The sequence below is a fragment of the Pseudarthrobacter sp. P1 genome, from assembly GCF_050156935.1.
Taxonomy (GTDB): Bacteria; Actinomycetota; Actinomycetes; order Actinomycetales; family Micrococcaceae; genus Specibacter.
Map to the genome: position 1 here is coordinate 2,946,794 of NZ_CP189584.1, position 57,671 is coordinate 3,004,464.

Annotated in this window: 36 protein-coding genes, 1 tRNA gene and 7 rRNA genes (2 of these 44 running past the window's edge); 24 read left to right on the top strand and 20 right to left on the bottom strand. The window is 65.6% G+C overall.

Annotated elements, in window-relative coordinates; all coding sequences use genetic code 11:
- Both ACQCSX_RS13965 and ACQCSX_RS13970 read right to left on the bottom strand, forming a co-directional pair.
- On the bottom strand, nt 1-676 hold the 5' portion of the coding sequence (locus tag ACQCSX_RS13965; RefSeq protein ID WP_427015897.1) for a glycosyltransferase. Its footprint begins 239 nt before the window's first position; only the first 676 of its 915 coding nucleotides appear in the window; its start codon is at nt 674-676; its stop codon lies beyond the left edge, outside the window.
- Between the two features lie 96 nt (nt 677-772).
- Nucleotides 773-1,663 (bottom strand): hypothetical protein, encoded by an 891-nt coding sequence (locus ACQCSX_RS13970; RefSeq protein WP_427015898.1) that lies wholly within the window; start codon nt 1,661-1,663, stop codon nt 773-775.
- Nucleotides 1,664-1,836: 173 nt separating this feature from the next.
- Between ACQCSX_RS13970 and ACQCSX_RS13975 the strand changes: the two genes are divergently transcribed.
- Both ACQCSX_RS13975 and ACQCSX_RS13980 read left to right on the top strand, forming a co-directional pair.
- Nucleotides 1,837-2,379 (top strand): peptidylprolyl isomerase, encoded by a 543-nt coding sequence (locus ACQCSX_RS13975; RefSeq protein WP_427015899.1) that lies wholly within the window; start codon nt 1,837-1,839, stop codon nt 2,377-2,379.
- A 49-nt stretch (nt 2,380-2,428) separates the two neighbouring features.
- On the top strand, nt 2,429-3,307 hold the full coding sequence (locus ACQCSX_RS13980; RefSeq protein ID WP_427015900.1) for a rhomboid family intramembrane serine protease: 879 nt from the start codon (nt 2,429-2,431) through the stop codon (nt 3,305-3,307).
- On the opposite strand, the gene ACQCSX_RS13985 is transcribed toward ACQCSX_RS13980, so the two are convergent.
- A complete protein-coding gene (locus ACQCSX_RS13985; protein WP_427015901.1) occupies nt 3,304-3,861 on the bottom strand; it encodes a flavin reductase family protein in 558 nt (185 codons plus the stop codon). The genes ACQCSX_RS13980 and ACQCSX_RS13985 overlap by 4 nt on opposite strands.
- A 589-nt stretch (nt 3,862-4,450) precedes the next feature.
- On the opposite strand from ACQCSX_RS13985, the gene ACQCSX_RS13990 reads away from it, so the two are divergent.
- Nucleotides 4,451-7,090 carry a LuxR C-terminal-related transcriptional regulator gene (locus ACQCSX_RS13990; protein ID WP_427015902.1) on the top strand — a complete coding sequence of 880 codons (2,640 nt, stop codon included), beginning with the start codon at nt 4,451-4,453 and terminating at the stop codon, nt 7,088-7,090.
- Between the two features lie 454 nt (nt 7,091-7,544).
- Nucleotides 7,545-7,868, top strand: coding sequence for a hypothetical protein (locus tag ACQCSX_RS13995; RefSeq protein ID WP_427015903.1), 324 nt, complete (start codon nt 7,545-7,547; stop codon nt 7,866-7,868).
- Nucleotides 7,869-7,970: 102 nt separating this feature from the next.
- Here ACQCSX_RS13995 and ACQCSX_RS14000 read toward each other — a convergent pair whose 3' ends face one another.
- Nucleotides 7,971-8,225 (bottom strand): cell division protein CrgA, encoded by a 255-nt coding sequence (locus tag ACQCSX_RS14000; RefSeq protein WP_427015904.1) that lies wholly within the window; start codon nt 8,223-8,225, stop codon nt 7,971-7,973.
- A 230-nt stretch (nt 8,226-8,455) separates the two neighbouring features.
- On the opposite strand from ACQCSX_RS14000, the gene ACQCSX_RS14005 reads away from it, so the two are divergent.
- The 3 genes from ACQCSX_RS14005 to ACQCSX_RS14015 are packed head-to-tail and all read left to right on the top strand — an operon-like array spanning nt 8,456 to nt 10,055.
- Nucleotides 8,456-9,247 (top strand): class E sortase, encoded by a 792-nt coding sequence (locus ACQCSX_RS14005; RefSeq protein WP_427019055.1) that lies wholly within the window; start codon nt 8,456-8,458, stop codon nt 9,245-9,247.
- Between the two features lie 2 nt (nt 9,248-9,249).
- Nucleotides 9,250-9,414, top strand: a complete 165-nt coding sequence (locus tag ACQCSX_RS14010) for a hypothetical protein (protein WP_427015905.1) — start codon at nt 9,250-9,252, stop codon at nt 9,412-9,414.
- Between the two features lie 2 nt (nt 9,415-9,416).
- Complete coding sequence (locus ACQCSX_RS14015) at nt 9,417-10,055, top strand: anthranilate synthase component II (protein ID WP_427015906.1); 639 nt, start codon at nt 9,417-9,419, stop codon at nt 10,053-10,055.
- Between the two features lie 42 nt (nt 10,056-10,097).
- Here the strand turns inward: ACQCSX_RS14015 and pknB are convergent, their stop codons facing one another.
- From pknB to ACQCSX_RS14050, 7 genes are all read right to left on the bottom strand, one after another.
- On the bottom strand, nt 10,098-12,026 hold the full coding sequence (gene pknB, locus ACQCSX_RS14020) for a Stk1 family PASTA domain-containing Ser/Thr kinase (protein WP_427015907.1): 1,929 nt from the start codon (nt 12,024-12,026) through the stop codon (nt 10,098-10,100).
- 98 nt (nt 12,027-12,124) lie between these two features.
- A complete protein-coding gene (locus ACQCSX_RS14025; RefSeq protein WP_427015908.1) occupies nt 12,125-13,900 on the bottom strand; it encodes a protein kinase domain-containing protein in 1,776 nt (591 codons plus the stop codon).
- Complete coding sequence (locus ACQCSX_RS14030; RefSeq protein WP_427015909.1) at nt 13,897-15,357, bottom strand: peptidoglycan D,D-transpeptidase FtsI family protein; 1,461 nt, start codon at nt 15,355-15,357, stop codon at nt 13,897-13,899. The genes ACQCSX_RS14025 and ACQCSX_RS14030 overlap by 4 nt, the downstream gene beginning before the upstream one ends.
- A complete protein-coding gene (locus tag ACQCSX_RS14035; protein ID WP_427015910.1) occupies nt 15,354-16,745 on the bottom strand; it encodes an FtsW/RodA/SpoVE family cell cycle protein in 1,392 nt (463 codons plus the stop codon). Before ACQCSX_RS14035 ends, ACQCSX_RS14030 begins: the two co-directional genes overlap by 4 nt.
- Nucleotides 16,742-18,397 carry a PP2C family protein-serine/threonine phosphatase gene (locus ACQCSX_RS14040; protein WP_427015911.1) on the bottom strand — a complete coding sequence of 552 codons (1,656 nt, stop codon included), beginning with the start codon at nt 18,395-18,397 and terminating at the stop codon, nt 16,742-16,744. The genes ACQCSX_RS14035 and ACQCSX_RS14040 overlap by 4 nt, the downstream gene beginning before the upstream one ends.
- Nucleotides 18,398-18,399: 2 nt before the next feature.
- Complete coding sequence (locus ACQCSX_RS14045) at nt 18,400-18,888, bottom strand: FHA domain-containing protein FhaB/FipA (RefSeq protein WP_427015912.1); 489 nt, start codon at nt 18,886-18,888, stop codon at nt 18,400-18,402.
- Nucleotides 18,885-19,709, bottom strand: coding sequence for an FhaA domain-containing protein (locus tag ACQCSX_RS14050; RefSeq protein ID WP_427015913.1), 825 nt, complete (start codon nt 19,707-19,709; stop codon nt 18,885-18,887). Before ACQCSX_RS14050 ends, ACQCSX_RS14045 begins: the two co-directional genes overlap by 4 nt.
- A gap of 371 nt (nt 19,710-20,080) precedes the next feature.
- Between ACQCSX_RS14050 and ACQCSX_RS14055 the strand changes: the two genes are divergently transcribed.
- From ACQCSX_RS14055 to rrf (ACQCSX_RS14090), 8 genes are all read left to right on the top strand, one after another.
- Nucleotides 20,081-20,163 (top strand) — tRNA-Leu (locus tag ACQCSX_RS14055).
- 163 nt (nt 20,164-20,326) lie between these two features.
- Nucleotides 20,327-20,521 carry a hypothetical protein gene (locus ACQCSX_RS14060; protein WP_427015914.1) on the top strand — a complete coding sequence of 65 codons (195 nt, stop codon included), beginning with the start codon at nt 20,327-20,329 and terminating at the stop codon, nt 20,519-20,521.
- Entirely contained in the window at nt 20,494-21,204 is a 711-nt protein-coding gene (locus ACQCSX_RS14065; protein ID WP_427015915.1) for an ATP-binding cassette domain-containing protein, read from the top strand. Before ACQCSX_RS14060 ends, ACQCSX_RS14065 begins: the two co-directional genes overlap by 28 nt.
- Nucleotides 21,204-22,196 carry an aldo/keto reductase gene (locus ACQCSX_RS14070; RefSeq protein WP_427015916.1) on the top strand — a complete coding sequence of 331 codons (993 nt, stop codon included), beginning with the start codon at nt 21,204-21,206 and terminating at the stop codon, nt 22,194-22,196. Before ACQCSX_RS14065 ends, ACQCSX_RS14070 begins: the two co-directional genes overlap by 1 nt.
- Nucleotides 22,197-22,228: 32 nt before the next feature.
- Nucleotides 22,229-22,993 (top strand): HpcH/HpaI aldolase family protein, encoded by a 765-nt coding sequence (locus tag ACQCSX_RS14075; RefSeq protein ID WP_427015917.1) that lies wholly within the window; start codon nt 22,229-22,231, stop codon nt 22,991-22,993.
- A 630-nt stretch (nt 22,994-23,623) separates the two neighbouring features.
- Nucleotides 23,624-25,149 (top strand): 16S ribosomal RNA (locus ACQCSX_RS14080).
- 531 nt (nt 25,150-25,680) lie between these two features.
- A 23S ribosomal RNA gene (locus ACQCSX_RS14085) occupies nt 25,681-28,811 on the top strand.
- Between the two features lie 249 nt (nt 28,812-29,060).
- A 5S ribosomal RNA gene (rrf, locus tag ACQCSX_RS14090) occupies nt 29,061-29,177 on the top strand.
- Together the 16S, 23S and 5S rRNA genes form the textbook arrangement of a ribosomal RNA operon.
- A 377-nt stretch (nt 29,178-29,554) precedes the next feature.
- Here the strand turns inward: rrf (ACQCSX_RS14090) and ACQCSX_RS14095 are convergent.
- Nucleotides 29,555-30,412 (bottom strand): EamA family transporter, encoded by an 858-nt coding sequence (locus ACQCSX_RS14095; RefSeq protein WP_427015918.1) that lies wholly within the window; start codon nt 30,410-30,412, stop codon nt 29,555-29,557.
- 6 nt (nt 30,413-30,418) lie between these two features.
- Nucleotides 30,419-31,273 (bottom strand): alkaline phosphatase family protein, encoded by an 855-nt coding sequence (locus tag ACQCSX_RS14100; RefSeq protein ID WP_427015919.1) that lies wholly within the window; start codon nt 31,271-31,273, stop codon nt 30,419-30,421.
- Nucleotides 31,274-31,350: 77 nt separating this feature from the next.
- Here ACQCSX_RS14100 and ACQCSX_RS14105 point away from each other — a divergent pair, with 77 nt between their 5' ends.
- The 5 genes from ACQCSX_RS14105 to rrf (ACQCSX_RS14125) all read left to right on the top strand — a co-directional run bounded on the left by ACQCSX_RS14105 (nt 31,351) and on the right by rrf (ACQCSX_RS14125) (nt 38,769).
- A complete protein-coding gene (locus ACQCSX_RS14105) occupies nt 31,351-32,214 on the top strand; it encodes a LysR family transcriptional regulator (protein WP_427015920.1) in 864 nt (287 codons plus the stop codon).
- Nucleotides 32,215-32,690: 476 nt separating this feature from the next.
- Nucleotides 32,691-34,217, top strand: a 16S ribosomal RNA gene (locus ACQCSX_RS14110).
- A 531-nt stretch (nt 34,218-34,748) separates the two neighbouring features.
- Nucleotides 34,749-37,878: ribosomal RNA gene (locus ACQCSX_RS14115) — 23S ribosomal RNA — on the top strand.
- Nucleotides 37,879-38,130: 252 nt separating this feature from the next.
- Nucleotides 38,131-38,247 (top strand): 5S ribosomal RNA (rrf, locus tag ACQCSX_RS14120).
- A gap of 405 nt (nt 38,248-38,652) precedes the next feature.
- Nucleotides 38,653-38,769, top strand: a 5S ribosomal RNA gene (rrf, locus tag ACQCSX_RS14125).
- 203 nt (nt 38,770-38,972) lie between these two features.
- Here the strand turns inward: rrf (ACQCSX_RS14125) and ACQCSX_RS14130 are convergent.
- From ACQCSX_RS14130 to ACQCSX_RS14160, 7 genes are all read right to left on the bottom strand, one after another.
- On the bottom strand, nt 38,973-39,407 hold the full coding sequence (locus tag ACQCSX_RS14130) for an SRPBCC family protein (protein WP_427015921.1): 435 nt from the start codon (nt 39,405-39,407) through the stop codon (nt 38,973-38,975).
- 167 nt (nt 39,408-39,574) lie between these two features.
- Entirely contained in the window at nt 39,575-42,877 is a 3,303-nt protein-coding gene (locus ACQCSX_RS14135) for an ATP-binding protein (RefSeq protein ID WP_427015922.1), read from the bottom strand.
- The gene (locus tag ACQCSX_RS14140; RefSeq protein ID WP_427015923.1) at nt 42,878-43,699 is read right to left on the bottom strand and encodes a DUF4194 domain-containing protein; all 822 of its coding nucleotides are present in this window, start codon (nt 43,697-43,699) and stop codon (nt 42,878-42,880) included.
- Nucleotides 43,689-45,158 (bottom strand): DUF3375 domain-containing protein, encoded by a 1,470-nt coding sequence (locus tag ACQCSX_RS14145; RefSeq protein WP_427015924.1) that lies wholly within the window; start codon nt 45,156-45,158, stop codon nt 43,689-43,691. The genes ACQCSX_RS14140 and ACQCSX_RS14145 overlap by 11 nt, the downstream gene beginning before the upstream one ends.
- A 145-nt stretch (nt 45,159-45,303) precedes the next feature.
- Nucleotides 45,304-47,235, bottom strand: coding sequence for a hypothetical protein (locus tag ACQCSX_RS14150; protein WP_427015925.1), 1,932 nt, complete (start codon nt 47,233-47,235; stop codon nt 45,304-45,306).
- A 92-nt stretch (nt 47,236-47,327) separates the two neighbouring features.
- The gene (locus ACQCSX_RS14155) at nt 47,328-51,107 is read right to left on the bottom strand and encodes a TM0106 family RecB-like putative nuclease (protein WP_427015926.1); all 3,780 of its coding nucleotides are present in this window, start codon (nt 51,105-51,107) and stop codon (nt 47,328-47,330) included.
- Nucleotides 51,108-51,198: 91 nt separating this feature from the next.
- Nucleotides 51,199-53,256, bottom strand: coding sequence for a DUF2264 domain-containing protein (locus tag ACQCSX_RS14160; protein ID WP_427015927.1), 2,058 nt, complete (start codon nt 53,254-53,256; stop codon nt 51,199-51,201).
- A 138-nt stretch (nt 53,257-53,394) separates the two neighbouring features.
- Here ACQCSX_RS14160 and ACQCSX_RS14165 point away from each other — a divergent pair, with 138 nt between their 5' ends.
- From ACQCSX_RS14165 to ACQCSX_RS14180, 4 genes are all read left to right on the top strand, one after another.
- Nucleotides 53,395-54,546, top strand: a complete 1,152-nt coding sequence (locus ACQCSX_RS14165) for a substrate-binding domain-containing protein (protein WP_427019056.1) — start codon at nt 53,395-53,397, stop codon at nt 54,544-54,546.
- A 97-nt stretch (nt 54,547-54,643) separates the two neighbouring features.
- Nucleotides 54,644-55,972 carry an ABC transporter substrate-binding protein gene (locus ACQCSX_RS14170; protein WP_427015928.1) on the top strand — a complete coding sequence of 443 codons (1,329 nt, stop codon included), beginning with the start codon at nt 54,644-54,646 and terminating at the stop codon, nt 55,970-55,972.
- Nucleotides 55,973-55,982: 10 nt separating this feature from the next.
- Complete coding sequence (locus ACQCSX_RS14175; protein WP_427015929.1) at nt 55,983-56,906, top strand: carbohydrate ABC transporter permease; 924 nt, start codon at nt 55,983-55,985, stop codon at nt 56,904-56,906.
- Nucleotides 56,903-57,671 carry the 5' portion of a carbohydrate ABC transporter permease gene (locus ACQCSX_RS14180; RefSeq protein ID WP_427015930.1) on the top strand. Its footprint extends 140 nt past the window's final position, so only the first 769 of its 909 coding nucleotides appear in the window; its start codon is at nt 56,903-56,905; its stop codon lies off the right edge, out of view. The genes ACQCSX_RS14175 and ACQCSX_RS14180 overlap by 4 nt, the downstream gene beginning before the upstream one ends.

The following is a 57,671-nucleotide window of genomic DNA, read 5'->3' on the forward strand; positions in this document are numbered from 1 at the left end:
GCTCATGGTCGGCCAGATGCAGGGACAGATCGATGTCCTCGTGCATTTCATCGCGCTCGTCCAGGCAGGTTTCGTCCCGGATGGTCTCCCACGCGGTGCGGCGCAGGGCCATGTTGGAGCCGAAGAGGAAATGGTACTGGTGCTTGGCCAGGCGCAGCATGAGCTGGCGCATCTTGTCGTCAGCCTTGAGCCCAAAACGGCGCAGCGGCATGTCGTAGTAGACCACCGGGCCGGTGATGGCGTCGGTGTGGGTGCTCATGAAGGCCTTCTGGACCTCCTCCACCCAGTCCGGCTCCAGGACGGAATCGGCATCGATGCGGCCCAGGATCTCCCCGTTGGCATGCTCAAAGCCGAAGTTGCGCGTGGGGATGAGCCCCTGCGCCTCGTTCTGCGCCAGCAGCCGGATCGGGCTCTCGGGGTATTCGCGCTGGAGGCGGCGGACGATCTCGGCGGTGCTGTCGGTGGACTTGTTGTCCACCACAATGATTTCCTCGGCCGGAATGGACTGGTAGATCGCGGCGATCAGGCACTGCCTGATCACGCTTTCCTCGTTGTAGGCCGGAATCACAATGGAAACGCTCGGACGCGCAGCGCCGGACCCGGTGGTTGGTCCGGGCAGCAGCTCTGGGGAAGGCGAGGGAAGGGTGGGCTCCGGCAACGGGTTCTCGGGTGACATCAGCACCAATCTAACACCGAAAAAACCGCGGGACCCCGAAGGGTCCCGCGGTCTTGTGTCCCGCACGGCAAGCGGGGGTGCTGCTCCTGCCCTTGGCTAGGACTCGTCCTTGTGCTTGGCGGAGGCAGTGTCATCCATGGCCGTCTTGGCGTCCTTGACGGCGGTCTGGGCCGCGTCCTTGGCCTCGTCGACGGCGGATTCCGCGGCGTCCGCCACGGTGCCGGCCGTCTCGGCTGCGAGGTGCTTGGCCGTATCCGCGGTGTCGGCTGCCGTGTCCTTGACGGCCTCGGCAGCGGCCTTGACCGGCGCTGCGGCGCTGGCCACGGGGGCAGGTGTCTTCCACGGGTCCTCGACCGGCTTGGAGGCCTTCCAAGCCGCTGCCGCTGCGGCCGCTGCGGCAGCGATCACGCCGAACACCAGCCAGCCCTTGCGCCCGCCTTTGTGCTGGGACTTCAGCGCGGCTGCGGCGTCCTTGGCTGCCTTCTCGGCCACCTTCTCCGCCTTGGCGACAGCATTCGGATCCCCGGTGAGTCGGGCGACGACGACGTCAACCTGTTCCGGCGTCGTCGCGTTTTCCAAGGCCTTGCCCAGCGCGGCGGCAACCTCGCCCACCTTGCCGGAGAGCTTGGGCAGGTAGTCGGCAACCACCTTGTCGCGGGCGGAGGACAGCGCGGGGCCGGCCTTGTCCAGGGTCTCCTGGATCTTGGGCGTAGCCTCGTCCACGGCGTCGGAGATCCGCGGGGCCAGCTTTTCCAGCCCCTCCTGGATCTTCGGGGTCACGGCGGCAACGCCCTCGGCCGTCAGGTGTGCGGCCTTGCGCAGGCCGTCCTGGACGATCGGTGAAGCCGTCTCAATGCCCTTCTCCAGCCGCGGAACGGCCCAGTGCAGTGCGGCCTCGACATGGGGTGTTGCCCAGTCCCTGGCGTGCTCCACACCTGTGGTTACAGCGTCCTCCAGGCCGTGGTTCAAGCGGTCTGCGTTCTTCACAACTACCTCCCGGGAATAATGGCATTTCTGGGTTCAGCCTACGTCCATGCGCCGCGGCGGGCCATTCTTTGCCGCATAAAACACCTCCTGCACCGGGCCCGGGCGGTTCACTGTGCGCGGAACGGCGGCCATGGGCCGGGCCAAGGTCGCAGGTGGCGTGGCAGAATATCGGCATGACTGCTATCCCAACCGCAAAAGCAACCATCAGCACAAGCCTCGGCGACATCGTGGTGAACCTCTTCGGCAACCACGCGCCCAAGACTGTGAAGAACTTCGTTGGCCTGGCCACCGGTGAAATCACCTGGAAGCACCCCGCCACCGGCGAGGAGTCCAACGCGCCGCTGTACAACGGCACCATCTTCCACCGCATCATCAAGGACTTCATGATCCAGGCCGGCGATCCCCTCGGCCGCGGGACCGGCGGCCCCGGCTACCAGTTCGACGATGAAATCCACCCGGAACTGAACTTCAACGAGCCCTACAAGCTGGCCATGGCCAACGCAGGCATCCAGGGCGGCCGCGGCACCAACGGCTCCCAGTTCTTCATCACCACCATCCCCACGGGCTGGCTGCAGGGCAAGCACACCATCTTCGGTGAGGTTGTCGACGCAGAGTCCAAGGCCGTTGTCGACGCCATCGAGGGCGTTGCCACCGGTGCCGGTGACAAGCCCCGCGAGGACGTCGTCATCAACTCCGTCTCCGTTGAGCAGCTCTAGCATTTTGCAGCTCTAACCAACCGAACACCATCAAAGGTTCACACACACTGTGAGTTACTCGATTCCGGCGGCGGGCGTGCCCGCCGACGTTCCCGTTTGCCCCCGCCACCCGGACCGCGTGGCGTATGTGCGCTGCCAGCGGTGCGGGCGGCCGGCCTGCCCGGACTGCCAGCGCAGCGCCGCCGTCGGAATCCAGTGTGTGGACTGTGTCCAGGAGGCCACGCGCGCCGTGCCGGCCACCCGCACCATCTTCGGCGGCACCGTCCGCTCCGGCCGGCCGATGGTCACCCTGGCGCTGATCGCGCTCTGTGTGGTGGTCTTTGTGCTCGAGCTCGCCGTCCCCAACGATGTGGTGTTCCAGAACTTTGCCTATGCCCCCTTCACCACGGAGGCCGAACCCTGGCGGATGCTCACCAGCGCGTTCCTGCATTCGCAGGGCTTCCTGCTCCACATTGCCTTTAATATGTATGCGCTGTGGATCCTGGGCCATGCCCTGGAACCTGCGCTCGGCCGCAGCCGCTTCCTGGCCCTGTACTTGGTCAGCGCCTTTGCCGGATCCGTTGGCGTGCTGCTGATCAGCCCGGTGGGCACCGCCGTCGTGGGCGCTTCCGGTGCCATCTTTGGCCTCTTTGGGGCCCTCTTTGTCCTCCAGCGCAAGATGGGCGGCGACGTCCGCCAGCTCGTGGTGCTCCTGGTCATCAATGCCGTGCTCGGCTTCATGGGATCGGGCATCGCTTGGCAGGCCCATCTGGGCGGCCTGGTGGCCGGCGTGCTGGGCGGCCTGGCCCTGGTCTATGCACCCAAGGGCCCCCGCCGGAACCTCATCCAGTGGGGCGGCCTCGCGGCCCTGGTCCTTGTCCTGGTGGGCCTGGCGGTCTACCGGGTCGGCGTCATCAACAGCTCCCTGCAGCAGCTGTACGGGCTCTAGCCGCGCCCGGCCAGGCGGACATAGTCCCCGCCCCAGTGCAGCAGCGGATCCATCGCCTCCGACGGTGGGGCCGTGCTGCCCATCCCCACCACTGTGCCCACCACCAGCAGGTGGGTGGCCGCCGGGTGGATGTCTGCCGTCTCCAGTTCAAAATGGGCCAAGGCTCCGTCGACGACCGCGGCGCCGGTCAACTCCCCACGCCTGAACGGCACCCGTTCCAGCAATCCCTCCAGCGGCATGCCCGGGCTCGCCAGCCAATTGGCCACGCTCTTGTGCCCATAGGGCAGCACGCTCAGCGCCCAGCGGCCGGAACCCGCCACCGCCGCCGCCAGCCTGGACTCGGCATACAGGCTGGCCAGCATGGTGGGTGGATCCCAGGACACCGTCAGGAAGGATCCCACGGTGCCTGCGTAGTCACGTCCCTGCCACACCGCGCTCAGCACAGCCACCGCCGACGCAGCCTCGGCGCTGAGCCGGGAAAACTCGTCCACATCAGCCTGCGAAGGTTCGGGGCGGGCCAGTGCGTGACCGGGCGCCCGCGGTGTCATTTCCATGCCACCATGGTGGCACGCCCACTGTTATCCACAGCGCTGTCCACAGCTGGGCATAACTTACAGGGTTGTATTTCTAATATAGAAAACATCATTAGAACATGTGTTTTTCCACAGGGTTGTACACACTGGGCATAACTTACACACATGTAATTCCACACCTGTGGATTACTTTTCCGCGGATTTCTGGGATTTGGTGGCAATATCCACGACGCGTTGTCCACCCCTGTGGATAACTTTTGCAACAGGGGTGGACAACCTCCTGTTCGAATCGTGCCTGTGGATAACATCGCAAAGTTATCCCCGGACGTGGATAACTTTGGGGATGTGGCCCGGACCTCACCTGGCCTCGGCGCGGCGGGACTCCGTGCTGTGGGTACCGGATAAGTGTGTGGCAGTAGATGCTCCCAAAGCCGGTGGTTGGGTGCAGGTGCAACCGGTGGCCGGTCATATGTGGACATCTACCAACGGTTGGCCGCCGCTGTCCTAGACTGTCCCCAGCATTGTGCCGGGCCCCACTTGGGGATTGGCGTATTGATGGCATTCGCGAGGGGGCGAATGCCGGTCGAGGATTGCGTAAGGGGGAGGCGATTTGTCCCGACTCACATTGGTTGCGGACATAGTGCAGGAGCTGCGCGAGGGGGCAACCCAAGGCGTGTTCATTGTTGGCCAGCACGGGGTCGGCAAGACATGGGTGGTGGGCCAGGTGTTGGCTGCCTTGGGTGCGGACACCACAGTCATCCGCCTCTCCCCCAGTGCCGCGCTCTCTCATGTGCAATTTGGCGCTGTCAACGCACGCATCGGTGCCACGGACCAGCGGCTGGATGATTTCCACAGCGTCCTGTTGGGGTTGGAACGCCAGATCCAGCAGGACCTCGCCGAAGCCCCGGTAGTTCTGGTGGTGGACAACGCCGCCCATTTGGACGGCCAGAGCGCCGCCGTCATCGCCCAGGCGCTGCTGGACACAGGAGCCAAGCTCATTTTGTCGGACCTTCCGGGGTCCGCCGGGGATGCACTCCACCAACTGTGGCGCGACGGCGGACTGCGGCGATTCGAGGTGGACCCGCTTGCGGCCGGCGAAGTCCAGGCCCTGATGGAGGGTCTGCTGGAGGGGCGGGTGGCAGGAGCCGCTGCGTCCTATCTATGGCAGCGGTCCAACGGCAATGCCGGCGTCGTGAAGGGACTGGTGGCCGGGGCCCTGGAGGATGGCACGCTTCGCGAGATTGCGGGGACGTGGGCGCTGGACCACCCGGCGGACCATTTGGGGGCGGAATCGCGGGACTTCCTGCGGATGGACCTGGCCCAGATCAGTCCGGCGTCAAAGCGCATTGTGGACATTCTGGCATTGGCGGGCCCCCTGCCGCTGGATGCCCTCTTGCAGCTGTGCACCGCGGATGAGCTCGATGAAGTGCAGCAAAGCGAGATTGCCGTCATCACCTTGGGGCGGGAGGTGAAGGTCGAACTGGCCCGCCCGGCGTTCAGTGCTGCCATCAGGGAATTGGTCCCCGTGGGGCGCAGCCGCGGCCTGCGGGCAGAGGTTTCGACAGTTTTCGATCCGCATGCCCTGGGCCTGCACGATTCCATCATCACCGATGTGCTGTGGCAATTGGACTGCGGCCTGGCCATTGACGACCACGTCTTGGTCAATGCTGCCACGCTGGCCAACCGGGCGCTGCGGACGCCGGACGCCCTGCGCATCAGTAAACTCATCACCCACGGCCCGCACCTTGCCTCGGCTCTGGCCCAGCAATCCCTGGCCAGCTACCACGCGTCCCAGCTGTCGGCCGCGCGGGACCTGGCCACGCGCAGCCTGTCCCTGGCCGCGGATTCGGCGACGGCGGCCCAGGCACTGGAGGCCTGGTGCTGGGCGTTCGCACCCGAGGAGGACTTTGGCGAGCGGTTTGCCGGTGCGCTGTCCGCCTACCACGGCCAGTTTGGGGACACCAGCGCCGAGGACGACGCCGGTTCGCCGGGCTTCCGGGTGGAGGAGCTGCGTGCGCTGGCGGAATTGTCTCTGGGTGATCTGGAGCATACCCACCGCCGCCTCGATGCGCTGCTGGCCAACCCCACTCTCGTGGATGTTGGCACCACCGTCCAGCTGAAGGGGATGCTGTGCGAAGTGTTGGCCGGTTCCGGCCGTGCGGCCGAAGCTTCGTCGCTGGCGGTGGAGATATTGGCGGCGCTGGACCAGGAGCCATTTTCCCGGCCCGACATTTCAGTGCTTGCCTATGCCCGGGCCTCAGCTGCCATGATCTACTACGGGGACTGGGAATCGGCCACGGAGTTGCTGGAGACAGCCATTTCAGTCCACCACAATCTGATCCTGCCCAGCCGCGGACTGCGGCATCTGGGCCTGGCCATGATGTACATCCGGATGGGCCGGGTGGAGGAGGCACTGGCTCAGATGCGGCCGTGCCTTGACGCGCTGGTGGAGCATGATCCGTGGCTGGTGCTGCCGGTGGCGCTGGGCCTTGGCGCCTATGCCTCGGCCCTGCGCGGGGATGTGGACCAGGCACGGGCACGGCTGGCCCAACTGGACGGGCTGCGGCGCCGCGGTGCTGCCATGTATGCCTTGGAGGGGCGGGCCTATGCCATAGCGGCGTCGTCTACCATCGGAGACACATCCTCGGGCATCGATGAGTTGGCGGAGATCCGGGCCAACTGCCAGGCCCACGGCTACGCCACGATCGAATTCACTGTTGCCATGCTGATGATCCGCATGGGTGGAGGTGCCGTGCTGGGCCGGTTGCAGGAGCTCGCGGAGGTGGTGCAGTCACGGCACCGCGATTTCTATGTGGCCTACGGCCAGGCCATGGCCAGCCAAAAAGGCGAGATGCTCCAGGACGCTTCCACCATGGCCACCATGCAGGGCTTCGACCTGATCGCGGCCGAACTCGCCGCCACCGCCCAGGAACGCTTCAGCGAAAGCGGCCAGCAGCAAAAGAGCCGCAAGGCCGCCGCCATGCTGTTGACCCTGCGAGACCGCCTGCCCGGCATCGCGTCCCAGGCCTTTGGCAGTGCCGACCACCCTGAACTGACGCGCCGCGAGGCGGAGATTGCCAAGTTCGTTGCGGCAGGGCTCAGCAACAACGACATTGCCACGCGCCTCCATGTTTCCCTGCGGACCGTCGAGGGGCACCTGTACCGTACATTCATCAAACTGGACATCAAGTCCCGCGAAGAGCTGGCCCACATGGCCCGGGCCCTGGAGAGCGCCGGCACCACAGAGTAGGGCCGGCTGAGCCGTCCCGGTCCCGGTCCCGGTGTGGCGTGCCGGCGCCGCGTCGCCGTGCAGGGGAACATCCACGGGGCGAGTAATTGCACCTCAAAGGAAGTGCTGTCCCTGCTGCCTTGGAGTGAAGGGGTTCGCAAAATAGAGTGGCCAGCACTCGCGTGTGGCATTGAGCGCCCTGCCTACGATGGCAGTGCCTTCCGGCGCCGCCGGGAACCAGCGGATTTCCAGAATCCCCCATTCTGGTGCACAGCCGGAGCGGCAGGGTCCCCCAGTCCTGCCGCTCCCCAACCCGCTGGAGTGTCCCCGCGGTGCCGGGGACACTCCCCCGCGGACCTGCCCCTTGGCGCCGTGCGCCTTAACCCCGATTCCCTTTACACCGTGCGCCCTGGCGTGCCTAGATTGAAGGTACGCCAGAGATGGCGTGAGGGAATCAGTGAAAGGAAGGCACAGCATGGCTGGGAACAACGGATCAGGCAGGTCTCCTGGCGATGCGGAGGCTGCCGAGGGCCATGGCCGCTACGCGGAGGGCTCGTACGGCAAGGCGGGCTCCGTATCGGGCCACCATGCCGGCGAATCGGAGGGGCGCTACGTTGAGGGCGACTACGGCGAGGCCGGAACCGAGGAGGCCCAGCTGGGCTCCGAGGCCGGCCAATTTGCCGAGGCCGACTACGGCGACGCCGGCGAGGTTCCGGACCGCGCGGACGGGCACGTTCCGGGAAAGTACGTGGATTCAGCCGGTGCCCCCGGCAAGGGCAGCGCCGAGGGGGAGGACTGAGGAGTCCACCCCGGGTGGTTAATGTCCGACGGCGGCACTCCCGCACTGGGGAGCGCCGCCGTCGGGCGTGCCGGCACCGGGCCGGTGGCCGCTGTAAGCCGGCTACGAGCGCCAGCGCGTGGTCATCATGAAGCCGGCGATGGCGATCCCAAAGCCGACGAGGATGTTCCAGTTGGCGATGCCGGGGATGGGCCACAGACCGTTGGTGATGTAGTAGACGATGATCCACAGTAGGCCGATCAGCATCAGGGAGATCATGACGGGCTTGAACCACACGGCGTTCGGCTTGTGCGCGGCGGCCGGCTGGGACTGCTGCGGGGTGCGGTTGGGCCGGCGGCGCGGCTTTGACTCAGGCACTTCGATCTCCTTGGCGGGTGGCGGCGGTAGTACTGCACCGCGACGGGAAACAGGGGGCAGCGGCACCTTGGTATCCTCATAGAGGAAGATGCCAAACACACGGCACCGCACGGGTTCTGGTCGTAATTCTAGCGGCACCGGCCGCGATGCAAGGCTACGTGACCCTCGGGCCAACATCAGGAGACAAAGTGGTGGATCGTACGCTCGATGCCGCCCCCATGGACGCCGAAATGGCGGAGCTCTCCACTCCTTCCATGGACCGTCCGGGGCGCGCAAACCCCCCGAAGCGGGGCTTTGTCAGCCTGCTGGTCCAGATCATTGGCGAACTCCTGATCACCGCCGGTGTCATCGTGCTGCTGTTCGCGGCCTGGGAACTGTGGTGGAGCAACATCGCCGCCGACAACGCCCAGCAGCACGCGGTGGAACAATTTGCGCACAACTTCCAGGGCCCGCTGGCCCCGCAGGCGCTGGCCACCCCCGGGCCCGAGGACTACGGACCACCCCTGGTCACCCCGGCCCCCGCCGTCGACGGCGAAACGTTTGGTGTCATCTACATCCCGCGCTTTGGCGAGGACTACTACCGCCCACTCGTGCAGGGAACCAGCACCGCTGTCCTGGACACGCTGGGCCTGGGCCACTACGGCAGCACGGCCATGCCGGGGGCCGTGGGCAACTTTGCCGTGGCGGGGCACCGGCAGACCCACGGTGCCGTGCTCGATGCCATCCACACGCTGGTCCCGGGCGACAAGATCTATGTGCAGACCAGGGACGGCTACTACACCTACGTCTTCCGGAACAACCAGATCGTGCTGCCGACACGGACCGACGTCCTGCTGCCCGTCCCCACGGCCGCCGGCGCCGCGCCCACGCAGAGCTTTTTGACCATGACCAGCTGCAACCCGCGCTTTGGCTCCCAGGAGCGCATCATTGCCTACTCGGTGCTGGACTCCTGGCAGCCGGCCAGTGCCGGACCACCGGCCGCCATCGCCGATCTGGTGGCCTCCACCGCAGGAAAGGGCTAGGAATGTACGGCTGGATCTTCCGCACTCTGCCGGGGCCGTTGTGGCTGCGCATCATCACCTCGGTGCTCCTTCTGGCCGCCGCCGTGCTGGTGCTGATGGACTACGTCTTCCCTTGGCTGTCCCAATACAACCCACTCACCGACTCAACGATTGGTTCCAACCCCTAGCCATGACTACGCGAATTTTGGTTGTCGACAACTACGACAGTTTCGTCTACACGCTGGTGGGCTACCTCCAGCAGCTGGGCGCCGAGACCACTGTGGTCCGCAACGACGACGTCACGCTGGCCGAGGCCATCGAGCTGGCATCGGCGCGCGACGGCGTGCTGGTCTCCCCCGGTCCCGGCAACCCGGCCGAGGCCGGCATCTGCATCGAGCTGATCAAGTGGTGCGGCGAGAACGCCAAGCCCATGCTGGGCGTCTGCCTGGGCCACCAGGCACTGGCCGAGGCCTACGGAGGTGTGGTGACCCACGCCGAGCAGCTGATGCACGGCAAGACATCCGAGGTCACGCACCGCGGCCAGAACGTCTTTGCCGGCCTGCCGAGCCCTGTCACGGCCACGCGCTACCACTCGCTCGCTGCCGTGCGCGAGAGCATTCCGGCGGTGCTGGAGATCACCGCTGAAACGGCCGACGGCGTCATCATGGGTCTGGCCCACCGCACGGCTCCGCTGTGGGGTGTCCAGTTCCACCCGGAATCGGTGCTCACCCAGGGCGGTTACCTGATGCTGGGGAACTGGCTCGAAAGCCTGGGCATGGAAGGCGCCGCCGCCAAGGCAGCGACACTGAGCCCGCTGATCAACACCTAAGCAGCGGGCCCAGGCTCGACCACCGAAACCAGGCGTGGCGGCCTAACCGTTGTCGCTGCCGCCGTTCCTGTGCCCCGGGCTGGGGTCGGAGCTGGGCGACGGTGTCGGGCTCGGGCTCGGGCTCGGGCTCGGGGTCTCGGGTGCCGCCGGCGCCTTGGCGATCTGGACGGTGATGGTGCTGCCCTGGTCGACGCTTGCACCGGCGTCGACGGACTGCCGGGTCACCTGGCCCCAGGTGGAGGACACCGGGTTTTCGACCTCTTGGAACTCGACCTTCAGGGTGGGCGAGGCCTGTTGGATGGCCAGCGTGGCCTCGTCCTGCGTCTTTGAATACAGGGCCGGCATGGTCACCTTGCCGGAGGAGATCTTCAGGTTCACCTTGCTCCCCACGCCCACCACCGCAGCCGGAGCCGGGTCGGTGGTGACCACCAGGTTCTTCTCGATGGACGGGTCGTTCACGGCGAGGGTATCCCCCGGTACGAGGCCCAGGGCGGACAAGGCTCCGCGCGCCTCCGATTCGGTCTTGTTGGCCAGCGTCGAGGGAATGGCCACGGTGGCGGGGCCCTTGGAGATCTGCAGCCGGACGAAGGACTCGCTGGTGGCCATGCTGCCGGAGGACGGGTCAGTGCCGATGGCAATGCCCTTGGGCACCTTGGCGTCGTAGCTGGGCTCGATCTGGGGTTTGAAGCGGGCATTGATCAGCGCGGTGACGGCCTCCGTCTCCGACAGATTCGCCACCGACGGGATGGCCACCTTGGGCGGCACCGGCGGTTCGGCGGTGAGCAGGTTGTAGCCCAGCACTCCGCCGCCGCCAAGCACGATGGCCAGGAATACGAAGAACGTCGCCATCCAGGTGCGCCGGCGCACCTTGACTGCACGGTCCGGGCCGTCGGCAACCGGTTCGGTGCCATCGTCGGTGGTGAGCGCCCCGCCGGAGAGTGCCTTGGCCATGGCCCGGGTGGCCGGCTCGGGCAGCCCCAGGGTGGTGGTTGCGCCGGTGGCAGGCAGGGCGGCGCGTGCCGCGGCGGGAACGGTGACGGGGATGCCGGCCGCCGGCGTCCGCGGGGCAGCATTCGGCCCCGTGGCTGGCACCGGGGCCAGTTCGACGCCGGTGCGGGCGGCGCGCAGGGCGCGCCGGAAGGATGCGGCGTTCTGGAACCTGTCGGTCCGGTTCTTCTGGAGGGCGCGCATCAGCACGCTGTCCAGGGCAGGGGAGACCTCGCTGTTGAACACGCTGGCCGGGATCGGTGGTTCGCGCACGTGCTGGTAGGCCACCGACACCGGGCTGTCGCCGACAAAGGGCGGCCGGCCGGCCAGCATTTCATAGAACAGGCAGGCGGCGGAGTAGAGGTCGCTGCGCTCGTCCACGGTCTCGCCGCGGGCCTGTTCCGGGGAGAGGTACTGGGCGGTGCCGATCACGGCCTGGGTCTGCGTCAAGGTGGCCGTGGAATCGGCAATGGTGCGGGCAATGCCGAAGTCCATCACCTTGATGGTGCCCAGCCGGTCGGCGTCGTCCTGGGTGACCATCACGTTGGCGGGTTTGATGTCCCGGTGCACGATGCCCGCGCGGTGGCTGTATTCCAGCGCCGACAGCACGCCCAGCGTGTAGTCGATGGCGTGGTCGATGCTGATTTCCTTGGCCCGGATCAGATCCCGCAGGGTGCGGCCCCGGACGTACTCCATGACGATGAACGGCTGCCGCGTGCCGTCGCGCAGCGGCTCCTCGGAAGAATGGTCGCCGGTGTCGTAGACGGCCACAATCGAGGGGTGGTTCAGGCCCGCCACGGCCTGGGCTTCGCGCCGGAAGCGGACCTGCAGCTGCGGGTCGCGGGCCAGATCGCCGCGCAGCAGCTTGACGGCCACCGTGCGCCCGAGCCGGATGTCGCGGCCCATGTGGACGTCGGCCATGCCGCCACGGCCCAGCAGTTCGCCCAATTCATAACGCCCATTGAGGACGCGCGGGATGCTCATGGTGCTGGTGTCCTCTCTGAAGCGCAGGGGGAAATTCGTCTGGAAACCAGATGCCAGCCATGGCCCAAAACGGTCTCGTTCCGGGCCATGGCTGCCACCTACTTGTTGCCCGCGGGGGGCGTGGTGTTGGTCGGCTTGGCGTCAGCGGGTCCCGTGGAGACCACATAGGTGACTGTCGATCCCGTGGCCACGCTGAGGCCCACAGCCGGAGTCACCCGGATGATCTGCCCGGCAGCGACCTTGTTGGAGGATTCACTCTCCATGGCCGGCACCAGATTCAACGCCGTCAGCGCCGAGTTGTACTGCTGTGGCGACTGGCCAGCAAAGTCGGGCACCTGCACCATTTCCGCACCCTTGGAGACCGTCACGGTGATGGCGGTTCCCGGGGCAGTGGCGCCCGTGGGGCTGATGGCCAGCACTGTGCCCTTGGGCGCGTCGGCGTCGAACTGCTCCACCGGCGGCAGCACCTGCATGCCCAGATTGATCAGGTCAGTCTCGACGTCGGCAAACGGCCGGCCCACGTACTGGTTGGGGAACAGGGTCACAGCTGACGATGCCGTGGTGGCCGCCGTGGTGGCCTCGGTGGTGACAGCGGTGGTGGTGGGCCGCGCCGAGGTGGGGGTGGCCGACGCCGAGGTCTTGGCCGGCGTTGAGGCCGTCGTGGTGGCCGCGGGGTGGGGGCTGAAGACGCCCAGGTTCTGCAGCACCAGGGCACCGACGGCGAACAGCACGAGGACAATCAGGCCGATCGCCGGCCAGGTCCAGGGGCTGCGCCCGCGCTTGGCGGGCCCGGCGGGAACGTCGTCGTCCGCCTCTTCTTGCCAGGGCCCCTCGGCAGCCAGGGCCTCGGCACGCGAGAGCCTGTTGGTGGTTGGCTGGCGGGCCACAATGCTCTCGGCCACGGTGGGCAGCGCCGAGGTGGCAGGTGCCGCATGCGATGCCTGGGCGAGGGCGGTAGTGGCCGCCGTTGCGGTCAGGTCCACAGGGGCGGTGATCGGGCCGGTGGTGGCCTCGAAGAGCAGCATTCCCGGCGCCGCGGCGTGGGCAGCCTTAATGTCGCCGCGGCGGATGGCCTCCGCGGCATCTGCCAGCTTCAGGGCATTGGCCGGACGGTTTGCCGGGTCCTTGGAGAGCATGGACATCAGCAGGGCACGCACCGGTGTCGGCAGCGTGTCGGGCAGCGGCGGCGGGGCATCGTTGACCTGGGCCAGGGCGATCGCGATCTGCGATTCCCCGGAGAAGGGCCGATGCCCGGTGATGCACTCGTAACCTATAACGCCCAAGGCATATATGTCACTGGAGCCGGTGGCCAGCTGTCCGGTGGCCTGTTCGGGTGCAAGGTACTGCGCCGTTCCCATGACCTGGCCGGTCTGGGTCAGCGGAACCTGGTCGGCCAGACGGGCGATGCCAAAGTCGGTGACCTTGACCCGCCCCTCGGGGGTGATGAGCAGGTTGCCGGGCTTGACATCGCGGTGCACCAGTCCCTGGGCATGGGCCACGGCCAAGGCGCGCGCCGTCTGCGCAATGATGGAAAGCGTCCGGTCCGAGGAGAGCAGGTGGTCCCGTTCCAGAATGGTGGACAGCGGCTCGCCGGGGACCAACTCCATCACCAGGTACGCGGAGCCCTCTTCCTCGCCATAGTCGAAGACATTGGCAATGCCCATGTGGTTCAGGAGGGCGGTGTGGCGTGCCTCGGCGCGGAATCGCTCGCGGAAGCCGGGGTCACCGGTGTATTCCTCTTTGAGAATCTTAATGGCCACAATCCGGCCCAGGACAAGATCCTGTGCCTTCCAGACTTCGCCCATGCCACCAATGGCAATGCGTGAAGTGAGCTGGAATCTGCCGCCTAAGGTGATTCCCGAAATAGGCCTCACTTATTCAACACCGCCTCGAAGAGTTTACTTGCGTTGGGACTTGTCAGTTTTGCGCCGGTGGCAATGTCAACGCCTGGAATGACGATGGACACCACCACTTGGGGATTATCGGCCGGGGCGAACCCGGTGAACCAGGAGTTGTTCAGGCCGGTTCCCTGTTCCAGTTCCGCGGTTCCGGTCTTGCCGGCCACCTTCACCCCTGGCACTGCCGCGGCCGAGGCGATGCCTTTGTCCACCACATCCGTCATCCACGACGTCATCTGGGCGGCAACCTCCGGGGTGGTGGAGGTCCGCAGGACCTCGGGGGCAAAGTCCTTGACCACCTTCAGATCCGGGGTGCGGATCGTCTTGACGAGGTTGGGCTTCATCTGGACACCGCCGTTGGCAATGGCCGCGGTCATCATGGCAATCTGCAGCGGCGTGGCCTGGACATCCTGTTGCCCCACAGCGCTGCGGGCCAACTCGGGATCCCCCAGTCTACCGGTGCTGCCGGGGAACCGGCTGCCGGTCACCTGGTCCGGGAACTTCAGCCCGTTGTCGTTGAAGCCGAACTTCTCGGCCTGCTCGGTGATGGCATCCTGGCCCAGGTCCAGGGCAATGCTCGCAAACGGGGTGTTGCAGCTCTGCTCCAGGGCGAAGGCAAAGTCCGCCTGCGTGCGTGCGGAGCAGCCACCGTTGACGTAGTTGTTCAACGTATAGCTGGTGCCCGGGAAGCCCAGCTGGGCCGGGTTGGGCAGCACCGAGTCCTTGGTGTACTTGCCCGAGGCCAGGGCCGCGGCGGTGTCCACCAGCTTGAAGACCGATCCGGGCGAGTACAGCTTGGTGTAGGCCGGGCTGCCGTAGAGGTTGATGCCGGGGATGTTGTTCAACTCGGCGATGGACTTTTCAAAGTCACCGCTGTCGTGGGTGGCCAGCAGATTCGTGTCGTAGGACGGCTTGGACGCCATGGCAATGATGGCTCCGGTCTTCGGGTTCATCACCACGATCGCACCCTGCTGGCCGTCCGGGATCAGGTCGTAGGCCAGTTTCTGGATGGCTGGATCGATGGTGAGCTCGACGGAACGGCCCTGCGGCTGGGCACCGGTGAGCACCTGGACCATCCGGTCAAAGAAGGCGTCGTCGGCGGTGCCGGCCAGCTGCTCGTTCATCTGGCGCTCGATGCCATACAGGCCGCCGAACCGGGAGTAGAAGCCGGAGAGTCCCGCATACAGCTCCGGATCGATGTACTTGCGCTGGAACTTGCACTGGTCGGCGCTGGGCACCGATTCGGCGATCGGCTGGCCGGCCACCAGGATGGAGCCGCGGTCGTTGCAGAACTGCTCGTTCAGCGCCCGCTGGTTGTTGTCGTTGGCCTTGAGGTCATCGACGGCAAAGAACTGCACATAGGTGATGGATCCGAACACCAGCGCAAAGAGTGCGATGGCCACAATCCATGCGTTGCGGATTGCCTGGTTCATGGTGTGCCCACCGCCTTCTGGGGGGAGTCGTTTGCTGGGTGGCCGTCAAGGTGTGGCGCCACTGTTGTCCCGATGGGCCGGCGTGCAGCGTCGGAGATCAGCAGCAGCAGGGCCACGATTATCCAGTTCGCCAGCAGCGACGAGCCGCCGGCGGCCAGGAAGGGTGTGGTGAGGCCGGTCAGCGGGATCAACCGGGTGACTCCGCCGATGACCACAAAGCACTGCAGCGCGATGGCGAAGGACAGGCCCACGGCCAGCAGCTTGCCGAAGGAGTCACGGGTGCCCAGTGCGGCGCGGAATCCGCGGGTGATCAGCAGGACGTACATCAGCACGACGGCGAACAGGCCCACCATGCCCAGTTCCTCGCCGATGGCCGCAATGATCATGTCGCTGTTGGCGAGCGGGACGATGTCGGGGCTGCCCTGGCCCAGCCCGGTGCCCACCAGGCCGCCGTTGGCCATGCCGAACAGGCCCTGGACCACCTGGTAGCTGCCCCCGGCCTTGCCGATCACCTCGGGGTCGAAGGCATTGGACCAGACGGAGATGCGCGCCGCCACATGCGGGAAGATCTTCGCCGCCACGAAGCCACCGGCGCCGATCAGCAGCACACCGATGATGACCCAGCTGACCCGGCTCGTGGCCACGTAGATGGTGGTCATGAACAGGCCAAAGAAGAGCACGGAGGAGCCCAGATCGTGCTGGAAGACCAGCACGCCCACGCTGGCCAGCCAGGCCACGATCATGGGTCCCAGGTCCCGGGCCCGGGGCAGCTGCAGCGGGCCAACCTTCTTCCCGGCCAGCAGGATCAGATCCCGATTGGAGGAAAGATACCCGGCAAAGAAGACGGCCAGCGTGATCTTGGCGATCTCGCCCGGCTGGAATGTGTACGGGCCAAGTTTGATCCATACGCTGGCGCCGTTGACGTCCCCGGCGCTGAGCCCCGGAACCAGCGGCATGATGAGCAGCACCACGCTGGCCATCAGTGACAGGTAGGTGTAGCGCCGGAGCACCCTGTGGTCCTTGAGAAACCAGATGACCAGGACGGCCGCCACCACTGCCACGGTGGTCCAGAGCCATTGGCGCGGGCCGGCGGAATCGTCGTTGGCGATGTCCAGGCGGTGGATGACGGCAAGACCTATGCCGTTCAGGGCAACAACGAGTGGAAGTATTACCGGATCGGCATATTTGGCGCGAAAACGGAGCGAAACGTGCACGGCCAGGGAAAGCACCGCCAAAATGGCGGCCTGGGAAAAGAAATCGGCATCAAAGCTGCGGCCAAGGTTGATGTTCACCAGGGCGTTGGCGAAGACCGCGACCATCAGGGCAAGGAGCAGCAGCACCAGCTCGGTGTTCCGGCGCGGTTTGGCTACGGTGGCCAGCTGGCTCATTTGGTGCCCCCTGTGCAGGTCGGTTTCGCGGCCGCGCCGGCTGTCGGGGCAGCGGTGCCTGACGCGGCCGGCGTTGGGGCCGGTGTTGGCGTCGCTGAGCCCGTGGCCGAGGCTGTCGGGGCGGGGCTGCAGGGCGGCGTGCTGGATCCGGTGCCCAGTTGCAGATCGCTGATGATCTGTGCGGCATCGTCCAGGGTGGCCGCGGGCAGGGTCTGGGCCAGCCGCTGGCGCGAGTAGTCCGGCAAGGCGGTGACCGGGACGTCCGTCTCGCGGTAAACGTGCGATAGCTGGATGGGTCCGAGCGACTGCGAGACGCCGTTGTAGATGGCCACTTTGCCGTTGGCAACGCCCACGTAGTACAGCGTCTGGGTGTAGGCATAGCCGGCCCACAGGCCCAGTGCCAGCAGGACCAGGGCGATGGCACCAATCACGGTGGCGAGCAGCTTGAGGTTGCGCGGCGGGATGGACTGTTCGGTCTCTTCCTCCACATCCGAGGGCTGGATCGAGCCGGGGACCTTGTGGGTCAGCACCGCGGCGGCGCGGCGGGCGGCGGAATGTCCCTCGATGACGGGGATCTTGCCCTCGTCGAATGCCGTGACGGCGGCGCCCACCAGTTCATGCGGGCGTTCGGCAAGTTCCTGGCGGATCACGGCTTCGGTGATGTGGAGGCCGGGTTCTTTGGCGATGGCCGCAGTGATGGCGCCGGCCGCGCCACCGTCGGCCTCCGCTATCTCGTCATCGGCGGCGTCCGCGGTGCCGGCAGCGGACCCGGGGTCCACCTCCACGGCGGCATGGATGTCCGCCACCGGTTCCAGTGCTGCCGGTTCCAGCCCGGCCGGGACCTGTGCCGCCACGGCGGCCGTCACCGGTTCCAGCTCGGAGGGCACGGTGGCCAGGGATGCGGTGTGGATGTCATCGGCGCTCTCGCGGACGACGTCGAACACCACCACCGTGACGTTGTCGGGGGCACCGGAGGCGAGGGTCAGCTCCACCAGGGTCTCGGCGCAGGAAGCCAGCGACTTGGTGGTCCTGAGCACCTCTTCAACCATCTGGGTGCGGACAAAGTTCAGGCCGTCCGAGCACAGGAGCCAGCGCTCCCCCTCGACGGCCTCGAAGGACATCAGATCCAGCTCGGGGGAAGCGTCCACATCGCCCAGAACGCGCATCAGCACGTTCTTGTGCGGGTGGGTTTCGGCCTCTTCGGGCCGCAGCCGGCCCTCATCGATCATGCGCTGGACAAAGGTGTGGTCGGTGCTGATTTGCTCGAAGATGCCGCCGCGGAGCCGGTAGGCGCGGGAATCGCCAATGTGCGCGAACTCCAGGGTCGACCCGGAGAGGAGCATGGCGGTGACGGTGGTGCCCATGCCGGCCAGCTTGGGGTTGACGTGCACCAGCTGGGACAGCAGGGAATTGGCCGCCTGGATCTCGTCCGCCAGGTGCGCACCGGCATCGCCGTCGTACCCGTCGCGGTCCAAATGGATCAGGTCCAGCACCGTCGAGGCGCTGGCGACGTCGCCGCCGGCGTGGCCGCCCATGCCATCGGCAACCACGGCCAGGAACTTCCCCGCATAGGCGGAGTCATCGTTCTTGGCCCTGACCATGCCGACATCACTTCTGGCGGCATAGCGCAGGACCAGCGGGCGTTCAGTCATGCCTAGGGCCTCAACTCAATGACTGTCTTGCCGATCCGGATCGGCACACCCAGCTCAACCGGGAGGGCGCGCGTCAGGACGGAGTCGCCCAGGTACGTTCCATTGGTGGAGCCGAGGTCTTCAATGAACCACCGGGTGCCCTGCGGGAACAGGCGTGCATGGCGGCCGGAGGCATAGTCGTCCTCCAGGACCAGGGTGGCTTCCTGCGCCCGTCCCATGAGGATCGGGCTGGCGGCCAGTTCAACCTCGGTGCCGGCCAGCGGTCCCTCTGTCACCACGAGGCGGTGGGCCGTTGCCCGGGCGGGCGGCTCGGCCTCGACCAGCTCGGGGTGCTTGCGCGCCTGGCGGGCGGTGGGGGTTCCCACTTTGGCCTTGCGGCCGATCGCGAGGTCGCGGCGCATGGCGGTGACCACGCTGAAAATCATGATCCACAGCAGAATCAGGAATCCGAAGCGCAGGACCGTCACGGTCAGGGTGCTGAAATCATTCACGCGCGGCCTCCCTGGCGTGCCGGGAGCACGCGGAACGTGATCTTGGTGCGCCCGATGGACAGCGTGGAGCCGTCAGCGAGCCGCGCCGATCCATTGATGCGGCTGCCATCGAGGAAGCTGCCATTGGTGGAGCCCAGGTCAACGGCCGTGGAGATGCCATTGACCGTGCGGATCTCCAGGTGGCGTCGTGAGACGCCCGTGTCGTCGATGAGGATGTCGGCCTCGGAGGAACGGCCCAGCACGATCGAGTCCGCGTTCAGGGCGTAGCGCTGGCCGGCAATGTCGAGCACCGGCTGGCCCGGGCCCTGGGGCACGACGGCGGCGGGCGGCGTTGGTGCGGGCCTGCGGGCGGCGTTGCTGCCCGCAGGCCCGGCAGGCCGGGCAGCGGGGGCGCGGGGCGCAGGCGGTGGCGGTGGCGCGCTGGGGTAGGAGGGCTGGGCCGGAGCCCCAGCTTCCCGCTCCGTGGTGGCCACCACCTCAAAGATGCCGGCCTTCAGCTCCGGATGCAGGTCAAAGGAGACGCGCACCGGTCCCTGCAGGATGTAGCCCTGGCCGTGCGAGTGGTTGATGACCACATCGCAGAGCTCCTCGGCCAGGGTGGTGCCCCAGCTGCGGGCCCGGTCGAAGTCCACCGAGCTGAGCTTGATGGCGAAAACATTGGGGGCCAGGGTGCGCTCGGCATCCAGAATCATGGCCTTGTCGTCGAGCTCGCGGCGCAGGTGGCTGGCCATCTCGACGGGCTGCAAGGTCTTGGATCCGCGCGAGAAGGCGCCGCGTACGGCTTTTTCAATGCCTTTTTCAACATTGTCCAACAGACCCATGGGCTCACTCCTTCGCATCGAATCACCGGTGCGGGCCCCGTGGCGCGCACCTCTTGATGTGCACGGTCCATTTGGGCTCCACCTCGTGGCGGGCCCGGCCAACCGTGCTCCTGTCCTCTCGATACTACTGGGCGAGTCTGCGAATAGCCGCAACCAGATGGGCCGCCCGGACGGAATCCATGCCCAGGGAGGCCATGTCCAGGAACTTTTTCGAACTTACTTTTTCCGCGTGGTTCCGGGGATTTTGGGCCCATTTAGGCCGCCACAGGGGCCCCTCGGCGGCCTCGATTAGGCATTTGCCCGATTCGTCCCATATAGTTGTTATCGCTGTTCCACTGGTTCTGGAAATCAGGACCGAGTGGGTCAAAAGCGCGCGAGTGGCGGAACGGCAGACGCGCTGGCTTCAGGTGCCAGTGTCCGAAAGGGCGTGGGGGTTCAAATCCCCCCTCGCGCACGCTTCGAAAACACCCCGATCTTCGGATCGGGGTGTTTTTGTTTTAACCCGTCTTCAGGGCCGGGCCCGGTCCGGGCGTGGCGGTGCGCGGGAGCCCGACGACGGCCCGCGCTGGTCTCGGACCGGCACCGCGTGCCCGCCACAGCCTGAACGGAGCCTCCTCATGAGCGTGGACACCCAGAGCAAGGACCTTGTCCTCTCCATCAAGGGCCTCACGGTGGACTACCCCGTCCACAACGGCCACTTCCGCGCCGTCGACGACGTCAGTTTCGATGTCCCGCGCGGCCACACGGTGGCCATTGTGGGCGAACCGGCTGCGGCAAGTCCACGGTGGCCCGTTCCATCGTGCGCCTGCTGACCCCCACGAAGGGGCAGATCCTGCTCAACGGGCAGGACATCGCCGCCATGAAGGCCCGCGAACTGCGGCCGCTGCGCCCCAAGGTGCAGATGGTCTTCCAGGATCCCTACGGCTCCCTTGACCCGCACCTGACCGCCGAGGACATCGTGGGCGAACCCATCGGCATGCGCGGTGTCCGCTCCGCCACCGCGCGCCGGGCCGAGGCGGCACGGCTGCTGGACCAGGTGGGCCTTCCCGCCAGTGCCCGGGGGCGCCGTCCGGCGGAGTTCTCCGGTGGCCAGCGCCAGCGCATCGGCATTGCCAGGGCACTGGCATCCCAGCCCGAACTGCTGGTCTGCGACGAGGCCACCAGCGCCCTGGACGTCTCGGTCCAGGCGCAGGTGCTGGATCTGCTGGCCGACATCCAACGCGAGACCGGATTGACGTATCTGGTGATCAGCCACAACCTGGGCGTGGTGCGCGAGATCAGCAGCCACGTGGTGGTCATGTCCAAGGGTGCCGTTGTGGAACAGGGGCCGACGGCGGACTTGCTCAGCGCGCCCACGCAGCCCTACACCCGGGCGCTGCGGGCGGCGACCCTTGACCCGATGTCGATTGTTGGACGCAAACCCCGGGGCATGGTGTCCCGGTTGAACACAATGGAGCAACCGGGCGGTCCGGGGCTCGAGAAGGCGGCAAGCTAATGCAGGAAACGGCACTGACGACAACGGCCCTTGCGGGGCTTCGCGCCCCCATTTCCCCGCTGGTGCTGGGCACCATGACGTTCGGCGACACCGTGGACGCCGCCGGTGCCGCCGCCATGGTGGACACCGCCCTGGCGGCCGGCATCACCGTCATCGACACGGCCAACGGCTATGCCGGGGGTACCAGCGAGGAAATCCTGGCCCCGCTGCTGCGGAACGCGCCGGAGACTGTCCTGGTGGCCACGAAGGCGGGCATGCCCCACCCGGATGCCGCCGGCCACGCCCCGCTGTCCGCCGCCGGACTGCGGCTCTCCCTGGAGGGCAGCCTGCGCCGCCTGCAGCGCGAGAGCGTGGACCTGTTCTACCTGCACCAGCCGGACCGGGCCACACCGCTGGCCGAAACCATGGACACGCTGGCGCAGCTGCGGGCTGAGGGGCGGATTTCCGCCGTCGGCGTCTCCAATTTCGCCGCCTGGCAGATCGGTGCCCTGAACGCTGCCGCCGATGCCGCCGGGGCGCCGCGTCCCGTTGCCGCCCAGCAGTTGTACAACCTGGTGGCCCGGCGCCTGGACGAGGAGTATGCGGAGTTTGCCCGGACCACCTCCCTGCACACCATGGTCTACAACCCGCTCGGCGGCGGCCTGCTGACCGGAAAGCACAGCTTCGAGGCGGCGCCCGAGGGCGGCCGCTTCCAGGGCTCGCGCCTAGCGGAGATGTACAAGGAGCGGTATTGGGACCAGCGGCTCTTCGCGGCCATCCAGACGCTGGGCGGCATTGCCGATGCCGCGGGCCTGCCGCTGGTGGAACTGTCGCTGCGCTGGCTGCTGAGCAAGCCCTTGGTGGATTCCGTGCTGTTAGGCGGTTCAAAGGCGGCCCAGCTGCAGGACAACATCAACGCGGCCTCCCGCGGGCCGCTGCCGGCGGACCTGGTGGCCGCCTGTGATGCGGTGGGCCTTGAGCTCCGCGGACCGATGCCCGCCTACAACCGCTAGACCCACGACATGACACAGAAGAGGTACGCGCAATGAAAGCCGCAGAATTTGCCAGCAAGGTCCGGTCCGGTGCGACAGTGCTCGGGTATTGGGCCGTGCTGGACTCCCCCGTCTCGACGGAGCGGATTGCCCGCCTGGGCTATGACTATGTCGCACTGGACGCCCAGCATGGCCTGATGGGGTATTCCGGCTGGCTGCATGGCCTGATGGCCATCGATGCCTCGGGGCAGGCCGCAGGCCTGGTGCGCGTGCCCGCCAACAACGCCACATATATAGGACAGGCGCTCGACGCCGGTGCCGCCGGGGTGATCGTTCCCCTGGTGAACACTGCCGAGGAGGCGGCGGCAGCGGTGCGCTCCGTCCGCTATCCCCCACATGGAAACCGGTCCTACGGGCCCATGCGTTCCGCCCTGCGGATTGGGCCCAAGCCGGCCGACGCCGATGCCGCGGTTCTCTGCCTGGTCATGATCGAGACACCGGAGGGGCTGGCCAACGTTGAGGAGATCTGCTCTGTGCCCGGAGTCGACGGCGTCTACATCGGTCCGTCCGATCTGTGCATCGCGGTGGGTGGCAAGTACCCCAATGATCCCGACGTGGCCGAAGAATTCGACGCCGCGCTGGTGCGCATCCGCACCGTGGCCCAGGATGCCGGAATTGTCGCGGCCATCCACACGGCCAGCGGCGAGATTGCCCGGGCGCGGATTGCCGAGGGATTCACGTTCATTACCGTGGCCTCGGACCTCACGCATCTGGAGGCGGCGGCGGTCCAGCACCTGGACGAGGCCAGGGGGCGCTAGGAGCGTGGGTCAGTAGTCGATTTTGCCGATTTTTTGTGTTGAGAACCCACAAGAAATGCGGCTTATTTGGCGCAAAATGGCCTCAGGTTTGGAGCATTCATCAACGAGTCTCCATTACTGACCCACGCTCCTAGGGATTGAGGCCGGCAGGGCCCGCCCGCTCTGGCCGGCCGTTCCCGGCCGTGCACCCGCCCGGTGCGCCCCGGATTTGCGCGGGGCCGCAAAGGCGTGTAATGTATTTCGAGTTGCCCCGGACGCCGGGGAAACGAAAAACCCCCCTTGCGACCGTCCGGTGGAATATCCGGCGGTCCGCCGCGCCCGGAGTTTTCAACCGATGGATCATTGGTTGGTTTGCTTGCCGGGGGCGGATCGGGTAGGGTTGGAAAGTTGCTCCGGCACTGATCGCCGCGGAAACCACCGGTTTCCTGCAGGTGCGTGTTGGCCGGAAGCTCCTGTTGTTTGAGAACTCAATAGTGTGCCAAGTTTTATTGATACCAATGAATCATTGATTGGTTGAACGGGCCCGTCCATCCCACCCCCGTGGTGGTGGCGGCCCGAACAGCCGGTTTCAAATTTAGTGCACCGTGTGTCCGCCCTTTTCCGGCGGTCCGGGGTGTGTCTGTAAAAACATTTATGGAGAGTTTGATCCTGGCTCAGGATGAACGCTGGCGGCGTGTTTAACACATGCAAGTCGAACGATGGCCCCCGCTTGCGGGGGTGATTAGTGGCGAACGGGTGAGTAACACGTGAGTAACCTGCCCTTTAACTCTGGGATAAGCCTGGGAAACCGGGTCTAATACCGGATATTTACCCTCCTCCGCATGGCGGGGGGTGGAAAGCCTTGTGCGGTTTTGGATGGACTCGCGGCCTATCAGCTTGTTGGTGGGGTAATGGCCCACCAAGGCGACGACGGGTAGCCGGCCTGAGAGGGTGACCGGCCACACTGGGACTGAGACACGGCCCAGACTCCTACGGGAGGCAGCAGTGGGGAATATTGCACAATGGGCGAAAGCCTGATGCAGCGACGCCGCGTGAGGGATGACGGCCTTCGGGTTGTAAACCTCTTTCAGTAGGGAAGAAGCGAAAGTGACGGTACCTGCAGAAGAAGCGCCGGCTAACTACGTGCCAGCAGCCGCGGTAATACGTAGGGCGCAAGCGTTATCCGGAATTATTGGGCGTAAAGAGCTCGTAGGCGGTTTGTCGCGTCTGCCGTGAAAGTCCGGGGCTCAACCCCGGATCTGCGGTGGGTACGGGCAGACTAGAGTGATGTAGGGGAGACTGGAATTCCTGGTGTAGCGGTGAAATGCGCAGATATCAGGAGGAACACCGATGGCGAAGGCAGGTCTCTGGGCATTAACTGACGCTGAGGAGCGAAAGCATGGGGAGCGAACAGGATTAGATACCCTGGTAGTCCATGCCGTAAACGTTGGGCACTAGGTGTGGGGGACATTCCACGTTTTCCGCGCCGTAGCTAACGCATTAAGTGCCCCGCCTGGGGAGTACGGCCGCAAGGCTAAAACTCAAAGGAATTGACGGGGGCCCGCACAAGCGGCGGAGCATGCGGATTAATTCGATGCAACGCGAAGAACCTTACCAAGGCTTGACATGAACCGGAAACGCCTGGAAACAGGCGCCCCGCTTGCGGTCGGTTTACAGGTGGTGCATGGTTGTCGTCAGCTCGTGTCGTGAGATGTTGGGTTAAGTCCCGCAACGAGCGCAACCCTCGTTCCATGTTGCCAGCGGGTTATGCCGGGGACTCATGGGAGACTGCCGGGGTCAACTCGGAGGAAGGTGGGGACGACGTCAAATCATCATGCCCCTTATGTCTTGGGCTTCACGCATGCTACAATGGCCGGTACAAAGGGTTGCGATACTGTGAGGTGGAGCTAATCCCAAAAAGCCGGTCTCAGTTCGGATTGGGGTCTGCAACTCGACCCCATGAAGTCGGAGTCGCTAGTAATCGCAGATCAGCAACGCTGCGGTGAATACGTTCCCGGGCCTTGTACACACCGCCCGTCAAGTCACGAAAGTTGGTAACACCCGAAGCCGGTGGCCTAACCCCTTGTGGGAGGGAGCTGTCGAAGGTGGGACCGGCGATTGGGACTAAGTCGTAACAAGGTAGCCGTACCGGAAGGTGCGGCTGGATCACCTCCTTTCTAAGGAGCACCAAGCACGCGACGGTGCACCGCATGGTGTCCTGTCGCTGTGAGGAAGCAAAGCCCATTGCGAGAACGATTGTTTCTCGGTGGGTGCTCACGGGTGGAATTTCAATGGAACAGACCCCTGGCGGGTTTGGCCGGTTTTCCAAGTACGGATGTCCGCACGCTTGCGTGGGGTGTCCTGGAACGGAGCGTGACCGGCCTTCTTCGTGGGGGGATCGTTTGGCACACTGTTGGGTCCTGAGGCAACAGGAACCGTTGGTGCTTAGGCATCACCGGTTGGCTGGTTGGCTTGGTTTCCCGCACACGACCCCGTCCCCGGGGTCCGCCGGCACGCCCGAAAGGGTGGTGTTGGTTCCGGGGTGTGGTGTGTGACGGGGTTGTTGGTTGAGAACTACATAGTGGACGCGAGCATCTTATAAAGGAAGCAATTTCTTATGAGTTGATGAACCTGGATCTGGCACGCCCTTGGGTGTGTCTGTTTTCATGGTTCTCTCGAAATATTATATTGAATTCTGTGATCTAAGTGGTCAAGTTTTTAAGGGCACACGGTGGATGCCTTGGCATTAGGAGCCGATGAAGGACGTAGGAATCTGCGATAAGCCTCGGGGAGTTGATAACCGAACGGTGATCCGAGGATGTCCGAATGGGGAAACCCCGCCACGCGCCGCAAGGTGACGTGGTGACCCATGCCTGAACACATAGGGCATGTGGAGGGAACGTGGGGAAGTGAAACATCTCAGTACCCACAGGAAGAGAAAACAACAGTGATTCCGTCAGTAGTGGCGAGCGAACGCGGACGAGGCTAAACCGGTCCATGTGTGATAGCCGGCGGGCGTTGCATGGTCGGGGTTGTGGGACTTTCCATTCCAGTTCTGCCGGACTGGTGAGGTGAGAGTGTAGGCATAGGTGAACGGTCTTGAAAGGCCGACCGGAGAGGGTGCGAGTCCCGTAACCGAAATGCTTGTTACACCGCCTGGGAAGCATCCCAAGTAGCACGGGGCCCGAGAAATCCCGTGCGAATCTGTCAGGACCACCTGATAAGCCTAAATACTACCTAATGACCGATAGCGGACAAGTACCGTGAGGGAAAGGTGAAAAGTACCCCGGGAGGGGAGTGAAATAGTACCTGAAACCGTGTGCTTACAAACCGTCAGAGCAGGCTTGGTTCCTGTGATGGCGTGCCTTTTGAAGAATGAGCCTGCGAGTTAGTGTTACGTCGCGAGGTTAACCCGTGTGGGGAAGCCGTAGCGAAAGCGAGTCTGAATAGGGCGAGTGAGTGGCGTGATCTAGACCCGAAGCGAAGTGATCTACCCATGGCCAGGTTGAAGCGACGGTAAGACGTCGTGGAGGACCGAACCCACTTCAGTTGAAAATGGAGGGGATGAGCTGTGGGTAGGGGTGAAAGGCCAATCAAACTTCGTGATAGCTGGTTCTCCCCGAAATGCATTTAGGTGCAGCGTTGCGTGTTTCTTGCCGGAGGTAGAGCTACTGGATGGCCGATGGGCCCTACAAGGTTACTGACGTCAGCCAAACTCCGAATGCCGGCAAGTGAGAGCGCAGCAGTGAGACTGTGGGGGATAAGCTTCATAGTCGAGAGGGAAACAGCCCAGACCACCAACTAAGGCCCCTAAGCGTGTGCTAAGTGGGAAAGGATGTGGGATTGCGAAGACAACCAGGAGGTTGGCTTAGAAGCAGCCATCCTTAAAAGAGTGCGTAATAGCTCACTGGTCAAGTGATTCCGCGCCGACAATGTAGCGGGGCTCAAGTACACCGCCGAAGTTGTGGATTTCCGGTACCAGGCAAGCCTTCGTGGTTCAGCCGCCGGGAGTGGTAGGGGAGCGTCGTGTGGGCAGTGAAGTCGCGGTGTAAACCAGCGGTGGAGCCCACACGAGTGAGAATGCAGGCATGAGTAGCGAAAGACGGGTGAGAAACCCGTCCGCCGAATGATCAAGGGTTCCAGGGTCAAGCTAATCTGCCCTGGGTAAGTCGGGACCTAAGGCGAGGCCGACAGGCGTAGTCGATGGACAACGGGTTGATATTCCCGTACCGGCGAAAAACCGCCCATGCCAAGCGGGGGACACTCACCGCCCGAAGCCTGCCCGGACACCCTTGTGGTGGAAGGGTTTTGGTGGAGCGCGGGAGAAGATCCCGGGAGGCAAGCGTATTAACAGGTGTGACGCAGGAAGGTAGCCGAGCCGGGCGATGGTTGTCCCGGTCTAAGGATGTAGGGCGGGCCGTAGGCAAATCCGCGGCCCTTAAATGCCTGAGATCTGATGGGACCCCCGTCAAGGGGGGATTCGGTGATCCTATGCTGCCTAGAAAAGCATCGGCGCGAGGTTTTAGCCGCCCGTACCCCAAACCGACACAGGTGATCAGGTAGAGAATACTAAGGCGATCGAGAGAATTATGGTTAAGGAACTCGGCAAAATGCCCCCGTAACTTCGGGAGAAGGGGGGCCCCAACCTTGAACCACCCGCGCGGTGGGGAGGGGATCGGGGCCGCAGAGACCAGGGGGAAGCGACTGTTTACTAAAAACACAGGTCCGTGCGAAGTCGCAAGACGATGTATACGGACTGACTCCTGCCCGGTGCTGGAAGGTTAAGAGGACCGGTTAGCCGCAAGGCGAAGCTGAGAATTTAAGCCCCAGTAAACGGCGGTGGTAACTATAACCATCCTAAGGTAGCGAAATTCCTTGTCGGGTAAGTTCCGACCTGCACGAATGGAGTAACGACTTCCCCGCTGTCTCAACCATAAACTCGGCGAAATTGCAGTACGAGTAAAGATGCTCGTTACGCGCAGCAGGACGGAAAGACCCCGAGACCTTTACTATAGTTTGGTATTGGTGTTCGGAGTGGCTTGTGTAGGATAGGTGGGAGACTGTGAAGCGCCAACGCCAGTTGGTGTGGAGTCATCGTTGAAATACCACTCTGGTCACTTTGGACATCTAACTTCGGCCCGTAATCCGGGTCAGGGACAGTGCCTGATGGGTAGTTTAACTGGGGCGGTTGCCTCCTAAAGAGTAACGGAGGCGCCCAAAGGTTCCCTCAGCCTGGTTGGCAATCAGGTGTCGAGTGTAAGTGCACAAGGGAGCTTGACTGTGAGAGCGACAGCTCGAGCAGGGACGAAAGTCGGGACTAGTGATCCGGCGGCACATTGTGGAATGGCCGTCGCTCAACGGATAAAAGGTACCTCGGGGATAACAGGCTGATCTTGCCCAAGAGTCCATATCGACGGCATGGTTTGGCACCTCGATGTCGGCTCGTCGCATCCTGGGGCTGGAGTAGGTCCCAAGGGTTGGGCTGTTCGCCCATTAAAGCGGTACGCGAGCTGGGTTTAGAACGTCGTGAGACAGTTCGGTCCCTATCCGCTGCGCGCGCAGGAAATTTGAGAAGGGCTGTCCTTAGTACGAGAGGACCGGGACGGACGAACCTCTGGTGTGTCAGTTGTACTGCCAAGTGCACCGCTGATTAGCTACGTTCGGATGGGATAACCGCTGAAAGCATCTAAGCGGGAAGCTCGCTTCGAGATGAGATTTCCATGAACTTTGGTTCGAGAGGCCCCCAGCCAGACCACTGGGTTGATAGGCCGGATGTGGAAGCGAGGACTAACGACTCGTGAAGCTGACCGGTACTAATAGGCCGATAACACACCACCCCACACCTGGGTGAACCCGTTCTTCAAAAGGGGTTTACCACCTAAGGGTGTGGAGGTCACTGCATGCTTGCGTCCACTATGTGGTTCCCGGCCAACAACTTCCGTTGTTGCGCGGGGGACGAACACCCGCCACGGGTTTCCCCTCGGAAGCCCCGGCACGGGTGATAAATGAATGAAACGACACACGTTTCCCTGGTTTTCCCGCACCACCCCGCCTGAAAAGGCCAGGGTGTGGTGTGTGGAGGTAGAGTTACGGCGGTCACAGCGTGGGGGAAACGCCCGGTCCCATTCCGAACCCGGAAGCTAAGGCCCACAGCGCCGATGGTACTGCACTCGTGAGGGTGTGGGAGAGTAGGACGCCGCCGGACACCCATTAGGGCAGGCCCCGCACCGTTGGTGCGGGGCCTGCCCGCATTTAACACCCGTTTTGGGGGCCGGGGGCGGTGATTCCGGCACGCCCGGCCCCCTCCCGGGATTCCGGCAACACGGTCGCAGACGCCTTGCCGCCACTCCCGGCAGCAAGCGCACGGTTGGGCGGAGAGACGGACGGGAACTGTGCGCACAAACACGCCCCGCGCAGCCCGCCGCAGCCCGGCACACCACCGGTGTTGGCGCCCTGGAGGGTGCGGCCCTGGCACTTTTGCCGCCGCCCGGCCGGCCAACACTGTGTTGAATCCCACGGAAAGACCGCGCACCGCCATCGGCGGGGCGCGGCCTTCGTGGCTGACCAGCCACATTGCAGCGGCTACCCTGGCTGGAGCACGGCAATCCCCGCCACCGCCACCACCGACAGGGCCGCCCGGCGGACGCTGAACCGCTCCCGAAAGAACAACACACCCAGAACCCCGGCCAACAGCACACTGCACTCCCGCAACGCCGACACCAACGCCAACGGGGCCAGGCCCTGCGCCCACACCACCATGGCGTAGGCCACCAGCGACAACAGCCCACCCAGCAACCCCAGGCGCCACCAGCGGCCCACCTCCCCGGCCAGCACCCGGCCGTCCGGCGCACGCAACCAGCAGCTGGCCGGCACCACGACCCCCTGGAGGGCAAACAGCCACATGGCATAGCCCAACGGGGAACCGGACAGCCGCACCCCCACCCCGTCGATCAGCGAATACGCCGCGATGCACAACCCGGTCACCAGGGCAAAACCCGCCCCCCGCCGCTGCCCGCCGGAGAACAACGACACACCGGAACCAACGCAGGCCAAGGAGATCAGAGCGCCAGCCACTGCGGCCACCGCCAACAACTGCACCGGGGCCAGTCCCTCACCGAGGAACAGGGCGGCACCGGCAGTGATCATGACCACTGCAGATCCGCGGGCCAGCGGATAGATCTGGGAGAAGTCCCCATGCTTATACGAGGGGGTAAGGATCAGCAGATAGAGGCTTTGGACCACGGTGGATGCAGCGATGAATGGCCATGAGGCGGCATCCGGCAGCGGGAAAACAAAGATCCCCACCACTCCGGCCAGCAGATACGCCAACGCAATCAAGGCAGACGATGCCAGCCGGTCAGGGATGGCCTTGGCCAAGGCATTCCAGATGCTGGGCAGCACCGCGGCCAGCAGGACAAGCGCCGCGATGGGGGCCGTCACGGGATGTCAGCGCCTTCCAAAGGGCACGCCGTCGAGCTCGGCAACGTCCAGGCCAAAGATCTGGCCCGCGTGCGCGGCGATGTCAGCGTGGCAGAGTTGGCCGATGTGCGCTCCGATGCCGGGGCCGGCGGCGGCCATCCAGGCCGTGCGCTCCTCGGTGGAATCGCCTCCATGGCCACCGTTGTCCACGTGCCCATGATCGGTGACGACGATGACGGTCCAGGCCTCGTGCGCGCGTCCGGGGCGTGCGTCGATGGTCTCCAGAAGCCGGCCCAGCCTTGCGTCGCAGCGTTCAATGGAGCGGATGTAGCCCTGGCCGGTACCGCGGTAGTGCGCGAATTCATCCGGTTCGCCCAGGTAGATGAACGCGGCCGTGATGTCCTCAACGGCGAGCCGGGCGCTCGAGTACTCCACGCCGTCGTCGTCGGCCAACACCGCTGCCGACGGAACGTCCGGCTGGGCCTCCATGTCCAGGGCGGGAAGCCAGCCGCGGGAGGAAAAGATGGGGCCACAGCCATGGTCGCCCGCGATCGGGTACCAGCTGGCGGCGACCATGGTGCGCGTGCCCGGCACGGACTCGCGGAGCATCTGGAGAAAATCGGGGTAGTTGCGCAGGGTTTCGGGATGGATGTCATTGCCCAGTACACCGTGCTTGTCCGAATAGACGCCGGTGGCCACGGTGGACCATACCGGGCCCGAGACCGTGGGGTTCTTCTCGTGCACCTGGACGGGCAGCAGCACCCCGCTGGCGGCCAGTGTGTCCAGGGCGGGCGTGTGGGCCGCGGCCAGTGTGTCGAACCTGACGCCGTCGATGCCGACAACCAGGAGATGGGGAGCGATGACAGCTGCATTCTTCGTCATGACGCCGACCACACTGCAGGCGGCGGGTCCTCGCCCGGAGTCATTCCCATCACCGATTGTTCATATAGGTTCCATCTATGAATATCCATCAGCTCAGGGCGTTCCAAGCAGTAGCGGCGGAGGGCGGCTTCAGCGCCGGTGCCGCGGCACTGGGGGTGAGCCAGCCGACCGTTTCGGCCCATGTGGGCGCGTTGGAGCAAGAGTTCACCGTCCAGCTCTTCGACAGGAGCAAGCGGCAAGGCGTCCTGACGCCATTGGGTGCGGAGCTGCTGCCGCTGGTGCGCGAACTGTTTGCCACGTGGGACAAGGCGGTCCTGATGCTCGAGGGTGCCGGGGATGGCATCCAGGGATTGCTGCGGCTGGGTGCCGACGCACCAATCAACGCCATGGGCATCCTGGAGAGGTTCAAAAAACAATTCCCACAGGTGGACATCCGTCTCACCACCGGCAATTCCGGTTCCGTCCGCGCCGATGTCCTGGCGGGTCGGGTGGATGTCGGGGTGGTGGCCGACGCCGCGCCCGACCCTGCACTGGAGGCGCACTGGATTGCCGCCCAGGATCTCGTGGTCTTTGTCCGCACGGACCACCCGCTGGCCGGGGCCAAGTCCGTGCCGCTGCGCCGGCTCGCAGATGAGGTGCTGGTGATCCGCGAGGTGGGCTCGGTGACCCGCACTGCCTTGTCTGACGCGCTGGCACGTGAGGGGGTGGAGCCAGCGGGGTTTGTGGAGGTGGACAGCCGTGAGTCGTTGCAGGCGGCGGTGGTGGCGGGGCTGGGCACCGGCGTGATTGCCGAGGACGAGTTCATGGACCATCCCGGCCTGGTGATCCTTGACGTCCAGGGCGCTCCCATGAGGATTGACGAGTACGCCATCCACCGCAGGGACAGGGCGGCCTCCGCTGTGGTGGCAGGGGTGCTGGCATGCCTGCGGCCCCAGGCCTAGGTGCCTTGTGGGCCGGCCGTTCCCGGCCGTGCACCCGCCCGGTGCGCCCCGGATTTGCGCGGGGCCGCAAAGGCGTGTAATGTATTTCGAGTTGCCCCGGACGCCGGGGAAACGAAAAACCCCCCTTGCGACCGTCCGGTGGAATATCCGGCGGTCCGCCGCGCCCGGAGTTTTCAACCGATGGATCATTGGTTGGTTTGCTTGCCGGGGGCGGATCGGGTAGGGTTGGAAAGTTGCTCCGGCACTGATCGCCGCGGAAACCACCGGTTTCCTGCAGGTGCGTGTTGGCCGGAAGCTCCTGTTGTTTGAGAACTCAATAGTGTGCCAAGTTTTATTGATACCAATGAATCATTGATTGGTTGAACGGGCCCGTCCATCCCACCCCCGTGGTGGTGGCGGCCCGAACAGCCGGTTTCAAATTTAGTGCACCGTGTGTCCGCCCTTTTCCGGCGGTCCGGGGTGTGTCTGTAAAAACATTTATGGAGAGTTTGATCCTGGCTCAGGATGAACGCTGGCGGCGTGCTTAACACATGCAAGTCGAACGATGGCCCCCCGCTTGCGGGGGTGATTAGTGGCGAACGGGTGAGTAACACGTGAGTAACCTGCCCTTTAACTCTGGGATAAGCCTGGGAAACCGGGTCTAATACCGGATATTTACCCTCCTCCGCATGGCGGGGGGTGGAAAGCCTTGTGCGGTTTTGGATGGACTCGCGGCCTATCAGCTTGTTGGTGGGGTAATGGCCCACCAAGGCGACGACGGGTAGCCGGCCTGAGAGGGTGACCGGCCACACTGGGACTGAGACACGGCCCAGACTCCTACGGGAGGCAGCAGTGGGGAATATTGCACAATGGGCGAAAGCCTGATGCAGCGACGCCGCGTGAGGGATGACGGCCTTCGGGTTGTAAACCTCTTTCAGTAGGGAAGAAGCGAAAGTGACGGTACCTGCAGAAGAAGCGCCGGCTAACTACGTGCCAGCAGCCGCGGTAATACGTAGGGCGCAAGCGTTATCCGGAATTATTGGGCGTAAAGAGCTCGTAGGCGGTTTGTCGCGTCTGCCGTGAAAGTCCGGGGCTCAACCCCGGATCTGCGGTGGGTACGGGCAGACTAGAGTGATGTAGGGGAGACTGGAATTCCTGGTGTAGCGGTGAAATGCGCAGATATCAGGAGGAACACCGATGGCGAAGGCAGGTCTCTGGGCATTAACTGACGCTGAGGAGCGAAAGCATGGGGAGCGAACAGGATTAGATACCCTGGTAGTCCATGCCGTAAACGTTGGGCACTAGGTGTGGGGGACATTCCACGTTTTCCGCGCCGTAGCTAACGCATTAAGTGCCCCGCCTGGGGAGTACGGCCGCAAGGCTAAAACTCAAAGGAATTGACGGGGGCCCGCACAAGCGGCGGAGCATGCGGATTAATTCGATGCAACGCGAAGAACCTTACCAAGGCTTGACATGAACCGGAAACGCCTGGAAACAGGCGCCCCGCTTGCGGTCGGTTTACAGGTGGTGCATGGTTGTCGTCAGCTCGTGTCGTGAGATGTTGGGTTAAGTCCCGCAACGAGCGCAACCCTCGTTCCATGTTGCCAGCGGGTTATGCCGGGGACTCATGGGAGACTGCCGGGGTCAACTCGGAGGAAGGTGGGGACGACGTCAAATCATCATGCCCCTTATGTCTTGGGCTTCACGCATGCTACAATGGCCGGTACAAAGGGTTGCGATACTGTGAGGTGGAGCTAATCCCAAAAAGCCGGTCTCAGTTCGGATTGGGGTCTGCAACTCGACCCCATGAAGTCGGAGTCGCTAGTAATCGCAGATCAGCAACGCTGCGGTGAATACGTTCCCGGGCCTTGTACACACCGCCCGTCAAGTCACGAAAGTTGGTAACACCCGAAGCCGGTGGCCTAACCCCTTGTGGGAGGGAGCTGTCGAAGGTGGGACCGGCGATTGGGACTAAGTCGTAACAAGGTAGCCGTACCGGAAGGTGCGGCTGGATCACCTCCTTTCTAAGGAGCACCAAGCACGCGACGGTGCACCGCATGGTGTCCTGTCGCTGTGAGGAAGCAAAGCCCATTGCGAGAACGATTGTTTCTCGGTGGGTGCTCACGGGTGGAATTTCAATGGAACAGACCCCTGGCGGGTTTGGCCGGTTTTCCAAGTACGGATGTCCGCACGCTTGCGTGGGGTGTCCTGGAACGGAGCGTGACCGGCCTTCTTCGTGGGGGGATCGTTTGGCACACTGTTGGGTCCTGAGGCAACAGGAACCGTTGGTGCTTAGGCATCACCGGTTGGCTGGTTGGCTTGGTTTCCCGCACACGACCCCGTCCCCGGGGTCCGCCGGCACGCCCGAAAGGGTGGTGTTGGTTCCGGGGTGTGGTGTGTGACGGGGTTGTTGGTTGAGAACTACATAGTGGACGCGAGCATCTTATAAAGGAAGCAATTTCTTATGAGTTGATGAACCTGGATCTGGCACGCCCTTGGGTGTGTCTGTTTTCATGGTTCTCTCGAAATATTATATTGAATTCTGTGATCTAAGTGGTCAAGTTTTTTAAGGGCACACGGTGGATGCCTTGGCATTAGGAGCCGATGAAGGACGTAGGAATCTGCGATAAGCCTCGGGGAGTTGATAACCGAACGGTGATCCGAGGATGTCCGAATGGGGAAACCCCGCCACGCGCCGCAAGGTGACGTGGTGACCCATGCCTGAACACATAGGGCATGTGGAGGGAACGTGGGGAAGTGAAACATCTCAGTACCCACAGGAAGAGAAAACAACAGTGATTCCGTCAGTAGTGGCGAGCGAACGCGGACGAGGCTAAACCGGTCCATGTGTGATAGCCGGCGGGCGTTGCATGGTCGGGGTTGTGGGACTTTCCATTCCAGTTCTGCCGGACTGGTGAGGTGAGAGTGTAGGCATAGGTGAACGGTCTTGAAAGGCCGACCGGAGAGGGTGCGAGTCCCGTAACCGAAATGCTTGTTACACCGCCTGGGAAGCATCCCAAGTAGCACGGGGCCCGAGAAATCCCGTGCGAATCTGTCAGGACCACCTGATAAGCCTAAATACTACCTAATGACCGATAGCGGACAAGTACCGTGAGGGAAAGGTGAAAAGTACCCCGGGAGGGGAGTGAAATAGTACCTGAAACCGTGTGCTTACAAACCGTCAGAGCAGGCTTGGTTCCTGTGATGGCGTGCCTTTTGAAGAATGAGCCTGCGAGTTAGTGTTACGTCGCGAGGTTAACCCGTGTGGGGAAGCCGTAGCGAAAGCGAGTCTGAATAGGGCGAGTGAGTGGCGTGATCTAGACCCGAAGCGAAGTGATCTACCCATGGCCAGGTTGAAGCGACGGTAAGACGTCGTGGAGGACCGAACCCACTTCAGTTGAAAATGGAGGGGATGAGCTGTGGGTAGGGGTGAAAGGCCAATCAAACTTCGTGATAGCTGGTTCTCCCCGAAATGCATTTAGGTGCAGCGTTGCGTGTTTCTTGCCGGAGGTAGAGCTACTGGATGGCCGATGGGCCCTACAAGGTTACTGACGTCAGCCAAACTCCGAATGCCGGCAAGTGAGAGCGCAGCAGTGAGACTGTGGGGGATAAGCTTCATAGTCGAGAGGGAAACAGCCCAGACCACCAACTAAGGCCCCTAAGCGTGTGCTAAGTGGGAAAGGATGTGGGATTGCGAAGACAACCAGGAGGTTGGCTTAGAAGCAGCCATCCTTAAAAGAGTGCGTAATAGCTCACTGGTCAAGTGATTCCGCGCCGACAATGTAGCGGGGCTCAAGTACACCGCCGAAGTTGTGGATTTCCGGTACCAGGCAAGCCTTCGTGGTTCAGCCGCCGGGAGTGGTAGGGGAGCGTCGTGTGGGCAGTGAAGTCGCGGTGTAAACCAGCGGTGGAGCCCACACGAGTGAGAATGCAGGCATGAGTAGCGAAAGACGGGTGAGAAACCCGTCCGCCGAATGATCAAGGGTTCCAGGGTCAAGCTAATCTGCCCTGGGTAAGTCGGGACCTAAGGCGAGGCCGACAGGCGTAGTCGATGGACAACGGGTTGATATTCCCGTACCGGCGAAAAACCGCCCATGCCAAGCGGGGGACACTCACCGCCCGAAGCCTGCCCGGACACCCTTGTGGTGGAAGGGTTTTGGTGGAGCGCGGGAGAAGATCCCGGGAGGCAAGCGTATTAACAGGTGTGACGCAGGAAGGTAGCCGAGCCGGGCGATGGTTGTCCCGGTCTAAGGATGTAGGGCGGGCCGTAGGCAAATCCGCGGCCCTTAAATGCCTGAGATCTGATGGGACCCCCGTCAAGGGGGGATTCGGTGATCCTATGCTGCCTAGAAAAGCATCGGCGCGAGGTTTTAGCCGCCCGTACCCCAAACCGACACAGGTGATCAGGTAGAGAATACTAAGGCGATCGAGAGAATTATGGTTAAGGAACTCGGCAAAATGCCCCCGTAACTTCGGGAGAAGGGGGCCCCAACCTTGAACCACCCGCGCGGTGGGGAGGGGATCGGGGCCGCAGAGACCAGGGGGAAGCGACTGTTTACTAAAAACACAGGTCCGTGCGAAGTCGCAAGACGATGTATACGGACTGACTCCTGCCCGGTGCTGGAAGGTTAAGAGGACCGGTTAGCCGCAAGGCGAAGCTGAGAATTTAAGCCCCAGTAAACGGCGGTGGTAACTATAACCATCCTAAGGTAGCGAAATTCCTTGTCGGGTAAGTTCCGACCTGCACGAATGGAGTAACGACTTCCCCGCTGTCTCAACCATAAACTCGGCGAAATTGCAGTACGAGTAAAGATGCTCGTTACGCGCAGCAGGACGGAAAGACCCCGAGACCTTTACTATAGTTTGGTATTGGTGTTCGGAGTGGCTTGTGTAGGATAGGTGGGAGACTGTGAAGCGCCAACGCCAGTTGGTGTGGAGTCATCGTTGAAATACCACTCTGGTCACTTTGGACATCTAACTTCGGCCCGTAATCCGGGTCAGGGACAGTGCCTGATGGGTAGTTTAACTGGGGCGGTTGCCTCCTAAAGAGTAACGGAGGCGCCCAAAGGTTCCCTCAGCCTGGTTGGCAATCAGGTGTCGAGTGTAAGTGCACAAGGGAGCTTGACTGTGAGAGCGACAGCTCGAGCAGGGACGAAAGTCGGGACTAGTGATCCGGCGGCACATTGTGGAATGGCCGTCGCTCAACGGATAAAAGGTACCTCGGGGATAACAGGCTGATCTTGCCCAAGAGTCCATATCGACGGCATGGTTTGGCACCTCGATGTCGGCTCGTCGCATCCTGGGGCTGGAGTAGGTCCCAAGGGTTGGGCTGTTCGCCCATTAAAGCGGTACGCGAGCTGGGTTTAGAACGTCGTGAGACAGTTCGGTCCCTATCCGCTGCGCGCGCAGGAAATTTGAGAAGGGCTGTCCTTAGTACGAGAGGACCGGGACGGACGAACCTCTGGTGTGTCAGTTGTACTGCCAAGTGCACCGCTGATTAGCTACGTTCGGATGGGATAACCGCTGAAAGCATCTAAGCGGGAAGCTCGCTTCGAGATGAGATTTCCATGAACTTTGGTTCGAGAGGCCCCCAGCCAGACCACTGGGTTGATAGGCCGGATGTGGAAGCGAGGACTAACGACTCGTGAAGCTGACCGGTACTAATAGGCCGATAACTTACACCACCCCACACCTGGGTGAACCCGTTCTTCAAAAGGGGTTTACCACCTAAGGGTGTGGAGGTCACTGCATGCTTGCGTCCACTATGTGGTTCCCGGCCAACAACTTCCGTTGTTGCGCGGGGGACGAACACCCGCCACGGGTTTCCCCTCGGAAGCCCCGGCACGGGTGATAAATGAATGAAACGACACACGTTTCCCTGGTTTTCCCGCACCACCCCGCCTGAAAAGGCCAGGGTGTGGTGTGTGGAGGTAGAGTTACGGCGGTCACAGCGTGGGGGAAACGCCCGGTCCCATTCCGAACCCGGAAGCTAAGGCCCACAGCGCCGATGGTACTGCACTCGTGAGGGTGTGGGAGAGTAGGACGCCGCCGGACACCCATTAGGGCAGGCCCCGCACCGTTGGTGCGGGGCCTGCCCGCATTTAACACCCGTTTTGGGGGCCGGGGGCGGTGATTCCGGCACGCCCGGCCCCCGCGCCGACGGGGATGCCGGCAGGCCCGGCCCCGGACCGCCAGGCCGTGCCCCCGGACCTCCACGCGGCTGCGGACGGCCTTAGGGCTAAGGGGTTCGCCACCTAAGGGTGTGGAGGTCACTGCATGCTTGCGTCCACTATGGGGTTCCCCACCAACAACCGTCGTTGTGTGGGAACAAACACCCGCCACGGATTTCCCTTTGGGGCCCGGTGTGGGTGATAATTGAATGAATGATTGTTTGAACGACATCGTTTCCCTGGTTTTCCCCGCTGCACTGGTTCATGGTGTGGTGTGTGGAGGTAGAGTTACGGCGGTCACAGCGTGGGGGAAACGCCCGGTCCCATTCCGAACCCGGAAGCTAAGGCCCACAGCGCCGATGGTACTGCACTCGTGAGGGTGTGGGAGAGTAGGACGCCGCCGGACAACCATTAGGTTAGGCCCCGCACCAATCGGTGCGGGGCCTTTCCGCATTTAACACCCTTTCCGGGCCGGTAATTTCGACAAACTCAATCACCGGATCTCCACGCGGCCGCGGACGGCCTTGGTCGATCACCGAACCGCTGGCCGGGCCGCCCGGGAACCTGCGCCGGGGATTTCGGCAGGCTCAATCACCGGGCCCGGCAGGGTCAATCAGGGATCGCGGAGGCGCCTTCGTGCGTCCGCAGCAGCCCGGCCAGCCATTCGGCGGTGAGCTTGAGGGCATCCAATTCCCAACGGTTGCCCTCGTCGATGGTCTGCAGCAGCCAGGACGAGGCGTCCGCGCCGCCGTCGACGTCGAAATCATGCTGGATGGTGACGATGGTTCCCACCTCGCCCTCCGCAACTGTCCATTCGCCGCCAAAGGCCAGCAGTGGCTCGATGGGGTCGGTCTGCTGGAAGTAGATGGTGCCGTTGCCGGCGTCGAGGGTGCGCGTGAGGGTGCAGGAGTTGAGCTCCCCGCCCATCACCGTGGAGATCCGCAGGAGGTCGTCGTCCGCGCCGTCGGTGATCCGTTCGGCGTACACCGTCAGCCCGCTGATGTTCCGCCAATGGGTGGACTCGCGGAGGGTTTCAAAGACCACAGCGACAGGTGCATCAATTGCGATCCCGTGCGTCGTTGTCTGCATAGCGTTGTGCCCGTCTGTCCCCTCGGCTGTGGTCGGTCTACGTAAGGCTAGACCGGGTGACGGGGCATGGCCCAGCGTTGCGTCAGATGGCGCAACGCTGGGTCACAAGTTGTCATGTTGCGCTAGCGCAGGATGATGTCCGTGGGCGTCGCGGGGGACTTTCCGGTGGAGAGGAACCCGGAGACGTTGGCCTGCGGGTGCTTGATGATGTCGGTGACGGAGCCCAGGTGCTTGGAGAGGTCCACCTTGTCCTCGGGGGCGGCCAAGAGCAGCTGGAAGCCGAACTCCTGCAGGGCGTTGATGCCGGCACCGGCGTACTCGGCGTTGGCCTGGATGAAGGCCTCGTCGATCATCACCGTGCCGTAGGTGCTGTAGCCCTGGCTGTCGATGCCCAGCTGGTAGGCCAGTGCCGCGCCCATAATGAAGGACGTGAAGCGCTGCCCCTCGCCGCCGGAGAGGGTGCCGGGCTCCAGACCCAGCTCGACGTCGCCGCCGGGGCGGTGTTCGTTGCAGCTGATGGTCACATGCTGGCGCACATCCAGCACGGTGTCCGCCCAATGCTGCTGGGCGGGATCGTTGAGCGCGTCCACGAGGCGCTCCAGCGCCTTGTAGCTGGAGGCCATCTTCTCCTCCGTGGGCTTCACATAGGCGTTGCCGAGAGCGTCCTTGAGGTCCGCACGGAAGGCGCGGGCCTCATCGGGGACGGTGGTGCGCACCTCCAGCTTGAGCCGGCTGCCCTTTTCAAAGGGCACGTCGTCCAGGATCTGGTTGAGCGGCAGGATGCGCTCCTCGATGGCGCGGCGCTCCTCTTCGAGCAGCTGCAGCAGGTCGGAGAAGCGTTCGTAGGAGCGGTTGTTGAAGTACTCGCGGAACTCGTCCTGGCGCTGCGGCAGGCCCTCGGAGATGATCTGCTGGTACAGCTCCTCGTAATGGGTGGCGGCGTCGACGGCGGTGCCGAAGGAGGCGCTGTGCTGCGGCCCAAACTCGCGGGCGAAGGCCTTGAACGTATCCGTCAGGGCCAGTTCGGTGCGGAGCAGGCGCTCCTTCAGGGCGGCGGATCGCTCACCCAGGGCCAGCGTGCACGTGGCGAAGACCGACTCCACCTCGTCCAGCGTGGTGGGCCCGCCGTCGGGCAGGAAAGCGGCCAGTTCCTCCTCGGCCCAGTCGGCGGCCGGATTGGCCTCGGCGCGGGCTGCGGTGTTGGTTGCGGAGGTCTGCGCGCGCACCAGGTCGCCGTCGATTCCGGCCAGATCGTGGTTCAGTACGGCAAGGCGGCCGACGGCGCTTTCCAGCTCGCCCTTGGCAGCCGACAGGGAGTCCCGGATCGCGGCGAGCGTGGCGCTGGAGTCAACCGTGGCCTGCAGTGCCGTCGTGAGCTGCTCCAGGCCGGCCGCTAGCGCTGCGCTGTCCAGCTCGGCGAACGGGCGGGCATCGCGGGAGACGCGCTGCAGGGCGTCCAGCCGGCCCGCCAGCTGCTCCTTAGCCTTGCTGCGCTGGTCCGCCAGGGCGGTGGCCTGGACGTGCGCGGCGGCAATGCTGTCCGCCTCCGCCTCCAGCCGGGCGATCTTCTCCACGTTGTTGAAGCCCAGCAGGTAGTCGCCGGGGTTCACGGTGCGGGTGTCGCGCTCAAAGGTGTTGGAGTTGACCTTCAGCGTGCCGGCCAGCGAGATGGCGCGGTCATGGCCGTGCAGCTCGGCGTCGGTGTCCACGCAGTGGAAGCTGAAATCGCGGGTGATCTTGGCGCGCAGCCAGGCACCGGCGTCGGAATTCTTGAACTCCAGCTTGGTGACCAGATCGTTGTCCCCGGCATCGGCCGGGCGGGGGGCCACGCCGATGTTGATCCAGCGCAACTTGCCGTGACCGTCCATGGCGTTGATCGCCTTGGTGACGGCCTTGATGTCCTGGGCGCGGATGAGCAGCGTGGTGGCCGTGGACCGCAGCGCCTTCTCGGCGGCGGGGCGCCACGGCAGGTGCTCGGCGTCGATGTCCACCAGCTCGCCGGCGAACGGCATCTGCTCGACGTCGATCCCGGTCTCCGCGCACAGCTGGCGGCGGGCGGCGGCGCTGAGGCCGTCGATGTTGTTCCCGCGCCGGGCGTAGGAGGCAATGTCCGCGCGCAGCTTCTTCTCGGTGGCCTTGGTGTTGATGGACGCGGCCACGGCCTCGTATTCGAGCGTGCGCGCGGCCTCCGCCTCGCTGCGCTGGTGCTCGACGGCGGCCGCCGCGGCCAGGCGGGCGGCGGCCAAACCGGCGTCGCTCCACTCATAGTCCAGCCCGGCGACGTCGAGATCCCCACACGCGGAGGACTGCAGGCGCAGCCGCTCCTCAAGCTCGCGGCGGGCGGCACGGATGTCCTTCTCCAGCGCCTCGATCGCCCGGCCGCCGTGGTTGGCGTGCTGCTCGTCCAGCTGGGCGACGGCAGCCTGGGCTGCCTCCTTGGCCTCGGCCGCCGCGCGGATCTGCGCGGCCTTGTCCTGGTGCTCCTCGCGCAGGGCGGTGGACCTGGCGGCCAGCAGTTCGGCCTGGAATTGCTGGCGCACCAGTGGCAGCTGGATGTTTTTTAGCTCGGCCGTGCGGCCAAGCTGGGTGTGCAGCTCCTGGTACTGCTGGTGCTGGGCGGGCACATGCGCCAGGGCGTCGCGCTGGGCCCGGGCCTCCTCCAGCTGGCGGTAGATGCCGCGCAGGTGGCTGAAGTCCTCCACCGCACCGCGGGCGGCGGCCAGGGTGGAGGGAATGTCCAGCACCTCGTAGCGAAAGAACTTGTTGACGCCCTTGTCCAGGCCCTTGCCGTTCTGCAGGGTGCGCAGCAGGGAGAAGGCCTTGTCGTTGTCGATGCCCAGCCGGCGGCGGAAACGCTCGGCAAAGGTCTTGTGCGTGTCAAAGGCCTCGGAGCCGGGCAGGGCCGCGTGCAGCGACGACGGCGAGAACCGGCGGCTGCCGTGGTTTTCCAGCGCCGCGGTGTCCAGCGGTTTGTCGTGGATCAGGTAGTGCTTGCCCACGGAGCCCTCGAGCCCGTTGGCCGGCAGGTCAAACAGGGCCGCGATGGTCACCTTCCGGCCCAGGCCATCCGCAAAGACGAGGGCGACGGCGGACCAGGTGGCGCTGGGCCGCTGGTAGGTGGTGCCCGAGGCGGTCTTGAGCTTGCGCCCGCGCATGTAGCTGAAGGTGGTGCGCCGGTCCTTGCGGTCCGAGGCCTCGTGCGCCGACTCGTTGAGCCGGGGCGCGGCGTAGAAGATGTGCTGGATGCCGTCAAAGAGGGTGGACTTGCCCACGCCGGGCTGGCCCGTGAGCAGTGTGCCGGCGCGGTCGACGTACATGGCGTGCCGACCGTGGAAGGTGCCCCAGTTGATGACCTGGATGGAGCTGAGCCGGTACTGGCCGGGGTTGATGTCCTCGCCGATCGGCAGGGTCTGGGCGATGCTCATTTAGCGGCCTTCCTCGGCAACAGCGGGGTCCACGGCGTCGTCGTTCCCGGACCCGTCGGATCCATCGGCGTCCAGTTCCAGCTCGAGCCCGAGGTCCAGGGTGTCCCCGGCGCTGCGGTCCAGGGCCTGGAGGTAGGCGGGAATCTGTTCCACGGAATCGAACGGCAGGGCCAGGGCCAGCGCGTTGCTGACCCGGTAGACGTTGTCCAGCTCGGTGGGCAGCAGCAGGCGCAGGGCCAGCAGGCGGGCCAGGGCGGAATCGGTGAGCTCCTCCAGGCGCTTGTCGTCGACGGCGCCGGGCTGGCGGTGCTCGCCCAGGATCTCCCGGGCGCCGGCGCGGGAAATGGTGGCGTCGGTGCCCGAGCCCGCGTGGCGGTCCAGCAGCAGGCGCAGCCGCAGCGCCAGCAGCGTCTCCTCGCGGCGCAGCGGCCGCCGGGGCGTGATGGGGGCGCTGTGCGTGGCTTCGATATCCGCCGGGGTCAACAGGGCGACTTTGCGCTCGGAATCGATGGTCAGCAGCAGGAAGATTTCGCTCAGATAGCGCTGGAGGGCCTGACGGTGGTCCACGATGGCGGTCCACAGCCGCGGATCGGCGGCGCCGTCCACATACGGACCGCGCAGCAGCCGCACCAGGGCCTGGCGGATCTCCAGCGAGAACTGGCCGGTGTCGCCGTCGAACAGCGCCCGCTCGCCGCGGTAGGCATCGCTCGGGTTGGCCGCGCCGGCGGTTCCCCGCGGCGTTGTCCCGGGCAGCCCGGGGACCGGCTGGGCGGACGCGGCTGGAGCCCCGCCGTCGTCGTGGATGTCAACGCTAGTGCTCATGGCGGGAGTCCTCCGTGAAGGTGATCAGTGGCAGGTAGGCGGTGCGGGTGGCGCCGTCGATCTGGGTGTACTGCACCTGCTGGTACTGCTGGTGGTCAATGTCGGCGTCGGTGCCGCGGGCGGCAAGCACCAAGCCCCGGACGGAGTTGATGTGCCGCAGCTCGGCCGGCAGCGCCTCGAAGGCCGCCCCCAGGGTGGCACGGCCCCCACCCGAGGCCGCACGGACGCGCGCGACGGCGTCGTGCAGGCGGGTCATGTCCGCGGCCGGCGTGTTGGGCGTGCGGTGGATGTCGGCATCGCTCAGCGCCGGCGGGGCGGCCAGCTTGGGCGGCGGAATGTGGTCCGCCGGGTTGAAGATGCCCAGCCCGGCCAGCGTCTCAAACTCCGGCCCGTACAGCAGCGGAGCCACCACGGGGGTGCGCGGACGCAGGTGCGGGGAGTTGGCCACGGCCACCTCGGCGGCGCGGATGGCCTTGCGCAGCAGCATCGACTCGCGGAACTCGTCGCTCTGGACGTAGGTGTGCAGGCTCTCCGAAAGCCGGCCATAGATCGCGTGGACGTCGGAGGCCTGGCGGCGCAGTTCGCGGACCAGGGTGGCCAGCGTGGTGCGCTCCTCGGCGGTGAGCTGGTCCACGAACTCGCGCTCCAGCACCTCGTTGACACTCTGGCGGAACCGGGCCTGCTGCTGGGGGTCGTTGAGGAATTCGGTGAAGCCGCGGAAGGTCTCGCCCTCGGCGGTGCTGCGCAGCACCTTGTCGCCTTCAAGGACCTGGCCGACGGCCACGCCCTTGGCCATGGAGGACTCCATGATTTCCTGCCGGATCGTGTGCAGCATGCGCTCCACGCCGTCGCGCATGCGCTTGAAGTCCGCGGGCAGGGTGGAGGCCAGGTCCAGGACGCTGCGGGCCGCGGCGACGGCGGTGTCCGTGGAGAGGACAGCGGGGTTCTGGCCGTTCTTCAGCGCCTCGACCTCCGACTGGCGGTCCGCAATCTCCGCCTCCAGCTGGGCGATCCGGGTATCCGGGTTGGGGTCCGTCTGGTAGGACAGCGTCTCCAAGGAGGTCAGGAGCGTGCTCAGCCGGGAGCTGTTGAGGTTGGTGCGCTCGAGGGTGAAGGCATCGACAAAGTGCAGCACGCGCGCCGTGGCGGCGGTGGCCTCGTAGACAAACTGGCCGTCCACCATGGGGCGGGCCAGGAATTGGTTGCGGACCCAGGAATCGGCGTAGTTGGAGGCCTGCCAGGCGTCGTTGAGGCTCAGGCTTTCGTGCCGGAGCTCCTTCAGGAAGGCGGCCAGCGCGCCGTGGAACTCCTCCAGGGGGATGCGGGGCCGGCCGGGGATGAATTCCGCGCGCAGGAAGGCCACGGTCCAGGGCGCGGCGGAGAGCAGTTTCCAGGCGGGGCCCAGCCGAAGTTCCTTCTGGGCATGCCAGTTGGCCACGGCGTTGTCAGTGGAGCGCATCACGTACTTTCTGCCGGGCCGGGCTGAGGGGAGGGTAGTGTCCCATTTTATGCCATCGGGCTGTGCCTTCGGTGTGCCCCCGCGAACCGGCACTTGTGGGCAGTGTTGGGCCGGCGGACTGGCCACAAGTGCCGGTTCGCGGGGTTCAGGGCTCCATGTCCTCGTGCGTGACGATGCGGCTGAGCTCGATGGTGCCGTCGGCGCACTTCCAATAGTGCAGGCGGCGGGCGGCGCTGCTCTTTTCCTCCACATAGAGGCGCCAGCAGGAGTCGGTGGATCCGTCCCGGACCCTGGTGATCACGGGAGCGCTGCTGGCGTTGCCGATGCGCAGCGGGTGGGCCTCACGTTTGCGCAGGGCCTCGGCACGGTTGGCCACCAGGTCCACGACGGCCCGCAGGGCCTTGCCCCGCTTGTCTTCCGGCGTTGCCGCCAGCGAGCCGTGGAAATCCGGGCCCACGCGGTAGCCATGGAGCGGGAACTCCGCCTTGTCCTCGGCGGGGACGTACCGCGCCCACGCCTGCGCCACCGCAAACCGGACATACTCCTCATTCGTGGCGAACCAGTCCCGCGAGGCCCGGATGCTCTGCTTGCCCACCGACTTGGACGCATTGCGGTTCTTGGTTTTCAGCTCGCGGAGCTTGCCCTCGGCGTCGCGCAGCTTGCGCTGCATTTCCCTGACCTGGCCCTGGGCATCGTTGAGCTCGGCCGCGAATTCCCTGGCTTCCTCACGCTCGGCCTCAAGCTTGGCGCCCAGCTTGGCCAGCTGGGCCTGGCCCGCGGTGCCGTTCGCCAGCTGGCGGCGCAGATGCCCGATCTCATCCCGCAGGCCGGTGGCCTCCGTTTTCAGGACGCCGTTCTCCGCCTTGAGCGCGTCCACCCGGAGCAGTGCCTGCGGGAGGGCTCCGGCAGCCGGGGCGGCCGTGGGCTGGGGTGGGGGAGCGGCCACGGATCCCGGGCCGCCGGCCGCCGGCAGGGGTCCGGCGGACAGGGGATCCTCCGTGCCGGCGGCGCCTGCGGCAGGCGACGTGGCGGACTGCAGTGCCGCACCGCCGTCCACGGCGGGGTCGTCGTCGTACAGGTTGCGTCCCAGCTCCAGCCAAGGCGTCCCGCCGACCAGCAGGGCAGGCGGGGGGACAATGTCCTCGTCGTCGTCCACGTCCAGCATGGACAGCACCACCCGGCCCTGCTCCCGGGCCACACGGACGGCCACCACCTCGCCCACGCTGAGGAGGTCATCGGCGGTGTCGATGTCGTTGGAGGTGATCAGGTGCAGCGGGATGTCCATGGAGTGGCCCGGGTAGAGCATGACCGTGGCGCGGTCGGGACGTACCGCCGTCACCAGCGCCAGGGCCACCGCGCCGCTCGGGTAGGTGCGGTTGACGCTGACCGGGGCGTGGGCCAGCGGAATGTGGAAGCTGTTGTCGGAGCGGTGGTGCAGTCCGTGGACCTGCTGCCCATCGGCAAGCAGCCAATTCAGCGGGACGTCGGGCAGGTGGTGGGCCTTGTGCACGACGGCCATGCCCTGCCCGAGCAGGGCGAAGGCCACCAGGCCATCGGAGCTGGGCTGCTTGATGGTCCCCAGGGCCTGGACGGACGGCGCCGGAGCCTGGGCCGGTGCGCTCCGGCTGTTCCATTGCGCGGCGGCGGCCAGGTCCTCGGCGTCGTGCACCACCTTGGTGGCGGCGCTTTCGAGCTCGGCGGCACTGTGGATGATGTGCAGCGGGCTGTTGTAGGGGTCCTTGAGCCAGGCGGTGCCCGGCCCGTAGGCGCGGACGGCATTGTTGAAGATGCCCGACATCTTGGTCAGGGCGGCCTCCAGCGTGAGGGTTTCCCGCCCGCTGATGACCAGCGCCACCTTGGCAATCCCGTCCAGCTTGGCGGCGATCTGTGCCGCGTCCGCGTGGGCTTCGGGGTGTTCGGGCCAGTGCGAGACCACCACGACGACGTCGGTGCGGTCGGGATCGAGCAGCCAGGCGGCGAGCCGCTGGGGGGCCATGCGCAAGGGCGCGGTGGCGGGCTCCTCCACCGGGGGCTTGGCGGCGGCAGGTTTGGCGTGTTGCCGCTTCCGTGAACCCATGCGCTCCTCCGCTCCGAGAGATGTCCAGGCAGCCGGCGGCCCTGCGGCCCCTGTGCCTTAACATCAAAGAGTACGTGGCGCGGCAGGCATTATCAGGGGGAATCTCCGCAGAGGCCGATGAATGCGCCCAACTCTTCCAGCGCCTCCGGCCGGGAGGGCATGTAATTGGTCAGCTGGCCGGACCGGATGAGAACAGCCCGCCACTGGCCGCGTGAGATGGCCACGTTGATGCGGTTGCGGTTGAGCAGGAATTCGGCGCCGCGGGGCGTCTCGGCAATGTCCGAACACGCCATGGTTACCAGCACCACCGGCGCCTCCTGGCCTTGGAACTTGTCAACGGTGCCCACCCGGACCCCGGGCAGGCCCGCGGCGTCCAATGCATCGCGGACCCGGTGGATCTGGGCGTTGTAGGCGGCCACCACCAGAATGTCCTCCTGCTCAAGCGGGCGCGGTTCCGCCCCGGCTCCCCCCGTCCAGGCCAGCCCCAGATGCAGCCGCGCCTGGGCCACCACCTCGCGGGCCTCCTCCGGCGAGGACACGGTGTTGCCGGTGTGCTCCACGAGCACCGTTTCCACCCCTGCGGGCACCTCAGCCAGGTGGCGCAGCGACGCCGCCGGGGCGGAGTTCAGCCGCCCGTCGTAGCTCAGTGCGGAGACGGCGCCGCACAGCTGCGGGTGCATGCGCCATGAATCGGCCAGGAAGTAGCCCAGCTCCGCCGGCAGCGTGTGGTGGCCCGGGGAGAGCCAGCCCAGGGCCGACTCGTCCACGGGTTCCGGATGCGAACCCTGGGTGACCTGCGGGAGCTGCTGCGGGTCACCGAGCAACAGCAAACGCTTGGCCGCCCGCGACACCGCCAGCGTGTTGGCCAGCGAGAACTGCCCTGCCTCGTCAATCACCAGCAGGTCCAGCGATTCCGCGGGCACGTTGGCGCCCGTCATCGTCCACGCAGTGCCGCCGATCAGGGCGCCGTCGGGCCCGGCCAGCAGGGCGGCGAACTTCTTGTCGTCCGTCACGGCCCACGGGACCTCGCCCGATCCTTTGGGCTTCTTGGCCACCCGGTCCGGGTCGACGCCGGCCTTCTCGACGGCGGCCGTGAGCATGTTCTCGACGACGGCATGCGCCTGCCCCACCACGCCCACCTTCCAGCCATCTGCCACCAGATTGGCTATGACATGGGAGCCCACATGCGTCTTTCCGGTCCCCGGAGGGCCCTGCACGGCCAGATAGGAGGAGTCCAGATCCCGCACGGCGGCGGTGATGGCGGCAATGTTGTCCGCGCCGTGTTTCCCGGCGACGACGGCGGGCAGCGCGTCGAGCGTGGCCAGCCGGGGAGTGTGGCGGCGCAGGATGTCGATGCCGGGGTGCTTCGGCAGCGAGGGGACCATGGACCCCACGGTGCGGGCCAGCTCGGACAGGGATTCCTGGATGCTGGCGGTCCGGATGGGCTGGTCCGGGGTGAGTGCCATGGGCAGCTGGTTGTAGGGCTGGACCTTCAGCGAGGATTTTTCCTGGACCACCAGCACGGTGGACTCCGGATTGGCCGGATCCGGCGCCGCTTCTAGGACGGTTGTGCTAAAAAGGCCGCCGCGCTGCCGTTCCGCCCCGGGCCGCCCACTGGTTGCCTCTCCCATGCCCTCGGGCAGGGGGTGGTCGAACATGCCGAACCAGTTGGTGCCGGGGCGGAAGTCCGATCCGTCCGACATGGTGCCCTTCAACCGCAGGGTGCGGGCCTCGGTCCGTGCCCGCGGGCTGGGCTTGGCCCACCCCTCGAGCTCCTCCGAGCGCTCCACCACGAAGACGTTGCGGCCCTCGGGCCACTCATCCACGGACTTGCCCAGCCTGTCGAAGTGCCCCCACCAGAACTGCTTGTTTTCCCGGCGGTGGTAGCCGGTGGCCGCGGCAACCATGGCGATGGCACGCTCGTCGTCGGTGAAGCTGTGGTGCTCGTCGTCGGCCAGCGCTGCCAGATACTCGTGCAGCCTCACCTCCTCGGGGCTCGGCTCATAGGCCGGCGCCCCGGCGTCGTCCGCGGTGCCCTTGAGCGCTTCCTGCCGGGCGGCAAGGGCGGCAAGGGCGGAAAGGCCCTGCTTTTCGGCCTCCGTTGGCCCGGGGACGGGCAGCGTCAGCAGCCAGTCGCGCAGGCGCAGGGTGGAGAGACAGTCGTAGTGGTTGTAATCGGCGATCGAGGACAGGATCCGGGCCGCCGCCTCGCCGTCCCCCAGCTCCCGGGCCTGGCAGTACTGCGCATAGGCCACCACCGATGCGCCGGCATCCTTCACGTCGCCCGAACGCAGGTTGTCGCGCATGTAGAGGGGTTCGAGCTTCTTGATGGAGTAGCTGGCCTCGGAGATGCGCAGCGAGTGGCGCACGGTGTCGTACAGATCCACCAACAGGCCGTCCTTCAGCCAGTCGTCCACAATGCCTTCCCCGCCCACATGGCGCTGGGACAGGCTGCGGAGGGCCGACTTCTCGTAGGCGGCGTAGTGGTAGACGTGCATGTCCGGATGTGCTTCACGCCGGGCCTGGACGTAGTCCAGGAAGTCCAGGAAGGCCCGGCGCTCGCCGTCGCGGGAGTGCGCCCAGAAGGGGCGGAACACCGGGTCCGTGCCGTCGTCACCTGCTGCGGTTTCCCCCGAGGTGGGTGACTCGACGACGCCGAAGAGGTACTCAATGCCCCAGGCGCCGGTGGGGTCCTGCCACAGCGGATCGCCCTCGAAATCGAAGAAGATGTCGCCCGGGCTGGCCTTGGGCAGTGCCGCGGTGGTGGCGCCGGACAGCACCTTGTAGTGGACGGTGTGCTGCCGTCCGTCCTTGGCAAACGTGCGGGACCCGTCCGCGGCCTCCAGCCCGGTCTGCATCCGGGCCTGGCTGCGCAGCCGCACCACGGGGCCCGCGGCCTCCGACTCCGGCAGCGCGGCCAGATCGTCAATGGTGGAGATGTTCCGGGCCCGCAGCTTGCGGCGCGTACCGGTGGTCATGCCCGCCACGAGCAGCAGATCGCGGGTCCGGGCAATTTGCCCGGCGCAATAGTCGCAGCGCCCGCACGCGGTGATGCCCTCGGCACCCCATTCGACGGGGGAGGTGGCGGCCCGGTGCCCGCCGGCCAGCGCGAGGAAACGGGCCCGGCGCTCGCGGTACACGGGGAGCAGATCCCGCAGGGGGTGGGACTGCCGGCCCATGTCGCCGAGCACCAGGGTGGCCAGCGGGGCGGTCTCGATGCCGGCGGCCTGCAGCTGGTCCGCGTAGGCGGCCAGCTGCAGCAGCGCACCCACCTTCGCATGCCGGGCCAGCTTGGTGTCCCAGACGGCGTAGGAGGAGGCCGCTTCTCCGGCCCGGAGCGCTGCGGCCGGAGGCACTGTGGCAGGAGGCACGGCGGCGCCGGGCGTTGGGGCGGCATCGGCTCCGGCGGCCGCCGCGGCCGCCGCCAGGTCAGTCTCGACGTCGGAGCGGACCAGGAAATCGGCAAAGCCAACAAAGGCGAACCCCGGCTCAGAGGGGGCGAAGAAAGTGGCCTGGAAGACGACGCCGGCGCCGTGCTTCAGGGCCGTGATGGTGTCCGCGTGCTTGGCCTCGAAGTCCGCCCGGGTGGGGGCCGCCCGGGGAACCTCCAGCACACCCGTGCCGGCGGCCGGGTCCCACGGGCCCAGATCCCCCAGCAGCGAGTCCAGCAGCTTGCGTTCGTGCACATCGCCGAGCACGGCTGCCCGCTGGCGCATCTCATCGGCGGGGAAGACGGACTTGGGGGCGCGTTCCAGCTTCTCGTCCAGGACGCGCAGCGTGCGGTACTCGCATTCACTGGCGGCCACCAGGTCGCTCGCGGAGAAGACAAGATCCGCAGGCATGCCGGGCGTGGATGATTCAAGCAGGAACATGGGGCCTCCGCTGCCGTGCCACCGGGAGCATCCCGGCGCTTAGTCGAATCTAGCAAGTGGCTATGACAACCAGCGCCAGGCCCGGGCCCCTCTACGCCAGGGTGGTGGACAGCACCAGGCCGTTGGAGCAGGTGACTGTGCACGTGACGGTCTGCCCGTCGTCGTCCACCACAACATCCGCCGGACCGGCCAACGGGGTGGTGCCGGCCAGACGCACCAGCGAGGCAAAGACCGTGCGCCCGCCGCGGTGCTCACCCTCCAGATAGGGAACGGTGCTGTGCACGCCCAGCGGGGAGAAGCCCTCGGACGAGCGTGTTCCCGCCGCGGTATAGCCGGCCAGCGGCCAGATGCTGCTGTGCAGTCCGGGAGTCGAGCCGTCGGCGGGGGTGTCGGTTACCGACACCCCGGGGGGAGCCGCCCCGGCACCCGTGGGCGCACCGGTGCCGTCAAGAGGGCCCGCTCCCATTCCGCCGCCGGGTCCCCCAACGGGCCCGGCGATGGGGGAGTCGGCGGCCAGCGCGTAGCCGCCCTCGCGGACGATGCCCGGCGTGCCGACGCCTGAGGTGCGCGGCCCGCCGTCGGCGTCCATCCCGTCGACGTCCAATCCGTCAAGCGCGGGCCCCTGGACCAGATGGAGCCGGAGCTCGCAGCCGCTGGCGGAGGTGGTGGCCGTGGCGATGCTCCACGGCGAGAGGGCCTCGTCCCCACCGTCCCAGACGGGCCGGTAATAGCTGGCCACCGAACCCGCGGCAGCGGGCAGGCGGTGGATACGCATCCGCACCGACGGGGCGCCAGACGCGTCCAGCAGGGCGATGTGGTTGTCCAGCGGGCCGCGGGGATCGTACACGGGGGCCGTGTGGCTGGAGTAGGCCAGCCGGCTGTACTCCACGTTCTCCGCCCCGGGGCCGTAGTACTTGTCGCTGCCGTGGTTCAGTACGCGGGCAATGCCGTCCGTGGCCGTGGCGGCCAGCAGGAAGTTGGGCCCGGGCGCCACGCGCGTGCGGTCCTCCCGTTCCACCGGGGAGGCCTGTTCGACGGCGGTCCAGACCGGGTGGTCGGCCGGCAGCAGCAGTCCGACGAAGGCCTTGCTGGTCCAGAACGGCGATGCGGGGCCGGAGTAGCTCTGCACGAGGGGCAGGAATTCGCCCTGCCAGCCCAGGGTGGGCAGGCCCGGCCCGGCGTTTGGCCCGCCGGCGACGGGTCCGCCGTCGGGCCCGGGGTACGAGCCGCCGTCGGCGAAGAACCGTGCGGCACCGCTGGCGATGCGCCGCACCTGTCCGGGGGAGAGCGGGGAGCGCGCACCGGCCAGCTCGGCCATGAACAGCGGGGCCACCGCCGCATAGCGGTAGATCAGCGAGCGGCCCTGGTAGACGGGGGATCCGGTGCCGCCGAAGAAGCCCAGGTAGTCGGGGAGGAACGCCTCGAGCCGCTCCACATAGCGTGCCCGCAGCTCCGCGGCCCGCTGCGGGTCCCGCCCGGCCAACATCCGCAGCCACAGCAGCGGGTAGAGGTGCATGGCCCAGCCGCAGTAGTAGTCAAAGAAATCGCCGTCGCCGTCGCGGTACCACCCGCCGCCGACGTACCAATCCTCCATCCGGGACAGGCCGAACTCGATCTGCGCGGCATTGTGCTCCCGTCCCACCCCGGCCAGGAACTCGGCGATCACCACCTGGAACAGCACCCAGTTGTTCCCATTCGCCTCGCTGGTGGAGGAGCCGTCCAGCCAGCGGGCCACCTGGTCCTGCCCGGCGGGCTCCAAGGTGTCCCAGAGCCACTCGCGGGTCAGATGCAGGGCAATGGCAATCGAGGCCGCCTCGACCATGGGCTGGGACCGGGTCACGATGGGCGGCCATCCACCGGCCGTGCCGGCCAGCAGCCCCTGCCGGTAGCGGGCCAGATGCCCGTGCGGATCCGCGCCGTCTTCGCCCGCCACCCGGAAGGCGGCCAGCAGGAATGTGCGGGCAAAGCCCTCCAGGCCGTCGGAGAGCTCCCCGGAACTGGAGGGGCGCCCCGGCAGCGTGATGAGCGAGCGGTCTGCGGAGGCATAGGGGCGCACGGCCAGCAGCTGGGTGTCGGCAAAATGCAGCCAGTGCCCCCGGGTCCAGCCGGTGGTGGGGCTCAACTGCATGTTGGGGGCGGGGAAGTCCACGGTTACCTCTGTTTGCTCGCGTCGAACGGGGCAGGGCTGGCCGGACGGTGGGCAAGTGTTGCCTCCGGCCATGGAACAAGACTATGTTCGAAACAATTCAAATTGGGGAAAGCGAACATTATCGAACGGGTGGCTGCCATGATTGCCGACAAACGCCATGAACGGCTGCTGCGGGAGATCCGCCTGCACGGCGCCGTGACGGTGACCGAATTCGCGGCCCGGGCGGGTGTGGCCCCCATGACGGTCCGGCGCGACCTGGCCACGCTGGAGGCCGGCGGGCTGCTCAAGCGCACCCACGGCGGAGCCATTGCCTTGGCTCCCGAGCCGGAGGCCGGGACCCGGCCCGGAAGCCCCGGCCAGGCCGCCGCCGGCGGTACACAGGCCGGCCGAGGGGGTCGGTCGCGGAGCGCGCTGATGACCATCGGCATGGTGGCGCCGTCGGCGTCGTACTACTTCCCAGAGATCATCCGCGGGGCCCAGGACGCCGCGCGCCGCTTCGACGCCCGCCTGGTGCTGGGCATTTCCAACTACTCCGGCGTGGAGGAGGGCCGGCAGATCCAACGGCTCATCGCCAGTGGCGTCGACGGTCTGCTCGTCACGCCCAGCGAGGCACAGCTGGGCGGGACGCCCACCCTGGACCTGCTGGCCAATGCCCGCATCCCCGTGGTGGTGGTGGAGCGGTCGCTGCGGGAGGTGGCGGCGTCGCTGGCGCTGGATGAGGTCCGCAGCGACCATGTAGCGGGTGCCGAGATGGCCATTGCGCACCTTGCCTCGCTAGGCCACCGCCGGGTGGGGCTGGCGGCGCGGGCCGGGAGCCCGACGACGCCGTGGCTGCAGGAGGGTTTTGAACGCGCCGCCGCGCGCTCGGTGCTGGAGCCGGGGTTCCTGCACGTCCGGCTGCCGCGGCCCGCCGCGGGCGAAGCCGTGGACACCGCCCACTACGACCGGCTGCTGGACGAGTGCTTGGCCACGGACACCCGGGCGCTGGTGGTCCACACCGACGAGGACGCCACCGCCGTGCAGATCCGGGCCGTTGAGCGGGGCATCACCGTGCCGGGCGGCCTATCGATTGTGGCCTACGACGACGAGGTGGCGGCGCTTGCGGCCGTGCCGCTGAGTGCCGTGTCCCCGCCCAAATACGAGGTGGGGTACACGGCGATGGGCCAGTGCTGCGAACGGATCCTGGATGAGGCGAAGGGCCATCCCCGGGCGCTGCGCCGCATGCGGCTGCTGCCCACGCTGCGGACCAGGGAATCCACCGGCCGCCCCGTCTCCGCCGCGAAGCCGTGATGTTCTATATTGTTTGTTCGGACATGATTGGCTTGGCCCGGCCATGACCTGAACATTGTGATGGACCTCATCATCGTTTTCTTATGAGGAGAGTCACATGTTTAGGATGCGGGCAAGGAAGCTCGGTGCAGCCGTCGTCGCAGGAGCGTTTCTGCTGACGGGCTGCGGCGCGGCTGGTGCACAGACCCAGGAGACCACCGCGGCACCGTCGCTGCCGTCGCTCAAGGACGCCAGTGGCGAGGTTTCCTTCTGGTCTTCGGTCACCAACATGGCGCCGGTGGTGGACGAGTTCAACAAGACGCACCCGAACATCAAGGTCAGCTACTCCGTGACCCCGTCGGGCAACAGCGGCGGCTACGCGAAGCTGAGCACCGCGCTGCAGGCCGGCAACGCCCCGGACGTGGCCACCATCGAATACGGCTACCTGTCCGGCTACGCCGCGGCCGGCAACCTGAAGCCGATCTCCGACTACCTGGGCGAAGACGTGCTGGGCAAGTTCCCTGGCCAGATCACCGATCTGGTCAAGCTGGGCGGCAAGTCCTGGGCCATGCCCTACGACGCCCCGCCCATGGCCTTCTACTACCGCACCGATGTGCTGGCCGACGCCGGCGTGGCCAAGGCCCCCGCCACCTGGGACGAGTTCGAGGCCGCGGGCAAGGCGCTGAAGGCCAGGAACCCCGACGCCTACCTGGCCTCGTTCTACCCGAACGATGCCAACGTCTTTGCCGGCCTGGCCTGGCAGGGCGGTGGCAAGTGGTTCGGCGTCGACGGCGACAGCTGGAAGGTCAACCTGGCCGATCCCGCCACCGCCAAGGTGGCCGACTTCTGGCAGCGCATGATCGACGAGAAGATCGTCAAGGTGGAGCAGGCATTCAGCGATGAGTGGTCCCAGGACCTGCAGAAGTCGACGGTTGTCGGCGTCGTCGGTGCCTCCTGGAGCGCTACCGGCATCATCTCCCGCACCAAGGGCCAGGAAGGCAAGTGGGCCGTGGCCGAGCTCCCCAACTGGGGCAAGCCGGCCAACGCCATGCTGGGCGGATCGACGTTCGCCATCACCAAGGACAGCAAGAACCCCGCGGCCGCGGCCGTCTTTACCGAGTGGATGAGCACCAGCCCCGACGCCGTGAAGGCGCGCGGCAACAGCGGCTCCGCCTGGTTGGCTTACCCGGGCCTGTCCGACATCGCCAAGGGCGCCTTCGACGCCTCGCACTTCGGTGGCCAGGACATCTACGCTGTCTACCAGAAGGCCTCCGACGCCGTTCTCCCGGGCTGGAACTGGGGCCCGGACATCGCCGCCACTCTGACGCCGGCCCAGGACGGCTTCGGCAAGGTCACCTCCGGGCAGACCATCTCGGACAGCATCAAGAACGCCAACAAGGCCACGATCGACGCCCTGAAGGCGCGCGGCCTGTCCGTGGCGGATTAGCACTCCCGCCATGACCCGCACCGATTCGCTCCGCCGCCCCGTCCGCCGTCGCCAGCCCGGCGCCGGCGGGCGGGCGGCCGCCATCTTCCTGGCTCCGTTCTTCACGCTGTTCGCGCTGACCATGCTGGCGCCCATCGGCTACGCCGTGTACCTGAGCTTCTTCACGGAAAAGTCCTCCGGGCTGGGCTTCGGCGGCGCGAAGACAGTCTTCGTCGGCCTCGGGAACTACCTGTCCGTGCTGGCCTCGGACACCTTCACCGGTGGGCTGGGCCGGCTGGCGCTGTACTGCCTGATGTACATTCCGGCCATGGTGGGCACCGCCCTTGTGCTGGCCCTGCTGCTCGACGCGGCGGCCGGCGGGGCGCGGAAGCTGTTCCAGCTGCTGCTGTTCTTGCCGCACGCCGTCCCGGGCGTGATCGCTGCGCTGATCTGGATCTACCTCTACACGCCGAGCATCAGCCCCATTGTGCAGGCCGCGGCCGGCGGTGGGATCGAACTGAACTTCTTCGACGCGCACCTGGTGCTGCCCGCCATCGTGAACGTCTCGGTGTGGGAATGGACCGGCTACAACGTCATCATCTTGTTCACGGCGCTGCAGGCGGTGCCCCGCGAGGTCATCGAGGCTGCCGTCATGGACGGCGCCTCCGGCATCCGGACCGCCCTGAGCGTGAAGCTGCCACTGATCTTCCCGGCCCTGGGGGTGATCATGTTGTTCACCATCATCGGCACGCTGCAATTGTTCACCGAACCGACCATGATGCACGCGGCGACGGCCTCCGTCACCAGCACGTACGTGCCCAATATGTGGGCCTACGATGCCGCCTTCAACCGCCACAACCTCAATGAAGCCGCCGCGTCGATCATCATCGCGCTGCTGGCCGCCACGTTGTCGTTCGTGGTCACCAAACTGACCTCAAGGAGCACCAAGGGATGAGCATCGTCCTGGAACCACAGACGGCGGCACCCGCCCGGGTGCCCCGGCCCGCTCCGCGGCCCGCCAAGCGGCGGCCCTCGGCGTCGTCGTTCTCCGTCAACGGCCTGTTGATTGTGGGCTGCGCCTACATGGTGCTCCCGCTGCTCTGGCTGGTCTTCGCCTCCACCAAGAACCTGCAGGACCTCTACGCCACCAGCGCGCTGTCCTTCGGCGACTTCTCCCTCGGGGAGAACATCCGCCAGGTCTTCGCCGAGGGCGGCGGCGTGTTTGGGCTGTGGATGCTCAACAGCGTCCTCTATGCCGGATTTGGCGCGGTGTTCGGTGCCCTGGTCTCCGTGGCCGCGGGCTACGCCTTCGACAAGTTTTCCTTCCCCGGAAAGGAAAAGTGGTACTCGTTTGTGCTGCTGGGCGTGCTGGTGCCCAACACCGCCACCGTCCTGCCGCTGTACCTGCTGGCCTCCAACATCGGCATGACCAACACGGTGTGGTCGGTGCTGATCCCGGCCCTGACCAACCCCTTTGGCGTCTACCTGGCCCGCGTCTACAGCCAGGCCTACGTCCCCGGCGAGACGCTGGAGGCGGCCCGGGTGGACGGGGCGGGCCCCATCCGTAGCTTCGTGTCGCTTGGCCTGCCGATGATCATGCCGGGCTTTGTCACCATCGCCCTGTTCCAGTTCGTGGGCATCTGGAACAACTTCATGCTGCCGTTGGTGATGCTCTCCAACGAGAAGCTGTTCCCGGTCTCGCTGGGCATCTTCTCCTGGA

Bases quoted from the DNA above. Each gene is read 5' to 3' on its own strand.
- ACQCSX_RS13975 (WP_427015899.1), top strand. From the start codon at position 1,837: ATGACTGCTATCCCAACCGCAAAAGCAACCATCAGCACAAGCCTCGGC.
- ACQCSX_RS13985 (WP_427015901.1), bottom strand. From the start codon at position 3,861: ATGGAAATGACACCGCGGGCGCCCGGTCACGCACTGGCCCGCCCCGAA.
- ACQCSX_RS13995 (WP_427015903.1), top strand. From the start codon at position 7,545: ATGGCTGGGAACAACGGATCAGGCAGGTCTCCTGGCGATGCGGAGGCT.
- ACQCSX_RS14005 (WP_427019055.1), top strand. From the start codon at position 8,456: ATGGCGGAGCTCTCCACTCCTTCCATGGACCGTCCGGGGCGCGCAAAC.
- ACQCSX_RS14010 (WP_427015905.1), top strand. From the start codon at position 9,250: ATGTACGGCTGGATCTTCCGCACTCTGCCGGGGCCGTTGTGGCTGCGC.
- ACQCSX_RS14015 (WP_427015906.1), top strand. From the start codon at position 9,417: ATGACTACGCGAATTTTGGTTGTCGACAACTACGACAGTTTCGTCTAC.
- pknB (WP_427015907.1), bottom strand. From the start codon at position 12,026: ATGAGCATCCCGCGCGTCCTCAATGGGCGTTATGAATTGGGCGAACTG.
- ACQCSX_RS14030 (WP_427015909.1), bottom strand. From the start codon at position 15,357: ATGAACCAGGCAATCCGCAACGCATGGATTGTGGCCATCGCACTCTTT.
- ACQCSX_RS14035 (WP_427015910.1), bottom strand. From the start codon at position 16,745: ATGAGCCAGCTGGCCACCGTAGCCAAACCGCGCCGGAACACCGAGCTG.
- ACQCSX_RS14040 (WP_427015911.1), bottom strand. From the start codon at position 18,397: ATGACTGAACGCCCGCTGGTCCTGCGCTATGCCGCCAGAAGTGATGTC.
- ACQCSX_RS14050 (WP_427015913.1), bottom strand. From the start codon at position 19,709: ATGGGTCTGTTGGACAATGTTGAAAAAGGCATTGAAAAAGCCGTACGC.
- ACQCSX_RS14060 (WP_427015914.1), top strand. From the start codon at position 20,327: ATGAGCGTGGACACCCAGAGCAAGGACCTTGTCCTCTCCATCAAGGGC.
- ACQCSX_RS14070 (WP_427015916.1), top strand. From the start codon at position 21,204: ATGCAGGAAACGGCACTGACGACAACGGCCCTTGCGGGGCTTCGCGCC.
- ACQCSX_RS14075 (WP_427015917.1), top strand. From the start codon at position 22,229: ATGAAAGCCGCAGAATTTGCCAGCAAGGTCCGGTCCGGTGCGACAGTG.
- ACQCSX_RS14100 (WP_427015919.1), bottom strand. From the start codon at position 31,273: ATGACGAAGAATGCAGCTGTCATCGCTCCCCATCTCCTGGTTGTCGGC.
- ACQCSX_RS14105 (WP_427015920.1), top strand. From the start codon at position 31,351: ATGAATATCCATCAGCTCAGGGCGTTCCAAGCAGTAGCGGCGGAGGGC.
- ACQCSX_RS14135 (WP_427015922.1), bottom strand. From the start codon at position 42,877: ATGAGCATCGCCCAGACCCTGCCGATCGGCGAGGACATCAACCCCGGC.
- ACQCSX_RS14140 (WP_427015923.1), bottom strand. From the start codon at position 43,699: ATGAGCACTAGCGTTGACATCCACGACGACGGCGGGGCTCCAGCCGCG.
- ACQCSX_RS14145 (WP_427015924.1), bottom strand. From the start codon at position 45,158: ATGCGCTCCACTGACAACGCCGTGGCCAACTGGCATGCCCAGAAGGAA.
- ACQCSX_RS14150 (WP_427015925.1), bottom strand. From the start codon at position 47,235: ATGGGTTCACGGAAGCGGCAACACGCCAAACCTGCCGCCGCCAAGCCC.
- ACQCSX_RS14155 (WP_427015926.1), bottom strand. From the start codon at position 51,107: ATGTTCCTGCTTGAATCATCCACGCCCGGCATGCCTGCGGATCTTGTC.
- ACQCSX_RS14165 (WP_427019056.1), top strand. From the start codon at position 53,395: ATGATTGCCGACAAACGCCATGAACGGCTGCTGCGGGAGATCCGCCTG.
- ACQCSX_RS14170 (WP_427015928.1), top strand. From the start codon at position 54,644: ATGTTTAGGATGCGGGCAAGGAAGCTCGGTGCAGCCGTCGTCGCAGGA.
- ACQCSX_RS14175 (WP_427015929.1), top strand. From the start codon at position 55,983: ATGACCCGCACCGATTCGCTCCGCCGCCCCGTCCGCCGTCGCCAGCCC.